The sequence below is a fragment of the Aestuariivirga sp. genome (assembly GCF_020252395.1).
GTDB lineage: Bacteria > Pseudomonadota > Alphaproteobacteria > Rhizobiales > Aestuariivirgaceae > Aestuariivirga.
Genome location: NZ_JADCDB010000022.1, coordinates 1 through 52,038 on the forward strand (window position 1 = coordinate 1; position 52,038 = coordinate 52,038).

General features: G+C 65.4%; 47 protein-coding genes, 2 pseudogenes and 1 riboswitch. Of the genes and pseudogenes, 23 read left to right on the forward strand and 26 right to left on the reverse strand.

The genetic code is table 11. The annotated features are described in order from the left end of the window. Positions 1 to 192 precede the first annotated feature (192 nt). From argC to yacG, 6 genes are all read left to right on the forward strand, one after another. Positions 193 to 1,149 carry an N-acetyl-gamma-glutamyl-phosphate reductase gene (argC, locus tag IOC82_RS11395; protein ID WP_290546316.1) on the forward strand — a complete coding sequence of 319 codons (957 nt, stop codon included), beginning with the start codon at positions 193 to 195 and terminating at the stop codon, positions 1,147 to 1,149. A gap of 10 nt (positions 1,150 to 1,159) precedes the next feature. Further along, positions 1,160 to 1,765: a 3-isopropylmalate dehydratase small subunit gene (gene leuD / locus IOC82_RS11400; RefSeq protein WP_290546317.1), complete on the forward strand. Its 606-nt coding sequence runs from the start codon at positions 1,160 to 1,162 to the stop codon at positions 1,763 to 1,765. Between the two features lie 68 nt (positions 1,766 to 1,833). Next, complete coding sequence (locus IOC82_RS11405; RefSeq protein WP_290546318.1) at positions 1,834 to 2,781, forward strand: AEC family transporter; 948 nt, start codon at positions 1,834 to 1,836, stop codon at positions 2,779 to 2,781. A gap of 75 nt (positions 2,782 to 2,856) precedes the next feature. Further along, positions 2,857 to 3,075: a translation initiation factor IF-1 gene (gene infA, locus IOC82_RS11410; protein ID WP_111197504.1), complete on the forward strand. Its 219-nt coding sequence runs from the start codon at positions 2,857 to 2,859 to the stop codon at positions 3,073 to 3,075. Positions 3,076 to 3,118: 43 nt separating this feature from the next. Beyond that, complete coding sequence (locus IOC82_RS11415; RefSeq protein WP_290546319.1) at positions 3,119 to 3,733, forward strand: Maf family nucleotide pyrophosphatase; 615 nt, start codon at positions 3,119 to 3,121, stop codon at positions 3,731 to 3,733. A 1-nt stretch (position 3,734) separates the two neighbouring features. Continuing rightward, positions 3,735 to 3,923 (forward strand): DNA gyrase inhibitor YacG, encoded by a 189-nt coding sequence (yacG, locus tag IOC82_RS11420; RefSeq protein WP_290546320.1) that lies wholly within the window; start codon positions 3,735 to 3,737, stop codon positions 3,921 to 3,923. On the opposite strand, the gene IOC82_RS11425 is transcribed toward yacG, so the two are convergent. Together IOC82_RS11425 and IOC82_RS11430 are read right to left on the reverse strand one after the other, a co-directional pair. Further along, positions 3,866 to 6,958 carry an efflux RND transporter permease subunit gene (locus IOC82_RS11425; RefSeq protein ID WP_290546321.1) on the reverse strand — a complete coding sequence of 1,031 codons (3,093 nt, stop codon included), beginning with the start codon at positions 6,956 to 6,958 and terminating at the stop codon, positions 3,866 to 3,868. The genes yacG and IOC82_RS11425 overlap by 58 nt on opposite strands. Positions 6,959 to 6,963: 5 nt before the next feature. After that, the gene (locus IOC82_RS11430) at positions 6,964 to 8,091 is read right to left on the reverse strand and encodes an efflux RND transporter periplasmic adaptor subunit (RefSeq protein ID WP_290546361.1); all 1,128 of its coding nucleotides are present in this window, start codon (positions 8,089 to 8,091) and stop codon (positions 6,964 to 6,966) included. Between the two features lie 184 nt (positions 8,092 to 8,275). On the opposite strand from IOC82_RS11430, the pseudogene IOC82_RS11435 reads away from it, so the two are divergent. The 3 genes and pseudogenes from IOC82_RS11435 to IOC82_RS11440 form a co-directional block, all read left to right on the forward strand. Beyond that, positions 8,276 to 9,082: pseudogene (locus IOC82_RS11435) on the forward strand (zinc-binding dehydrogenase); the annotation flags it as partial. Further along, a pseudogene (locus tag IOC82_RS17175) lies at positions 9,080 to 9,298 on the forward strand (S-formylglutathione hydrolase); the annotation flags it as partial. The pseudogenes IOC82_RS11435 and IOC82_RS17175, both read left to right, overlap by 3 nt. A gap of 321 nt (positions 9,299 to 9,619) precedes the next feature. Beyond that, on the forward strand, positions 9,620 to 10,633 hold the full coding sequence (locus tag IOC82_RS11440; protein ID WP_290546322.1) for a LacI family DNA-binding transcriptional regulator: 1,014 nt from the start codon (positions 9,620 to 9,622) through the stop codon (positions 10,631 to 10,633). 6 nt (positions 10,634 to 10,639) lie between these two features. Here the strand turns inward: IOC82_RS11440 and IOC82_RS11445 are convergent, their stop codons facing one another. After that, positions 10,640 to 12,118, reverse strand: coding sequence for a leucyl aminopeptidase (locus IOC82_RS11445; RefSeq protein ID WP_290546323.1), 1,479 nt, complete (start codon positions 12,116 to 12,118; stop codon positions 10,640 to 10,642). Positions 12,119 to 12,391: 273 nt separating this feature from the next. Here IOC82_RS11445 and lptD point away from each other — a divergent pair, with 273 nt between their 5' ends. Genes lptD through rsmA form a run of 4 tightly spaced genes read left to right on the forward strand, consistent with a single transcriptional unit; the run spans position 12,392 to position 17,482 of the window. After that, positions 12,392 to 14,650, forward strand: coding sequence for an LPS assembly protein LptD (gene lptD / locus IOC82_RS11450; RefSeq protein ID WP_290546324.1), 2,259 nt, complete (start codon positions 12,392 to 12,394; stop codon positions 14,648 to 14,650). Next, complete coding sequence (locus IOC82_RS11455; RefSeq protein ID WP_290546325.1) at positions 14,650 to 15,645, forward strand: SurA N-terminal domain-containing protein; 996 nt, start codon at positions 14,650 to 14,652, stop codon at positions 15,643 to 15,645. Before lptD ends, IOC82_RS11455 begins: the two co-directional genes overlap by 1 nt. 8 nt (positions 15,646 to 15,653) lie before the next feature. Next, positions 15,654 to 16,646: a 4-hydroxythreonine-4-phosphate dehydrogenase PdxA gene (gene pdxA, locus IOC82_RS11460; protein WP_290546326.1), complete on the forward strand. Its 993-nt coding sequence runs from the start codon at positions 15,654 to 15,656 to the stop codon at positions 16,644 to 16,646. Beyond that, entirely contained in the window at positions 16,643 to 17,482 is an 840-nt protein-coding gene (gene rsmA / locus IOC82_RS11465) for a 16S rRNA (adenine(1518)-N(6)/adenine(1519)-N(6))-dimethyltransferase RsmA (protein WP_290546327.1), read from the forward strand. The genes pdxA and rsmA overlap by 4 nt, the downstream gene beginning before the upstream one ends. A 46-nt stretch (positions 17,483 to 17,528) precedes the next feature. Here rsmA and gmk read toward each other — a convergent pair whose 3' ends face one another. The 5 genes from gmk to IOC82_RS11490 all read right to left on the reverse strand — a co-directional run bounded on the left by gmk (position 17,529) and on the right by IOC82_RS11490 (position 22,159). Beyond that, complete coding sequence (gene gmk / locus IOC82_RS11470; RefSeq protein WP_290546328.1) at positions 17,529 to 18,161, reverse strand: guanylate kinase; 633 nt, start codon at positions 18,159 to 18,161, stop codon at positions 17,529 to 17,531. 10 nt (positions 18,162 to 18,171) lie between these two features. Continuing rightward, positions 18,172 to 19,059, reverse strand: coding sequence for a YicC/YloC family endoribonuclease (locus IOC82_RS11475; RefSeq protein WP_290546329.1), 888 nt, complete (start codon positions 19,057 to 19,059; stop codon positions 18,172 to 18,174). Positions 19,060 to 19,124: 65 nt separating this feature from the next. Next, positions 19,125 to 20,513: an endolytic transglycosylase MltG gene (mltG, locus tag IOC82_RS11480; RefSeq protein ID WP_290546330.1), complete on the reverse strand. Its 1,389-nt coding sequence runs from the start codon at positions 20,511 to 20,513 to the stop codon at positions 19,125 to 19,127. A gap of 38 nt (positions 20,514 to 20,551) precedes the next feature. Next, entirely contained in the window at positions 20,552 to 21,817 is a 1,266-nt protein-coding gene (gene fabF / locus IOC82_RS11485; protein WP_290546331.1) for a beta-ketoacyl-ACP synthase II, read from the reverse strand. 105 nt (positions 21,818 to 21,922) lie between these two features. Then, positions 21,923 to 22,159 carry an acyl carrier protein gene (locus IOC82_RS11490; protein ID WP_290546332.1) on the reverse strand — a complete coding sequence of 79 codons (237 nt, stop codon included), beginning with the start codon at positions 22,157 to 22,159 and terminating at the stop codon, positions 21,923 to 21,925. A gap of 182 nt (positions 22,160 to 22,341) precedes the next feature. Between IOC82_RS11490 and IOC82_RS11495 the strand changes: the two genes are divergently transcribed. Next, positions 22,342 to 22,920, forward strand: coding sequence for a DUF4893 domain-containing protein (locus IOC82_RS11495; protein ID WP_290546333.1), 579 nt, complete (start codon positions 22,342 to 22,344; stop codon positions 22,918 to 22,920). A 158-nt stretch (positions 22,921 to 23,078) separates the two neighbouring features. On the opposite strand, the gene fabG is transcribed toward IOC82_RS11495, so the two are convergent. Together fabG and fabD are read right to left on the reverse strand one after the other, a co-directional pair. Further along, a complete protein-coding gene (fabG, locus tag IOC82_RS11500) occupies positions 23,079 to 23,819 on the reverse strand; it encodes a 3-oxoacyl-[acyl-carrier-protein] reductase (RefSeq protein ID WP_290546334.1) in 741 nt (246 codons plus the stop codon). Positions 23,820 to 23,824: 5 nt separating this feature from the next. Beyond that, on the reverse strand, positions 23,825 to 24,772 hold the full coding sequence (fabD, locus tag IOC82_RS11505; RefSeq protein WP_290546335.1) for an ACP S-malonyltransferase: 948 nt from the start codon (positions 24,770 to 24,772) through the stop codon (positions 23,825 to 23,827). 101 nt (positions 24,773 to 24,873) lie between these two features. Between fabD and IOC82_RS11510 the strand changes: the two genes are divergently transcribed. Then, positions 24,874 to 25,851, forward strand: coding sequence for a threonine dehydratase (locus tag IOC82_RS11510; RefSeq protein WP_290546336.1), 978 nt, complete (start codon positions 24,874 to 24,876; stop codon positions 25,849 to 25,851). A gap of 6 nt (positions 25,852 to 25,857) precedes the next feature. Here the strand turns inward: IOC82_RS11510 and IOC82_RS11515 are convergent, their stop codons facing one another. Genes IOC82_RS11515 through IOC82_RS11530 form a run of 4 tightly spaced genes read right to left on the reverse strand, consistent with a single transcriptional unit; the run spans position 25,858 to position 28,992 of the window. Then, positions 25,858 to 26,604 (reverse strand): SDR family oxidoreductase, encoded by a 747-nt coding sequence (locus tag IOC82_RS11515; protein ID WP_290546337.1) that lies wholly within the window; start codon positions 26,602 to 26,604, stop codon positions 25,858 to 25,860. Then, positions 26,601 to 27,494, reverse strand: a complete 894-nt coding sequence (locus IOC82_RS11520) for an NAD(P)-dependent oxidoreductase (protein WP_290546338.1) — start codon at positions 27,492 to 27,494, stop codon at positions 26,601 to 26,603. The genes IOC82_RS11515 and IOC82_RS11520 overlap by 4 nt, the downstream gene beginning before the upstream one ends. Then, the gene (locus tag IOC82_RS11525) at positions 27,491 to 27,964 is read right to left on the reverse strand and encodes a GNAT family N-acetyltransferase (protein WP_290546339.1); all 474 of its coding nucleotides are present in this window, start codon (positions 27,962 to 27,964) and stop codon (positions 27,491 to 27,493) included. Before IOC82_RS11525 ends, IOC82_RS11520 begins: the two co-directional genes overlap by 4 nt. Further along, entirely contained in the window at positions 27,961 to 28,992 is a 1,032-nt protein-coding gene (locus IOC82_RS11530; RefSeq protein ID WP_290546340.1) for a histone deacetylase family protein, read from the reverse strand. The genes IOC82_RS11525 and IOC82_RS11530 overlap by 4 nt, the downstream gene beginning before the upstream one ends. Positions 28,993 to 29,065: 73 nt before the next feature. Here IOC82_RS11530 and IOC82_RS11535 point away from each other — a divergent pair, with 73 nt between their 5' ends. After that, on the forward strand, positions 29,066 to 30,406 hold the full coding sequence (locus IOC82_RS11535; protein WP_290546341.1) for an aspartate aminotransferase family protein: 1,341 nt from the start codon (positions 29,066 to 29,068) through the stop codon (positions 30,404 to 30,406). 132 nt (positions 30,407 to 30,538) lie between these two features. On the opposite strand, the gene phnY is transcribed toward IOC82_RS11535, so the two are convergent. Genes phnY through IOC82_RS11550 form a run of 3 tightly spaced genes read right to left on the reverse strand, consistent with a single transcriptional unit; the run spans position 30,539 to position 34,416 of the window. Next, positions 30,539 to 31,999, reverse strand: coding sequence for a phosphonoacetaldehyde dehydrogenase (gene phnY, locus IOC82_RS11540; RefSeq protein ID WP_290546342.1), 1,461 nt, complete (start codon positions 31,997 to 31,999; stop codon positions 30,539 to 30,541). Positions 32,000 to 32,001: 2 nt separating this feature from the next. Next, a complete protein-coding gene (phnA, locus tag IOC82_RS11545; RefSeq protein WP_290546343.1) occupies positions 32,002 to 33,249 on the reverse strand; it encodes a phosphonoacetate hydrolase in 1,248 nt (415 codons plus the stop codon). A gap of 6 nt (positions 33,250 to 33,255) precedes the next feature. Then, entirely contained in the window at positions 33,256 to 34,416 is a 1,161-nt protein-coding gene (locus IOC82_RS11550; RefSeq protein ID WP_290546344.1) for a 2-aminoethylphosphonate--pyruvate transaminase, read from the reverse strand. 92 nt (positions 34,417 to 34,508) lie between these two features. On the opposite strand from IOC82_RS11550, the gene IOC82_RS11555 reads away from it, so the two are divergent. From IOC82_RS11555 to IOC82_RS11565, 3 genes are all read left to right on the forward strand, one after another. Then, entirely contained in the window at positions 34,509 to 35,366 is an 858-nt protein-coding gene (locus IOC82_RS11555; protein ID WP_290546345.1) for a LysR substrate-binding domain-containing protein, read from the forward strand. 77 nt (positions 35,367 to 35,443) lie between these two features. Next, a complete protein-coding gene (locus IOC82_RS11560) occupies positions 35,444 to 36,004 on the forward strand; it encodes a LemA family protein (RefSeq protein WP_290546346.1) in 561 nt (186 codons plus the stop codon). Position 36,005: 1 nt separating this feature from the next. Further along, on the forward strand, positions 36,006 to 37,916 hold the full coding sequence (locus tag IOC82_RS11565; protein WP_290546347.1) for a DUF2207 domain-containing protein: 1,911 nt from the start codon (positions 36,006 to 36,008) through the stop codon (positions 37,914 to 37,916). Positions 37,917 to 37,935: 19 nt separating this feature from the next. Here the strand turns inward: IOC82_RS11565 and IOC82_RS11570 are convergent, their stop codons facing one another. From IOC82_RS11570 to thiB, 4 genes are read right to left on the reverse strand one after another with little or no spacing between them, the layout of a single operon-like run. Further along, positions 37,936 to 39,738, reverse strand: a complete 1,803-nt coding sequence (locus IOC82_RS11570; protein ID WP_290546348.1) for an ATP-binding cassette domain-containing protein — start codon at positions 39,736 to 39,738, stop codon at positions 37,936 to 37,938. Positions 39,739 to 39,756: 18 nt separating this feature from the next. Next, the gene (gene thiQ, locus IOC82_RS11575; RefSeq protein ID WP_290546349.1) at positions 39,757 to 40,473 is read right to left on the reverse strand and encodes a thiamine ABC transporter ATP-binding protein; all 717 of its coding nucleotides are present in this window, start codon (positions 40,471 to 40,473) and stop codon (positions 39,757 to 39,759) included. Continuing rightward, positions 40,470 to 41,999: an ABC transporter permease subunit gene (locus tag IOC82_RS11580; protein WP_290546350.1), complete on the reverse strand. Its 1,530-nt coding sequence runs from the start codon at positions 41,997 to 41,999 to the stop codon at positions 40,470 to 40,472. The genes thiQ and IOC82_RS11580 overlap by 4 nt, the downstream gene beginning before the upstream one ends. A 10-nt stretch (positions 42,000 to 42,009) precedes the next feature. Further along, on the reverse strand, positions 42,010 to 43,005 hold the full coding sequence (thiB, locus tag IOC82_RS11585) for a thiamine ABC transporter substrate binding subunit (protein ID WP_290546351.1): 996 nt from the start codon (positions 43,003 to 43,005) through the stop codon (positions 42,010 to 42,012). Positions 43,006 to 43,053: 48 nt separating this feature from the next. Continuing rightward, positions 43,054 to 43,161, reverse strand: a riboswitch (TPP riboswitch). 57 nt (positions 43,162 to 43,218) lie between these two features. Between thiB and IOC82_RS11590 the strand changes: the two genes are divergently transcribed. Beyond that, positions 43,219 to 43,860: a thiamine diphosphokinase gene (locus IOC82_RS11590; RefSeq protein ID WP_290546352.1), complete on the forward strand. Its 642-nt coding sequence runs from the start codon at positions 43,219 to 43,221 to the stop codon at positions 43,858 to 43,860. Beyond that, the gene (locus IOC82_RS11595; protein ID WP_290546353.1) at positions 43,853 to 45,070 is read left to right on the forward strand and encodes a methyltransferase; all 1,218 of its coding nucleotides are present in this window, start codon (positions 43,853 to 43,855) and stop codon (positions 45,068 to 45,070) included. The genes IOC82_RS11590 and IOC82_RS11595 overlap by 8 nt, the downstream gene beginning before the upstream one ends. Positions 45,071 to 45,112: 42 nt before the next feature. Here the strand turns inward: IOC82_RS11595 and IOC82_RS11600 are convergent, their stop codons facing one another. From IOC82_RS11600 to IOC82_RS11615, 4 genes are read right to left on the reverse strand one after another with little or no spacing between them, the layout of a single operon-like run. After that, positions 45,113 to 46,072 carry a threonine/serine dehydratase gene (locus IOC82_RS11600; protein ID WP_290546354.1) on the reverse strand — a complete coding sequence of 320 codons (960 nt, stop codon included), beginning with the start codon at positions 46,070 to 46,072 and terminating at the stop codon, positions 45,113 to 45,115. Positions 46,073 to 46,106: 34 nt separating this feature from the next. Next, on the reverse strand, positions 46,107 to 46,808 hold the full coding sequence (locus IOC82_RS11605) for a DUF429 domain-containing protein (protein ID WP_290546355.1): 702 nt from the start codon (positions 46,806 to 46,808) through the stop codon (positions 46,107 to 46,109). Further along, positions 46,805 to 47,572: a pyridoxal kinase gene (locus IOC82_RS11610; RefSeq protein ID WP_290546356.1), complete on the reverse strand. Its 768-nt coding sequence runs from the start codon at positions 47,570 to 47,572 to the stop codon at positions 46,805 to 46,807. Before IOC82_RS11610 ends, IOC82_RS11605 begins: the two co-directional genes overlap by 4 nt. Beyond that, positions 47,572 to 48,744, reverse strand: coding sequence for an FAD-binding oxidoreductase (locus IOC82_RS11615; protein ID WP_290546357.1), 1,173 nt, complete (start codon positions 48,742 to 48,744; stop codon positions 47,572 to 47,574). The genes IOC82_RS11610 and IOC82_RS11615 overlap by 1 nt, the downstream gene beginning before the upstream one ends. A gap of 128 nt (positions 48,745 to 48,872) precedes the next feature. Between IOC82_RS11615 and IOC82_RS11620 the strand changes: the two genes are divergently transcribed. Together IOC82_RS11620 and IOC82_RS11625 are read left to right on the forward strand one after the other, a co-directional pair. Further along, a complete protein-coding gene (locus tag IOC82_RS11620) occupies positions 48,873 to 49,733 on the forward strand; it encodes a CoA ester lyase (RefSeq protein WP_290546358.1) in 861 nt (286 codons plus the stop codon). Next, complete coding sequence (locus tag IOC82_RS11625) at positions 49,730 to 50,782, forward strand: MaoC family dehydratase (RefSeq protein WP_290546359.1); 1,053 nt, start codon at positions 49,730 to 49,732, stop codon at positions 50,780 to 50,782. The genes IOC82_RS11620 and IOC82_RS11625 overlap by 4 nt, the downstream gene beginning before the upstream one ends. Before the next feature lie 67 nt (positions 50,783 to 50,849). Here IOC82_RS11625 and epmA read toward each other — a convergent pair whose 3' ends face one another. After that, on the reverse strand, positions 50,850 to 51,881 hold the full coding sequence (epmA, locus tag IOC82_RS11630; RefSeq protein WP_290546360.1) for an EF-P lysine aminoacylase EpmA: 1,032 nt from the start codon (positions 51,879 to 51,881) through the stop codon (positions 50,850 to 50,852). Between the last annotated feature and the right edge of the window lie 157 nt (positions 51,882 to 52,038).

Sequence of the window (52,038 nt, forward strand, 5' to 3'; positions counted from 1 at the left end):
CGGCCAAAAACGCTCATGAACTTCATCATTCGCACAACCCTTCGGGCTTCCGTCCGGCTCATGCTGACCCCCAAAAAAGGGCCAGCCTACCGGACAGATCGTGTGCTACTTAAACCGGTCATATCGTGTGCTACCGACACGAATGGCCACCCATGTTGCAGCCCCTGCCCATCCCCTCTATACGAGCGCGTCATGACCAGCATTTTCATCGATGGCGAGGCCGGCACAACCGGGCTGCAAATCCGCGAGCGGTTGCAGACCCGCTCCGACGTCACGCTCGTGTCCATCGAGCCGGACCGCCGCAAGGATGCGGAGGCCCGGCGCGAGCTGCTGAATTCCGCCGACATCGCCATCCTCTGCCTGCCGGACGACGCGGCGAAGGAGGCGGTTGCGATGATCGACCCGGCATCGCGGACCCGCGTCATCGACGCCTCGACCGCCTTCCGCGTGGCCGACGGCTGGGCCTATGGCATGCCGGAAATTTCCGCCCTGCACCGCCAGAAGATCGCGGGCGCCACGCGCGTCTCCAACCCCGGCTGCTATCCGCAGGGGCTGATCGCGCTGGTGCGGCCCCTCGTCAACGCCGGCATCATGTCGGCCGATTATCCCGTCACCTACAACGCCGTCTCGGGCTATTCCGGCGGCGGCAAGAAGATGATCGAGGATTATGAGGCGAAGGGCGCTGACGCGTTCCCCTATTACCCTTACAGCCTTGGCTTTTCGCACAAGCACCTGCCTGAGATGCAGGTCTATTGCGAGATCGCGCACGCCCCGATCTTCCAGCCGGCCGTGGGCAACTATGCGCAAGGGATGATGGGCTGCGTACCGGTCTTCTCCGAGCTGCTGCTCAAAAAGGTGACAGGCCAGGACATCCGCGACTGCCTGTCGCTTGCCTATGCCAACCAGCCTTTCATCACGGTCGCCCCCTTCGAGCCGATCGAGCGTGCGCCGCACATCAACCCGGAAGCGCTGAACAACACCAACCGCATGCGCCTCCATGTCTTCGCCAATGATGCGCGCGGGCACGTGCTGCTGATGGCCATCTACGACAATCTGGGCAAGGGCGCTTCTGGCGCCGCCGTGCAGAATCTCAACATCATGATCGGCGCGGAGGAAACCCTCGGCACCGATCTCCTTGAAGACGCCTGAGGACAAGTCCATGCAGAAGTTCGAAACGCTCACCGGTGTTGCCGCGCCCCTCAACATCGTCAACATCGACACCGACATGATCATCCCGAAGCAGTTCCTGAAGACGATCAAGCGCACGGGGCTCGGCAAATCGCTGTTCTTCGAAATGCGCTACACCCAGGACGGCAACGAACTCCCCGAGTTTGTGCTCAACCAGCCGGCCTATCGCAAGGCCGAGATCCTGGTGGCGGGCGATAATTTCGGCTGCGGCTCCTCGCGCGAGCATGCGCCCTGGGCGCTCTTGGACTTCGGCATCCGCTGCGTGATCTCAACGTCCTTCGCCGACATTTTCTACAACAACTGCTTCAAGAACGGCATCCTGCCGATCAAGGTCTCGCCGGAAGACCTGAAGAAGCTGATGGACGATGCCGGGCGCGGCGCCAACGCCACCATGACCATCGATCTCCCCAACCAGGAAATCCGCGGTCCCGATGGCGGCACCATCACCTTCGATATCGACCCCTTCCGCAAGCACTGCCTGCTGAACGGGCTCGACGATATCGGCTTGAGCCTCGAGAAGGCCTCCTCCATCGACGCCTTCGAGAAGAAGCAGGCGGCGAGCCAGCCCTGGCTGTGATGCGCGTCTTCCTTACGTCTTCTCCTGCTCCTTCAGCGGGAGAAGACACCGGCGGCTCGGGGCGCTAAGTGGACTCGATCCTCAACACCGTCCTGCCGGTCTTCGGCATGATCGTGCTGGGCTATGGCCTGACCAAGGCGCGGGTCTTCGATGCCGCCGCGGGTCGTGGCCTGTCGCTCTTCGTCTTCAACCTCGCCATTCCCGCACTGCTGTTCAAGACGGTGGCCACCATGGGCGCGCAGCAGGGGGCGCCGTGGCAATTGTGGATCGCCTTCTTCGGTGGCCTCGGCATCACCTGGGTCACGACAGCGCTGGTGTCACGCGTGGTGCCATCGCTCAACGTCTCGGGCGGTGCAGCGGCCTCCATGGCGGCGGGCTTCGGCAACCTCGCACTCCTCGGCACGCCGCTGGCGCTCTCCCACTTCGGCCAGCAGGTGGCGATACCGCTCGGCATGATCCTGTCGATCCATGCGCCCATCCTGTGGTTCACCGCCATGCTGCACCGGGCGCTGTTCCAGACCACCGGCGGCTTCTCGATCGGCAAGACAGCGTGGGAGCTGTTCCGGCACCTCGCCACGAACGCGATCGTGCTCGGGCTGCTTGCCGGCACGCTGTGGCGGCTTGCCGGCTGGGGCCTGCACCCGGTGTTCGGCACCATGCTCGGCATGCTGGCGGATGCCTCCGTTCCAACCGCTCTCTTCGCGCTGGGCGTCTCGCTGGCGGGCTATTCGCTCCGGGGCTCGTGGAGCGGCATGTTCACGCTGATTGGCCTCAAGATGGTGCTGATGCCTTTTCTGGTGTTCATTCTCGTGCATTACGCGGTGTCGATCCCGCCGCTCTGGGGCCATGTGGCGATCCTGTTTGCCGCCATGCCGACGGGGGCCAATGCCTTCCTGTTCTCGCAGCGGAACAATGAGGCGACCGCCGCGGTTTCGGGCGCCATTGCGCTGGGGACGGCACTGGCGGCCCTCTCCGCCTCGATCCTGCTCTATCTGATGGATGGCGGCGTGATCTAGGCCCGTCAGGCTTGATTTTACGGGTGAACAGGTCCATTTTCCGCGCAATTTTCAGAACCCCCTCCAAGGAGCCACATGGCCAAGGAAGAACTGCTCGAATTCGAAGGTACCGTGACCGAACTTCTGCCCAACGCAACCTTCCGCGTGAAGCTCGACAACAATCACGAGATCATCGCCCACACCGCCGGCAAGATGCGCAAGAACCGCATCCGCGTGCTGGCCGGCGACCGCGTGATGGTCGAAATGACGCCCTATGACCTGACGAAGGGCCGCATCAATTACCGCTTCAAGTAAAGCCAAGGGCGCGCGGGCCCCGACGACGGCAAGCGTCAAGCTGGTGCTGGCCAGCGCCTCGCCGCGCCGGCTGCAATTGCTCGAGCGCGCCGGGCTGACGCCCGACCTCCTCAACCCCACCGACATTGACGAAATCCCGCACCGGCGCGAAACGCCGCGTGCTCTCTCCATCCGGCTCGCGAAAGAGAAGGCCCAGCGCGCGCTGGAAATGCCGCTGGTGGAGGAACTGGGGCCCAATGCCTATGTGCTGGCGGCGGATACTGTTGTGGGCCTCGGCCGCCGCATCCTGCCCAAGGCCGAGACGGTGGACGAGGCGCTGGACTGCCTGTCGCTCCTCTCCGGCCGCTCGCACTGGGTTTATTCCACCGTGTGCCTGATCGCGCCGGGAAAGCGCATGTCCACCCGCTGTGTGGAAACCAAGCTGCGCTTCAAGCGCCTGTCGCGCGAGGACATGGGCAGCTACATCGCGTCGGACGAATGGCGCGGCAAGGCGGGGGGCTATGCCATCCAGGGCCGGGCCGAGGTCTTCGTGCGCCTCCTCACCGGATCCTACTCGGGCGTGATCGGCCTGCCGCTCTACGAGACGGTGCATCTGCTCGAAGGGGCGGGCTATCCCGTATTCCAAAGCTGGATGTCGGCGCCGCAGTCGGAGGTCTGAGATGACCGAGCCAGTCCGGCTCCGCCCCCGCCGCCCCTGCCCGATCTGCAAGAAGCCCTCGCAGCGGAAATATCATCCGTTCTGCTCGGCACGCTGCGCGCAGGTGGATTTGAACCGCTGGCTCGGCGGCAACTATGCAATCCCGGCGGAAGAGGACGAGCCGGGCGGGGACGGGAGCCGCGAGGGCTGAACGTTCTCCTTCTTCGGCCGCCAGCCCATCACTGCATAGACACACGGCACCACAAAGAGTGTCAGCAGCGTGCCGAGGCTCATGCCGCCGACGATCACCCAGCCGATCTGCTGGCGGCTTTCCGCACCGGCTCCTGTTGCGATCGCCAGCGGAACCGCGCCGAGGATCATCGCCGCCGTGGTCATCAGGATCGGCCTGAGCCGCAGCTGCGCTGCTTCGATGATGGCCGCGCGCCGCTCGAGCCCCCCGAGCTGCAGCTTGTTGGCGAAGTCGACGATCAGGATGCCGTGCTTGGTGATGAGGCCGATGAGCGTCACCAACCCGATCTGCGAATAGACGTTCAGCGTGCCGCCCGTCAGGTACAGCGCACCGAGGGCGCCCGTCATCGACAGCGGCACCGACACCATGATCATGAGGGGATCGCGGAAACTCTCGAACTGTGCGGACAGCACAAGATAGATGAAGGCCAGCGCGAGAGCGAAGACGAGGAACAGGTTGGAGCTCGCATCGCGGTATTCGCGCGCCTGGCCAGTGAGATCGGTGAGGGTTCCCGGCGGCAGTACCTCAGACGCCGCCTGCTGCACGTCTTTGATCGCCTCGCCCAGCGTATAGCCGGGCGCGAGATTGGCCTGAATGGTGATGCCGCGCAGCTGGTTGAAGCGGCGCAGGTCGCGCGGCGAAACGCCGGCCTTGGCGGTAACGATGTTGGAGAGCTGCACCATCTCGCCGTTCTTGCCCTTGACGAAGATGTTGGCCAGCGTCTCCGGCGAGGTGCGTCCTGCGGCGGGCAGCGCAACGGTGACGTCATATTGCTGCGAGCCGATCTGGAAGGTTGTCACGTTGCGCCCGCCCAGCAGTGTCTCAAGCGTGCGGCCGATCACCGAGATATCGAGGCCTAAGTCGGCGACACGGTTGCGGTCGATCTGGACGTCGACCTCGGGCTTGTTGAGCCGCATGTCGGTGTCGAGGTCGGTGAGGCCTGGATTGTCCTTCAGCTTCTCCACCAGCTTCTGCGCCAGCGCATTCAGCTCCTCATAGGAGGCCGAGGACTGGATCACGAACTGCAAGGGCTTGCCGAAGCCCCTCACGCCGAGCGAGGCCGGGTTGGTGGCGAAGGCCTGCACGCCAGCGATCTTGCGCAGCTTGGGCGACAATTGCTGAACCACCTGCTGCTGCTTCACGTCGCGCTCCGACCAGTCCTTCAGCCGCGCGAAGGACAGGAACTGCGTGACGTCGCCCGAACCCACGATCATCAGATAGGACTGCAGCTCCGGCGCCTGTGCCAGCAACGCCTCGGCTTGTGTGGCATAGCGGCTAGTATAGCCGAAGCTCGCCCCCTCCGGGGCGCTGGCGTTAATGATGATGGTGCCGCGGTCTTCCGTCGGCGAGAGCTCCGACTTCATCTGGGTGAACAGCCAGCCGCCGGCAGCCCCCACACCCAGCGCCAGCAGCAGCACCGGCCAGCGGATGCGGAGCGCCCCGGACAGCAAGCCGCCATAGCCGCGCTCAAGCCCGCCGAGGAGGCCCTCGATCATGCGGACGAAGACGTTGGTGCGCTCCGAACGCTTCAGCAGCTTCGAGCACATCATGGGCGTCAGCGTGAGGGCCACGAAACCCGAGACGATGACAGCACCTGCCAGCGTCACCGCGAATTCGAGGAACAAGCGCCCGGTGCGCCCCGGCGTGAAGGCGATGGGCGCATAGACGGCGGCCAGCGTCAGCGTCATGGCGATCACCGCGAAGCCGATCTCGCGCGAGCCCTTGATGGCGGCCTCGAAGGGCTTCATGCCCTGCTCGATGTGGCGGTAGATGTTTTCCAGCACCACGATGGCGTCGTCGACCACGAGGCCTATGGCCAGCACCATGGCGAGCAGCGTCAGCGTGTTCACGGTGAGCCCCGTCGCATACATGATGGCGAAGGTGGCGATAAGCGACACCGGAATGGTCACGATGGGAATCACCGCCGCGCGGAAGGAATGGAGGAAGAGGAGGATGATCACCAGCACGAGGACAATGGCCTCGAGGATGGTCTTGAACACGTTCTGTATGGAGCGGTCGATGAACACAGTCGAATCGAAGCCGACCGAGATCGACGTGCCCGTGGGCAGCTCCCCGTTGAGCCGCGGCAGCAGTGCCTTCACCTCGCGCGCCACGTCGAGAGGATTGGCCACCGCCGTCTTGACGATGCCGATGGAAATTGCGGTGACACCATTGAAACGGCTCTCGCGCCGTACATCTGCCGTGCCGAGTTCGACGCGCGCCACGTCGCCGAGCCGCACCTGCAGCCCGCCGCCTTCCTTCAGCACGATATTGGCGAATTCCTCCGCCGTGCCAAGCCCGGTCTTGGACAGCACGGTGAATTCGCGGTCGGTGCTCTCGATGCGGCCTGCCGGGATTTCGGCATTCTGGTTGCGGATGGCGCTCTCGACATCCTGCACGGTGAGGCCCTGGCCGGCGAGCCGCGCGGGGTCGATCCACACCCGCATGGCATAGGTGCGCGCCCCGTTGATCGAGGCATCGGCCACGCCGTCGAGGTTCTTGAAGCGGTTCACGATGTTGCGGTCGGCATAATCGGTCAAGGCCGCCGCATCCATCGAGTCTGACTGCATGACCAGATAGATGATCGGCTGCGCGTCCGCCTCGACCTTGGAGATGTTGGGCTCTGTGATCTCGTCCGGCAGCTGGCGCCTGACACGGCTCACGCGGTCACGCACGTCAGAGGTGGCGGCATCGATGTTGACGCTGGAGCGGAAGGTGACGGTGATGCGGCTCTGCTCGGCGCGCGAGGTCGATTCCAGCGTGTCGATGCCCTCGATGCCGGCGAGCGAGCCTTCGAGGATCTGCGTCACCTGCGATTCGATCACTTCGGCCGAAGCGCCAGGATAATCGGTTTGCACCGAGACCTGCGGCTGGTCGATGTTCGGGTACTCGCGCACCGTGAGGCGCGAGAAAGACATGAGGCCGGCCAGCAACAGCAGGAGGCTGAGCACGGTGGCGAAGACGGGCCGCCGGATGCAGAGTTCGGCGAAACCCATCGGCCCTACCCGGCCGCCGCGGCGGAGGAGACGACCTCGACCTTGGCGCCGTTGGAGAGCTGGGCATTACCGGCGGTCACAACCGTGTCGCCCTCCTTGATGCCTTCAACGATCTCGACCTTGCCCTCGAGGCGCTTGCCGAGCTTCACCTTCACTTCCGAGACCTTGCCGTCAGCGACCGTATAGACAATCGCGCCGCCGGCGCGCTGTACGATGGCGGATTCAGGAACCAGCACCGCATCGCGCTCCGGTCCCTTTACGGTGACGCGCACGAGCAGGCCCGGGCGCAGCCTGCGGGCGCTGTTATCGAATTGGGCGCGTACCTGCAGCGCACGGCCGTTCACGTCGATGGCCGGGTTTAGGGCGGAGATCTCGGCGGTAAAGCTCTGCCCCGGCACGGCATCGGCGGTGAAGGTGACTGTCTTGGCTGCCTGCACCGCTTGCTCTTTGAGCTCAGGAACGGAAAAACTCACCTGCAGCCGGTCTGTCTTGTCGAGCTGCACCAAGGCCGTTCCCGCCGTCACATAAGCACCCTCGGAAACGGTGCGGAAGCCGAGCGTGCCGGAAAAGGGCGCCGGGATCGTCAGCTTGTCAAGCCGCACCTGCGCGGCCACCACCGCGGCGCGGGCCACGTCGCGGGCCGACAGCGCCTCGTCAAAGGCGCTCTGGGCCACGTTGCCGCTCTCACGCAACTTTTTGTTGCGCGTGAAACTCGCCTCGGCAAGCTGCAGCCTTGCCTTGGCCTCGGCGAGATCGGACTGGGAGAGATCGGTATCGAACTGGAACAGTGGGGTGCCCTTCTCCACCGACGCCCCGTCCTTGAACAGAATTTTCGCTACCCGTCCGCTGGTTTCTGGCGCGATGGCGACGCTCTCTTCCGACAGCAGCGTGCCAAGGGTCGCAACGTCATCACTCAATCTTGTGGTGTACGTCTTCGCTGTTTCAACCGCCGCGGGACCACGGGTGGGCTTTCCGCCAGCTTCTTGCGCCATGCTCCCGCCAGCCGCCACAGTGGTTTTCACCGGGCCGTTAAGGCCGGCGAGCGACACAACGTCGATCCCGTGGTACCGCACGCCAAAGACCGCTGCGGTCATAATGGCGATGCCCACCAACAGATAAACTAAGGCTTTCATCAACACACATCCTGTCCCGGGGGCTAAGCCTAAGCCGAAACCCATCCCGCTTCCATATGGGGCTCTGCATGGCTGCGGATTGAGGACGGATGAAGGCATGCCGGTCTGTTGCGTCCCTCTGGCCTTGCGCGCCCGCCCCCGGCATGTGCTTCGGCCAATCGCCTTTCTTGGAAGGAACCCGCTGATGAACATCCGTGCCGCCGTCGCATTCCACGCAGCAAAGCCGCTTGAGATCGTGGAGCTGGACCTCGATGGGCCGAAGCCGGGCGAGGTGCTGGTCAAGATCAAGACAACCGGCGTCTGCCAGGCCGGCGAGGTCACCCTGTCGGGCGCCGGCCCGGAAGGCCTCCTCCCCGCCATGAGTGCCCCTCCGGCCCGACGCGCAAAACCAACCTGTGCACGGCGATCCGCGCAACGCAGCGCCAGGGCGTGATGCCCGGCGGCACCTCACGCTTTTCCTAGAAGGGCCAGAAGGTGCACCACTAAACGGGATGCTCCACCTTCTCTAAGTTCACCGTGCTCCCCGAGATCGCGCTGGCAAAGGTCAATGACCAGGCTCCCTTCGACAAGATCTGCTACATTGGCTGTGGCGTGACCATGGGCGCCGGTGCGGTGCCTCAACACCGCCAATGTCGAGGCTGGCGCCATCGTTTTCGGTCTCGTCGGCATCGGCCTCAACGTCATTCAGAGCCTTAGAATGGCCGGCGCCGGCATGATCATCGACGTCGACATCAACAAGGACTAGAAAGCCTGGGGCGAGCGCCTCGGCATGACGCATTCCGTCAATCCGTCGGACATCTCGGGCGACACCGTAGACCACTTCGTCAACATGACCAAGCGAGGCGCCGACCAGATCGGTGGTGCCGACTACTTCTTCGACTGCGCCGGCAACGTCTGGGTCATGCGCATCGCACTGGAAAGCTGCCATAGCGGCTGGGGCCAGTCGATCATCATAGGCGTCGCCGGTGCAGGCCACGAAATCAACACGCGAGCCTCGGACGCAATAGCACTGATCGAGGGCGGCGCCCGCCCGCTCGAATTGCTGGCCGATCTAGGCGCCGCGGACTTTTTGCTGCGGGAGGGTCTGCGGCCGTGGCTTCTGGAGGCGGCCTGCTCAGCGGCGTCCGCGCCGCTCACGCTCCGCATGCAGGAGGGCTACGACCACTCCTACTTCTTCGTTTCCAGCTTCATGGCTGAGCACATTAGCCTGACATGCGGAACAATTCCCGGTGTGAGGCGCACAACTTCTGCGCGCAGCGAAAGAATAGGTCCTATTATGCGACGTTCCGACGCAGGCGAAACATGGGAGGTGAAAAGCGTGATACAACTTTTAGTAGTGTATTTTAAAGCATTATTTTTCATATAGTTAAGCGTGGAGACCGTGACCGCTAAGCCAACCCGAACTTCCCTTGGGATGGTTCCAGATTTAAAGGTAATATCAGTCCAGTTAACGGACTGTGAATTTTGTCAATTTGAAACGCTTAAGTTGTCATTTACCTTGGCCGAGTAAACCATTTCGGGTTGAATCATGCGACCGACTTTATCCGATGTTGCCAAGCTCGCAGGAGTGTCCGTGGCCACGGCCTCCCGGGCACTGTCCAATCCTGACCTCGTTGCCGATGGCACCCGTCGCGCTGTCCGCGATGCCGCCGCCTCCTGTGGCTATAAGATCAACCTCGTGGCCCGGTCGCTGCGGGTTCAGCGCACCGACACATTGCTGGTGCTGGTCCCCTGCATCGACAACAGCTTCTACCCCGACCTGGTGCGCAGCATTGAGGATACGGCGCTGGCGATGGGCTATGCCATGATCGCCGGCTTCACCCGGAAGCCGGAAAAGCACCGTGAAGCCTATGCCGAACTGCTCAGCGCCGGCCGGGTGGACGGCATGGTGGTGATGGATGGCGGCGCCGGAGTGGATCGTTTGACCGGACCGCAGCCTGACCTTCCCGTGGTGCAGGTCTTCGACCGGATTTACGGCTCTCCCGTGCCGATGGTGCGGGTGGACGAACAGCAGGTGGCGGACGTCGCTGTGCACCAGCTCGCCTCCATGGGCCACCGCCGCATTGCCCACATCGCGGGCGCCGCCGACCAGCACTCGGCGCGCGAACGCCGGGACGGCTACCGCGCCGCCATGGCGAGGCTGGGCCTCCCCGTGGATGACCAGCTGATCGAGACCGGCCACAGCACGCGCGAGGGCGGAGCCGAGGCAATGAGGCAGCTCCTCGAAATGCCGCAAGGCCCCACAGCCGTGTTCTGCGCCACAGACACCATGGCATGCGCCGCCATGGACGTGTGCCGCGACCGCGGCATCCATGTGCCGGGCGACATCTCCTTCATCGGCGCCGATGGCACGGCGGACGGGCTGTTTGCCTTCCCCGCGCTCACCACGGTGGAGGTTCCGCGCGCCGAAGCCGGCACGCGGGCGGTGGAAATGCTCGTCGCGCTGATCCGCGGCCAGACGGTGGCGCCTGACACGGTGCTGCCTGTGGAGCTCAAACTGCGCGGCAGCTGCGCGCCGACACGCACCGCCGTCGCCGCCTGAGGCGCCTCAGCCCTCGTAGAACCTGTTCACCAGCCGGTCCAGCAGACGCACGCCCCAGCCCGGCCCCCAGCTCTGGTTGATGGAGCTGCGCGGGCCGTCCATGGCCGTTCCCGCCACGTCGAGGTGAGCCCAGGGCACGTTGTTCACAAAACGTTGCAGGAACTGCGCCGCGGTGATCGAACCGGCATGACGGCCGCCGGTGTTCTTCACATCGGCCACATCATGGTCGATGATCTTGTCGTATTCGGGCGCCAGCGGCATGCGCCACACCTTCTCGCCCGTGGCATAACCCACCTCGGACAGGCGCTGGGCCAGCTCGTCGCTGTTGGAAAACAGGCCCGCATGTTCCTTGCCCAGCGCCACCAGGATGGCGCCGGTCAGCGTGGCAAGGTCGATCATGAAGCGCGGCTTGAACCGGTCCTGCACGTACCACAGCACGTCGGCGAGCACGAGCCGGCCCTCGGCGTCGGTATTCAGCACCGCAATGGTCTGGCCGGACATGGAGGTGACCACGTCGCCCGGCCGCTGAGCCTTGCCGTCCGGCATGTTCTCGACAAGGCCGATGGCGCCGACCACGTTGACCCTGGCCTTGCGCTTGGCCAGCGCCATCATCAGGCCGGCCACGCAGGCGGCCCCGCCCATGTCGCCCTTCATGTCCTCCATGCCGGCGGCGGGCTTGATCGAAATGCCGCCGGTGTCGAATGTGACACCCTTGCCGATGAAGGCCAGCGGCGCCTCATTGGCCTTTCCGCCCTTCCACTCCATCACCACCATGCGCGCCTCGTGCGCCGAGCCCTGGGCGACGCCGAGCAGTGCGTTCATGCCCAGCTTCTTCATCTGCGCCGGGCTCATAACCGATATCTTGAGGCCGAGCTTGGCGAGCGGCTTCATGCGGCTGGCGAATGCCACCGGGTGAAGGTGATTCGGCGGCTCGTTGACCAGGTCACGCGCCAGGTGCACGCCGTCCGCGACCGCCTCAAGGGGTGCAAAGCGCTGCCTGGCCCCCTTCGCATCCGGGGTGAGTATCGTCACCTCCCGCAGTTCCTTCGCCTCCGGCTTCTTCGACTTGTAGTGGTTGAAGCTGTAGACGCGGAGCTTGATGCCCGAGGCGATCAGGGCCGCCGTCTCACCCGGCGGGAGGCCTCCTGCCGCCAGATCGGCCGCTATCGTCATCACATCGGTCTTGAGCGCCTGCGAAATGCCCGCAGCGGCCCCGCCCAGCAACTCCAGGTCGAGCGGACGCAGCGCCGCGGGCTGGCCGAGGCCAAACAGCACGGCCCGGCTGAAGCTTCCGCCGGGGGCGACGATGTCGAGCGTCGAATCCCGCCGTCCGGTGAATCCGGCGGCCGTCATGGCCCGGCGGATCTGGCCGCCGGTGCGGCGGTCGGCCTCCGCGGCCAGCCCCGAGAGCGCCTGTCCCTCTGTCACAAGCAGGATCAACACGCCGGACTTCGGCAAGCTGGCGGGGGAGAAGCTGATTTTCATGCGATTCCTTCCGGATGGGGCATCCTGTTCTTAGCGGGTTTTCAATAGCTTGGGAATTGCGGGTTTGGAAATTGCGCAACGCAGCCTGCCATCTTACGCAGTGTTAACCATGCGCTGTCACAGTTTCGTGCGCTGGTGGTTTCCCTGTCCGAAGCCCACTCGGGGGGGCTTCCCGTACTTCCTGAAAGCCGTTAATACTCGCTTTGTGACGTGAGTTGTCGGGGTCAGGTGCGAAAACACCGTTTCAACCAGCGCTGTGCACGGGTGCGGGGGATGCATGTCTGCCTCCTCGGACTGATGGCGGCTGGCGGCATCGCACTTTCCGCCGGTTCCAGCCTTGCCGGCATCGACAACCAGCCGGTCTTCGTGGCGCCGGAGGACAAGCCGATCCCCAAGGGCACCCGCGTCGACGTCATTGCCGACACCCTGACGTATGACGACAAGACCAAGATCGCCACCGCCACCGGAACGGTGCAGCTGACCTATGGCCCCTATGTAATGACCGCCACCAAGGTGGTCTACAACATGCAGACCAAGACCTTCTCGGCCAACGGTTCCATCGTCCTGAAGGAGCCGAACGGCAATGTGCTGGAAGCCGATTCCGCAACGCTGAAGGACACCTTCAAGGAGGGCTTCGCCGACCATGTGAGGGCGTTGCTCACCAACAACGTCACCATCACAGCGCAATATGCCCGCCGCTACGCCAACGGCATCACCATCTACGAGCACGCGAGCTACACGGCCTGCAAGACCTGCGTGACGCAGGACGGCACGCCGGTGTGGCAGATCGTGGCGCGCGAGGCCAAGCACGACAGCAAGGGACAAACAATCTACTACAAGGACGCACAACTGAAATTCGGCAATGTTCCGGTGTTCTTCTCGCCCTATTTCGAATACCCCGACCCCACGGTGAAGCGGCGCACCGGCTTGCTGCTGCCGTCGATTCGCTGGGGCGAGTACGGCTTCGGCGTGACCACGCCCTATTTCTGGGCGATCGACCGCAGCACCGACATGACCTTCTCGCCCATGTGGACCACCCGCAACGGCCCCCTGGCCGACCTGCAGTTCCGCAAGGCTCTGGCCGCCGGCGCCGTGAGCTTCGAAGGCTGGGGCATCTACGAATTCTCAAAGCTCGACAACAATGCGCACGATACGCCGTGGCGCGGCGCGGCGCGCGCGCAGTCCGACTTCCGCATCAACGATAAATGGACCTGGGGCTGGGACGGAACCGTGGTCAGCGACAAGCAGTTCATGTCGGACTACGGCATCGATCCGCGCAACATGCTGGCCAGTTACGTGCAGGCCACCGGCCTCGACGACCGCAACTACACCAAGGCCCAGATCATCGGCTGGCGGTCGCTGGTCGACGGCGAAGACCAGGGCAACATGCCCATTGCCACACCCTTCATCACCGGCGACTACGTCCTGCCGGAAGAAGTGCTGGGTGGAGAGTTTTCCTACGGCTTCAACTACTACACGCTGGAGCGCCGCAACGCGATCGACACCATCTCCTACAACCAGAGCAGCTATTCGCCCGGCGCCAACACGCTCAACCTCGACCTTGGCACCAACCAGACCCACATGATGGCCTATGCCGACTGGCAGCGGCAGATGATCTCGCGGCAGGGCGTGCTGGTGACGCCCTTCGCCTCCGTCCGCGGCGACGGTTTCCTGTCGAAGAACGTTCCCACGGCCGAGGATGACAGCACCTCGGACTTTTCCGTTCTGCCAACCGCCGGCATCGACACGCGCATGCCCTTCGTCACCTCGATGGGCGGCTACGAGAGCGTTCTCACTCCCGTGGTGCAGTTCATCGCCTCGCCCTCCGAACCCAACCAGCGCAACAATGGTAATGAGGATGCGATCACCTTCAACTTCGACACCTCGAACCTGTTCCTCAGCGACAAGTTCACCGGCTATGACCGTTGGGAAGGCGGCGTCCGGGCCAATGCGGGCGTCCAGTACACGCTGCTCTCCCCGTCGGGCGGCTTCCTGCGCGCCAGCCTCGGCGAAAGCTTCCACATCGCCGGCGATAACAGCTATCTCGTGGGCTCCGGACTCGACGGCACGTCGTCGGACATGGTCGGCGCCATCGCGCTGCAGTTCAATCCCAACATCTCACTGGGCTATCAGGCCCGCTGGGAGGAGGACTTTTCCCGCGTCAATGTGCAGGAAGCCTCGCTCGGCCTCAATTTCAGCAAGTTCTCGGGGTCTATCAGCTATGCTGATATTTCGAAGGCCGCCAATTACGGCCGGCCTGATAACGAAAAGCAGGTGTGGGGCAACGGCCGCTACTATCTCAGCGATGCCTGGAGCGTCTTCGGGAGCGCCCGTTACGACGTATTCAACGGCAAGCCGATGGGCGAGAGCCTGGGCGTTACCTTCGACTGCGACTGCATGAAGGCGGAACTCGTTTACTCCATGTCCCATACCGACCAGTTTGGCGTCAGCGACAACGGCACCGAATACCGCATAGACCTCAGCGTGGAACTGAGGACGATCGGCACACTGGCAGGCGGGTTCGTGCTCTGATGAACTTGCGCCGGCCCGCTTCCGCCGCGCTTCTGGCGGCTCTTCTCGCCTGTGGCCCCGCCATTCTGTCCGCCCATGCGGCCACAATCATTGCTATCGTCAACGACCGGCCGATCACCGAGATCGACCTCAAGCAGCGCATCGCCCTGCTCGAGATCATGGACGATGTGCCGCGCGGCGGCATGGACGACAAGAAGGCACTGCGCCAACTCATTGACCAGACCGTGAAGATTCAGGAAGCCAAGCGCTACAACCTGCTGCCCAGCGACACCGAACTCAACGACCGAATCAAGGTCCTGGCCAAGAACATGAAGCTCACCGCCGATCAGCTTTATGCCAAGCTGGAGGAAAAAGGCGTGAGCCGGATGGCCTTCATCGAATATGTGAAAGCCGGCATGGGCTTCAACCGCATCATGCAGGGCAAGTACGGCCAGCAGGTCAAGGCGAGCGACGCCGAGGTCGACGCCAAGATGGCGGAGCTGAAGAACAACATCAGCCAGGAAACCGCGAAGATCATGAATGATCCGCGCATGAAGCCAGTCAACGTCTTCACGCTGATGGAAATCGTCCTGCCGGTCGACGGCAATGACCCGATGCTGATGCAGTCGCGCGCTATCGAGGCGGCGCAGGTGATGCAGCGCCTGAAGAGCTGCGACGGCCTGAAGGCGGCCTCGGAGGGCGTCTTTGACGTCAAGAAGGGCAAGACCTTCGAGGCCGATGCAGCCAAGCTGCCGCCGCCGATGAAGGCAGCCCTGGAAAAGGGCGGCGTGGGCCGCGCCATCGGGCCGATGCGCGGCAAGGACGGCATCCAGCTCATCGCGCTGTGCGGCGTGCGAAAGATCACCCCGCCCAAACCCAACTTCGCCGTCCCGACGCGCGAGCAGGTGGAGCGCGTGGTGATCAACGAGAAATACGATAAGCTGGAAGAGCAATATCTCAGCACGGCGCGCGACAAGGTCTATGTCGAGTACCGCGACCAGAGCTACGCCCAGTAGGGTCCGCGATGACGGGTCCGCTTATCCTCACCTCCGGTGAACCGGCGGGCGTCGGGCCGGAGATCACCGCCGCCGCCTGGGCAGCACTGCGGCAAGAACCCGCCTGCGCCTTCGCCCTGCTGGGCGACGCCACCTATTGGCGGAGCCGCAATCCGGGGCTCGCCATCGCCGAAATTGCGACACCGGGGGAGGCCGGGGCGGCGTTCGCCGCCGCCCTGCCGGTGCTGCACAGGCCCCTGGCCGTACACCCCACGCCCGGACTCATCGCGCACGGCACGGCGCCGCAGGTGATCGCCGCCATCGATGAAGCGGTGGACATGGCCTTCAGCGGCGCAGCGGGCGGCATCGTCACGAACCCGATCCAGAAGGAAGCTCTCTATGGCGCGGGCTTCCGCCACCAGGGCCACACGGATTACCTTGCGCACCTCTCCGCCCGCCACGGACAGCCCGTGCAGGAGGTGATGATGCTTGTGGCGGACGGCCTGCGCGCCATTCCGGTGACGGTGCACATCCCGCTGAAGGACGTGCCCGCTCAGCTCACGCGGGAGGCGATTCTCGGCCAGGCCCGCGTGACGGCGCATGGCCTTGCACGCTATTTCGGCATCGCGAAGCCGCGGCTTGCCTTTACCGGCCTCAACCCCCATGCCGGCGAGAACGGCGCCATGGGCCGCGAGGAGATCGAGGTGATTCGCCCCGCCATCGACACGCTGCGCGCAGAGGGGTTCCATGTGCTGGGTCCGCTCTCCGCCGATACCGCCTTCCACGCCGAGGCGCGTGCCGCTTATGACGCGGTCCTCTGCATGTATCACGATCAGGCGTTGATCCCGGTGAAGACGCTGGACTTCCACGGCGGCATCAATGTGAGCCTCGGGCTTCCCTTCATCCGCACCTCGCCGGACCATGGCACGGCGCTGGGCATTGCCGGCACGCACACCGCAAACCCGAAGAGCCTCATCGCCGCAATCCGCCTCGCCGCCCAGATGCGCAAGGCCGCGGCGTGAGCGGGGACGGGCTGCCGCCCTTGCGCGAGGTGATCGCTCGCCATGGGCTGGCCGCCAAGAAGGCGCTCGGGCAAAATTTTCTCTTCGACCTCAACCTCACCCGCCGCATCGCGCGCGCCGCGGGCCCGCTCGAAGGTTTCACCGTGATCGAGGTCGGCCCAGGCCCCGGCGGCCTCACCCGCGCGCTGCTGATGGAGGGCGCCACAAAGGTCATTGCCATCGAGCGCGACGGCCGCGCGCTGGCGGCACTCGCCGATATCTCGGCTGCCTGGCCGGACCGGCTCACCGTCATCCCCGGCGATGCGCTGGAGACGGATTACGCGAGGCTCGCGGACGGCAAGCCCGCCAAGATCGTCGCCAACCTGCCCTACAACATTGCGACACCGCTGCTCGTCGGCTGGATCGCGGGCGAAGCCTGGCCGCCCTTCTACGAGCAGCTCACCCTGATGTTCCAGAAAGAAGTGGCCGAGCGCATCGTGGCCAGGCCCGGCGGCAAGGACTTCGGCCGCCTCTCGGTGCTCTGCCAGTATCGCGCCACGGCAAGGAAGCTGTTCGACGTCAACCGCTCCGCCTTCACCCCGCCCCCCAAGGTGACGTCGTCAATCGTGCAGCTCATTCCTAAGCCGAAGCCCGAACCCCAATGCCGCCTCGACGTGCTGGAACGCGTCACCGCCGCCGCCTTCGGCCAGCGCCGCAAGATGCTGCGGGCAAGCCTGAAAAGCCTTGTGCCCGAACCGGAAGCCATGTTGCGGGACCTCGGCATCGACCCGCAGCTCAGGGCCGAACAATTGCCGGTGGAGGACTTTGCAAGGCTGGCGGCCAGACTCAGGACATAACCGCAGGTGCTTCTTCCGTTTACAAAGCCGATGGGAGAAGGACTCCCTATAGCCCTTTTGTCAGCCGGCGGACGAAATCGTTGAGCCCCACGCGCCGCCTCCGCTTCAGGCGTTCGGCTTTGAGGATCGCCTCGATTTCGGCATGGGCCACATCGATGTCGTCGTTGACGATGACATAATCGTATTCCGGCCAGTGGCTGATCTCATCCGCCGCCTTGGCCATGCGCTTGGCCACGGTGGAACTTGAATCCTGGGCGCGGCCGATCAGCCTGTCGCGCAGCTCATCCGCCGAGGGCGGCAGGATGAAGACGCGCACCAGGTCCTCCTCCATCGCGGCACCCAGCTGCTGGGTGCCCTGCCAGTCGATGTCGAACAGCACGTCGCGGCCCGCCTGCAGCGCCTCGACGACGGGGCGCTTCGGCGTGCCGTAGAAATTGCCGAAGACCTCGGCATATTCGAGAAGCTCGCCCCGGTCGCGCAGGCGGCCGAACTCCTCGTGGCTGATGAAGTGATAGTCCTTGCCGTCCACCTCGCCCGGACGGGGCGCGCGCGTCGTGACGGAGACCGACATGGTGATGTTGGCATCGGCGGCCAGCAGGCGGCGTGACAGCGTGGTCTTGCCGGCCCCCGAAGGAGACGACATCACGAGCAGCAGGCCGCGGCGGGGAATGACGGTCATGATGGGTTCTTCACTCGATATTCTGGACCTGCTCGCGGAGCTGGTCGATGACGGTCTTGAGGTCGAGGCCGATTGCGGTGAGTGAACGGTCGAAGGCCTTCGAGCACAGGGTGTTGGCCTCGCGGTTGAACTCCTGCGCCAGGAAATCGAACTTGCGGCCCACGGCGTCATTCGACGCGAGCAATGCCTGCGCGGCCTCGACATGCGAGGCAAGCCGGTCGAGTTCTTCCTGGATGTCGGCGCGTGCCGCGGCGATCACCGCCTCCTGGTGCAGCCGGTCAGGGTCGAGCGTGGCGCCCGTCTCCATGAGGCGCTGCACCTGCCCGGCAAGCCGCGCGCGGATTGCTTCAGGCGTGCGCGATGGGTTGCGCCACGCCGCATCGGCCAGTCCGGCGATGCGCTGCACCTGGGCGGATACGATGGCATGGAGGCGGTCACCCTCCTCACGCCTTGCGGCGGCGAGGGCCTTGAGCGCGTCATCGAAGCTTGCGAGCATGGCGGCGTTGCGGGCCTCCGCCTCGCCCTCGGCTTCCGGCTCGGTGGTCACCTCCACCACGCCCTTGATGGTGAGCAGCGCGTCGGCGCGCAACGGCTCGCCGCCGATGCGGTCACGCAGCGACTCTCCCGCTTCCACCAGACGCTCGAGAATCTCCTGGTTGAGGCGCACCGTCTCACGGCCCATCTGACCGCTGACCGAAAGCGACACCTGCAGATTGCCGCGTCTGAAGGCCGAGGCCAGCGCCGCGCGCACCGGCGTTTCCAGCGCCTCGAAACCGGCCGGCATCTTGAGGCGCACGTCCAGCGCCTTGCCGTTCACGCTCTTGATTTCCCATTGCCAGAACAGCCCCTGTCGCTCGCCCGAGGCGCGGGCAAATCCGGTCATGCTGGAAATGGGCATCGATCCATCCCTGAAAGTGAATCAGTGGGGAAGCATTAGAACGTTTCCGGCGGAGGGGAAACGCCTCAGGGGCGGAGCCGGGGGATGACCGTCTTGCGCCCGTTCACCATCAGCACAGTGCCCGGCTTCGGCGCCACCCCCGGTGTGGCCGGCGCTGCCGACTTAGACGCCGTGGCCGACGGCAGTTTTGTCTGCGGCTTCGGGACTTGATCCGCAGGGACGGTTGGGGCGGCGGGCGGGGCCGCAGGCGCGGCGGTTTCGGATGCTGCGGGGGGCGTGCCGGGCATGCTGCCGGCCGCCGCCTCCGGCTCGGGCACCACGTCCGCCAGCGGCACCTGGGTGGCCGGGGTGGCCGGGGCGTCCGGCGCCGGAATGGTTGCGGGCGCTGTGCCATCCGCCGCGGGGGGCGCGGGGGCGTCTGGCTCGCCGGCATCCGCCGCGCTGGCGATCTTCCGCCAGGCCTTCACGTTACGATTGTGTTCCTCCAGCGTTGCCGCAAAGGCATGGCCGCCGCTGCCGTCCGCCACGAAATAGAGCTTGTCCGTCTCCTCGGGGTTCAGCACAGCCTCCAGCGCGGCGCGGCCGGGATTGGCGATGGGCCCGGGCGGCAGGCCCTTGATGCGGTAGGTGTTGTAGGGCGTATCGCCGTCGATGTCGGCCTTAGAGAGCGGACGGTCGAGCCGCCCCTTGCCGCCGGCGATGCCATAGATGATCGTCGGGTCGGACTGCAGCCTCATGCCTTTCTCGAGGCGGTTGATGAACACCGAGGCGATCACCGGCCGCTCATCCGCCCGGGACGTTTCCTTTTCCACGATCGAGGCCAGCGTCACCGCCTGTTCCGGCGTTTCGATCACCGGCACGGGCTTGCGCTTGGCCCAGAGTTCTTCAAGCAGCCTGGCCTGCGCGTCCTGCATGTCCTGCACAAGCTTCTGGCGCGTCATGCCGCGGCGGAACACATAGGTGTCCGGCAGGATCGAGCCCTCGGGCGGCGCCGGCACGGGATCGCCCGCCAGCACCTCGCTGGCATTGACGCGTTCCACCGCCATCTGGCTGGTGAAGCCTTCGGGAACCGAGATCTTGTAGGTAACGGCCTTGCCGCTGGCGATGAGCGCCATTGCCTCGGCCATAGTCGCTCCCTTGGCGAAGGCATATTCCCCGGCCTTGAGCCGCGATCGCTGTCCGGTGATCTGCGCCATCAGCGCGAACAGGAGGCCATCGGACACCACGCCGCTCCGCTGCAGCGCTTCGCCTATCTGCGCAACAGACTGTCCAGGCTCCACCACAACCACCTTGCCGGCATCGAGCGGCCCGGGGGCGGTGAATTCATTATAGGCATAAAAGCCTGCAACGGCGGAAAACGCCGCCCCGGCGAACAGCAGCAGGAAGGTCCAGCCCAGCACGCGTGAAATCGCCGAACGCCGCTGCCTGACAGGGCGCGGCTTAGGAAACTTCACGCTTGGCTGCAGTACCGGCAACCCGTATCCCCTGCTGCTCAGGCCGCAAAGCGGCGCATGATAAGTGAAGCGTTGGTACCACCAAAACCAAAGGAATTCGACAGAACTGTGTTAATCTCTTTCTTCTTCGCCACCTTGGGCACAAGGTCGATGCGCGTCTCCACGGAGGGATTGTCGAGGTTGATGGTGGGCGGCGCGACATTGTCGCGGATGGCGAGGATCGAGAAGATCGCCTCCACCGCGCCCGCCGCGCCCAGAAGGTGCCCGATCGACGACTTGGTGGACGACATGGTGAGTTCCGCCGTGCGGTTGCCCATGAGGCGTTCGACGGCGCGCAGCTCGATCTCGTCGCCCAACGGGGTCGAGGTGCCATGGGCGTTCACATAATCGATCTCATGCGCCTGCAGTCCAGCGCGCTTCAGCGCATTGGTCATGCAGCGGAATGCGCCGTCGCCGTCGGAGGAGGGCGCCGTCACGTGATAGGCATCGCCCGACATGCCGTAGCCCACGATCTCGGCATAGATTCTGGCGCCGCGCGCCTTCGCATGATCGAGCTCCTCGAGCACGACGACGCCCGCGCCCTCGCCCATCACAAAACCGTCGCGGTCCCTGTCATAGGGGCGCGAGGCCTTCTGCGGCGCATCGTTGAACTTGGTGGCCAGCGCCTTGCAGGCGATGAAGCCGCCGATACCGATGCGGCAGATCGCCGATTCCGCACCGCCCGCCACCATGATGTCGGCATCATCGAGCGCGATGAGGCGCGCCGCATCGCCGATGGCATGAGAGCCTGTCGAACAGGCGGTGACCACCGCATGGTTCGGGCCCTTAAGGCCGAATTCGATGGAGACGAGGCCGGACGCAAGGTTGATCAGCGAACCCGGAATGAAGAACGGGCTGATGCGGCGGGGCCCCTTCTCGTTCATCAGCGTCGTTGTGTCGGCGATGTTGGAAAGCCCGCCGATTCCGGATCCGATCAGCGCGCCGGCGCGATACTTCTCGTCCTCGGTCTTGAGTTCGACGCCTGAATCCCTCATCGCCTGCTTGGCTGCGGCCATGGCGTAGACGAGGAAGTCGTCGTAGCGGCGTATCTCCTTGGGGTCCATCCACTGTTCGGGATTGAAGGTGCCATTTGTGCCGTCGCCACGCGGCAACTCGCAGGCGATCTGGCAGGCCATGTCGGAGGCGTCGAAACGGGTGATCCTGCCACCGGCCGAGTGGCCCGCGAGGAGCAGGGTCCAGGTCTCCTCAACGCCGCAGGCGAGGGGGGAAACCATACCGAGTCCAGTGACGACGACACGCCGCATGCAATGCCCTTTCTATGCGAAAACGCGGCGGCAGGCCCGTCTCTTAGCCTGCCTCCGCGCAGAAACTTCAGGTGGCCGCGCCCGTGGCGCGGCACGGCGCAGCGATCAGGCGGCGCTCTTTTCGATGAACTTCACGGCATCGCCCACGGTCTGGATCGACTCGGCGGCGTCATCGGGAATCTCGATGCCGAACTCTTCCTCGAAGGCCATGACCAGCTCGACGTTATCGAGGCTGTCAGCGCCGAGGTCGTCGATGAAGCTCGCTTCCGCCTTCACCTTCTCGGCGTCAACGCCGAGATGCTCGACGACGATCTTCTTCACCCGCTCAGCAACATCACTCATTGTCATTTCGTCCTTGCTTGATTTATCGTGTCCGGCAAGCCAGCAGGACCCCCTGCAGCCCCCCGCGCCGCCGGTTTCCCTAGCACAATTCGCGGGCACGTCAAAAGGGGGCTTGGTGAAACCGCGCCTCGGCGGCCGAGCCGGGGGTTGCGTCCGGCACAGGGGTTGGGCAGCCTGCCACCATGCGCAAGATCATTTTCAGCCTTCTTGTTTTCGCAACCGCAACATCGCTGGCGGTGGCTGACGGCACTCTCGACAAGCGCTTGACGCCATTCGACAAAGACCGCCTTGCGAAGCGTGACGCCAGCATCGCCTCGGCGCTGGCGGAAGCCCGCTCTGGCGGATCGGACGAGGACGTGGCCATCCTCGACGCGGCGCTGGCCGGCAAACCCCTGCCGCTGGCCGAAGCCTATGACCCCACTGGCAACTGGAAGTGCCGCAGCATCAAAGCCGGCGGCGCCCTGCCGCTCACCGTCTATCCATGGTTTACCTGCCGCATCAGCGAGGACGGCACCGGCTGGCAGTTCGAAAAACTCACGGGCTCGCAGCGCACCAAGGGCATGTTCTATACTCTTTCGTCAAACCGGCTCGCGTATCTGGGCGCTGGCTACGTCACCGGCGAAAAGCCGCGCGTCTATGGCCAGGACGCAAAAGAGAACCAGGTCGCCGTGGTCGAGCGCCGCGGCAAGAACAAGCTCGTCTTTCTGTTCCCCTCACCTCAGTACGAATCGAAACTCGACGTGCTGGTGCTGGAGAGATGAAGGTTCTCGTCCTCACGCATGTTCCGATTAAGCGGAATCGCTTAATCGATAAGAACATGCGCCAGATCGAAAACTTGAGCATGATCTTATCGCAAGAGTCGGTTCAACTTTTGCGGATCATGCTTCTAGCGCGCGAAGCGGGGAAAAGACGTTACGTCTCAGATCATCGCCATGCCGCCATTGACATGCAGCGTCTGACCGGTCACGTAGCCCGCCTCGTTGGACGCGAGATAGAGCACCGCCGCCGCCACGTCATCGGGCGCGCCGAGTTTTCCGGCCGGAACGCGGCCGAGAATTGCTTCCTTCTGCTTGCCGTTCAGCACATCCGTCATCGGCGTGGCGATGAAGCCCGGCGCCACGGCATTCACCGTGACGTTGCGCGCGGCAAGCTCCTGCGCCAGCGACTTGGTGAGGCCGATGACGCCGGCTTTTGAGGCCACGTAATTCGCCTGTCCCGGATTGCCGGTGACGCCCACCACGGAGGTGATGTTGACGATGCGGCCCCAGCGCTTCCTCATCATGCCGCGCATCGCGGCGCGGGCCAGACGGAAGGAGGCGGTGAGATTCACGTCGATCACCGCCGACCAGTCCTCATCCTTCATCCGCATCGCAAGCCCGTCCCTGGTGATGCCGGCATTGTTGACGAGAATGTCGAGCGAGCCCATGGCGGATTCCGCCTCTGGCACCAGCTTCTCCACAGCCGCGGCATCGGAGAGATTGCACGGCAGCACGAAGACGCGCTCGGCCCCGAGCTCTGCCTTCAGCTCCTCCAGCACAGCGGCGCGCGTGCCGGAGATGGCGACGGTGGCCCCCGCCTTGTACAGCACCTTGGCGATCGCCGCGCCAATGCCGCCCGTGGCGCCGGTGACGAGGGCGGTCTTTCCGGTCAAATCGAACATGGTGCTCATCCTTTGATCTGGGCTGCCGCTGCGGCGATGTCTTCGGCTGAGTTGATGGCGAAGGCCGCGGCCTCCGGCGCGTTCTTCTTCGACAGGCCCGTCAGCACCTTGCCGGCGCCGATCTCGTAGAAGCGCGTGACGCCATGGGCCGCCATGTAAGCAACGCACTCGCGCCAGCGCACGATTCCGGTGACTTGGGCGACGAGGCTGTCGCGGATCGCGGCAGGGTCGGTCAGCGGCGCTGCGCCGACATTCGCCACCACCGGCACCACCGGCGCCTTCATCGCAACCTTTGACAGCGCTTCGGCCATCACATCGGCCGCAGGCTGCATCAGCGTGCAGTGGAAGGGGGCGGCGACGTTGAGCATCACCGCGCGCTTGGCGCCCTTGGCCTTGGCGATCCCGGCACAGCGCTCGACGGCGGCCTTTGTGCCGGAGACGACCACTTGCCCGTCGCTGTTGTCATTGGCCGCCTGGCACACCTCGCCCTGTGCGGCTTCGGCTGCGGCGGCGGCGGCAGTGGCGAAATCGAGCCCCAGCAGCGCCGCCATGGCGCCGGTGCCGGCGGGGGTAGCACTCTGCATCGCCTGGCCGCGCGTCCTAAGGAGGCGCGCCGCATCGTCCAGCGTGAAGGTGCCCGCGGCAGCCAGCGCCGAATACTCGCCGAGCGAGTGCCCCGCCACGAACTTCGCCGCATTGGCAACGGTGATGCCGTGCTCCGTCTCGAGCACGCGGACCACCGCCATGGAGACGGCCATCAGCGCGGGTTGGGCATTCTCGGTGAGGGTAAGGTCGGCCTCCGGGCCCTCCCAGATCAGCGTCGAGAGCTTCTGGCCCAGCGCCTGATCGACCTCCTCAAAGACGGCACGGGCGGCGGCGAAGTTCCCGGCCAGCGCCTTGCCCATGCCGGCCGCCTGGCTGCCCTGGCCGGGGAAGATGAAGGCCATTGTCATCCTGAAACCTCGTGTGATTCCTGCAATTCAGGGGCACGAAACATGCGGTGGGGCCTAAGTCAAGGTTGACCGCCGCGGGATGATCGGCCTTACTCGCCCCCATGTCCCAGCCGATCTACACCGCCGGCGAGCTCGAACAGGCCAGCCGCATTGTCTATGCGGCCATGCCGCCCACCCCGCAATACGCCTGGCCCCTGTTGAAGGAGGCCACCGGCTGCGAAGCCTGGGTGAAGCACGAGAACCACACACCCACCGGCGCCTTCAAGGTCAGGGGCGGCCTGGTCCATATGACGCTCCGGAAGGAACGCGGCGAGACCAATGGCGTCATCACCGCGACGCGCGGCAATCATGGCCAGTCCATCCCCTTCGCTGCGGCCCGCGTCGGCATCCGCTCCACCATCGTCTGCCCCATCGGTAACTCGCCTGAGAAAAACGCCGCCATGCGCGCGCTCGGCGCCGAGCTGATCGAGACCGGCCACGACTTCGACGCGGCGCGCGAGACGGCGATGGAGATCGCCAGGGAGCGCGGCCTCGGCTTCATCCCATCCTTCGGCAAGGAACTCGTCATGGGTGTCACCACCTATGCCCATGAGCTGTTCCGCGCGGCAGGCGAACTCGATGCCGTCTATGTGCCCATCGGCATGGGCTCCGGCATCGTCGGCGCCCTTGCGGCGCGCGACATGCTGGGGCTCAAGACCCGGGTGATCGGCGTGGTGGCGGAAGGCGCGAATGCCGTGGCTCTCTCCTTCGCGGCGGGCAAGCCCATCTCCACCAACACGGCTTCGACCTTCGCGGACGGCATGGCCGTGCGCGTCGTCAACCCCGAGGCCTTCGCCCACATCCACGAGGGCGTGGACCGCATCGTCACGGTGAGCGACGAAGAGATCGCCGGGGCCGTGCGCCTTTATTTCCGCTGCTGCCACACCATCGCCGAGGGCGCCGGCGCCGCGCCGCTCGCAGCCTTGATGCAGGAGCGCGACAGGATGAAGGGCCAGCGCGTGGGCGTCATCCTCTCCGGCGGCAACATCGACATGCCGAAATTCGCCGAGATTCTGGAGGGCAGGACGCCGGCGGCGTGAGGATGCTCACATCGTCACCGACAACCCGCCATCCACCGCCAGCACGTGGCCGTTCACGTAAGCCGCCGCATCCGATGCGAGGAATACCACGGCGCCTCCCAGCTCCTCGGGCTTCGCCCAGCGCCCGGCCGGCGTTCGTCCCTCGACCCAGGCATTGAACACCTTGTCCTCGAGCAGCGCGGTGTTCAATTCCGTCGCGAAATAGCCCGGCGCTATGGCGTTGACCGTGATGCCCGAGCGCCCGAGCTCGGCCGCCATCGATCGGGTGAGGCCATGCAGCCCCGCCTTCGCCGCCACATAGGCATGAATCGTCGGCCGCGCGAGAATCCCCGCGATGGACCCGATGTTGACGATGCGGCCATGCTTGTTCGGCAGCATCAGCCGCACGGCATCGCGCGCCAGCCGGAAGCAGGAGGACAGGTTGACGCTGACAACCCGGTCGAAATCCGCGTCCTCCCAGTCGGCGATGGGGCGGCGGTGCTGGATACCGGCGTTGTTGACGAGAATGTCGAGCTTGCCATGGCGCGCCGCAATGCCTTCGAGAGCGGCACGCGCCGCCATCGGGTCCGTCACGTCAAAGGCCAGCGCCTCCGCGCCGATCTTCGCCGCCGCTGCGTCGAGTTCACCCTGCGTGCGGGCATTGACGATGACGGTCGCGCCATTGCCGGCGAGGGCCTTGGCCATGGCGAAGCCCAGGCCCCGCGAGGCGCCGGTGACGAACGCCACGCGGCCTTCGAGCGAAAACGGACTCACGGCTTCACACCGTTCACCTTCATCAACACATCGATGAGGCGCGGGATGAAGCGCTCGCCATAGCCCATGTTGTCGGCCATCACGGTGATCTGGTGCGCTGTTTCGGCGAGAAAGGAGGTGACCGGCAGCTCCTCCGTCATGTTGGTGTAGTAGCGCAGGTCCTTCCTCGCATTGCGAATGGCGAACTTGGCGTGGCTGTCGTCATCGGCCAGCGGCACGTTGATGAGGCGGCCGAACATCACCGAATTGGCGCCGCCCGACATGACGATGTCCTTCAGCGCCTGCATGTCGACGCCCGCCTTGGCGGCAACCGTGATCGCCTCCGCCGCCACCGCCGCATGGCAGATTGACAGGAAATTATTGATGAGCTTCAGCTGGTGCGCGGAACCCACGGGGCCGGCATGGACGATGGTGTCGGCAAAACAGTCCAGCACCGGGCGGATCTGCGCCATTACCTCTTGCGGTCCGCCCGTCATCAGCCCCAGCTTGCCGGCCTCGGCCTCCTTGGGGGTGCGCGTCATCGGGGTATCGACGAAGTGGCCGCCTTTGGCCTCGACATCGGCGGCGAGGCGCTTTGTCGAATCCGGCTCCGCCGTCGAGCAGTCGGCGATGACGAAGCCCGGCCGCACGGCGTTGATGAGCCCATACTCGCCATGCACAATATGCTCCACCTGCGGCGTGCCGGTGACGCAGAGGATCACGAGGTCCGAGTCCTTCGCCACGGCGAGCGGGTTATTGCGCTCATGCGCGCCCCTGGCCACGAGATCGTCGATCGGGGCGCGGTTCCGGTGCGCCATCACGGTGAGCTCATAGCCCTTTTCGAGAATGTTCTTGCCGATGCCGTGGCCCATGAGGCCCACCCCGATGAGGCCGACGCGCTTGATGGTCATGACTGTCCTCCCACGAATTCCATGAACTTATCCTGCTCCAGAATGTGGAGCCTGTCTTCCGCCTTCTTGCTGAAGCCGAGCCGCGCATAAAAGCGCCCGGCGCCAACGTTGGTCTCGTCCACCTCGAGCTTGATGAAGCTTGCGCCGCGGCCTGCGAAGCGCCGGGCGGAGCAACGCAGCAGGTCCAGCCCCACATTGCGCCCCCGGGCCTCCGGCAGCACGAAGAGATCGACGACATAGAGCCCCGGCGCGCCGCGCCAGGTGGAGAAGGTCATGAGGCCGAGGCAGGCGCCGATCAGCCGGCCGCCGTCATCGGCGACGACCACGTCGATGAGACCGGCCGCACTGCGCAGTTTCCCGCCGGTCAGCGCCGGCACGAAATCCGTGCCGATGTGCTCCGCGAGGCCGCGCACCATGCCCGCCACGGCTTCCGCCTCATCCGCATGCATCGGCCGCACGGCAAGGCTCATGGAGAGAGGCCCTTCAACAGCTGTTCGAGGTTGAGGCCCAGGTTGGGCGAGGGATAGCCCCCCTCCTGCACCACCAGCATGGGCAGCCGCAGCGTCCTGATGTGACGGCCGATCTCGGCGAACTCCGCCGTCTGGATTGCGAAGCCCTCGAACGGATCGTCGACCGCGATGTCGAGACCCGCGGCAACCACAACGGCCTCCGCGCCGAAAGCGGCAATGCGCTTCAGCGCAACTTCGAGCGAGGCGAGATATGGCTTGATCGTCGTGCCACGCTCCATCGGCAGGTTGAGGTTGAAGCCTTCGCCCTCACCGCGCCCCACCTCCTCCGCATAGCCCCAGAAGAAGGGGTAAAAGCGCTTCGGGTGCGCGTGCAGCGATATGGTGAGCACGTCAGCACGGTCATAGAAGATCGCCTCCGTGCCGTTGCCGTGGTGCACATCAATATCGAGAATGGCCGTGCGCTTGCCGGCCTGCGTAAACAGTGCGGCGGCCAGCGCCGCGTTATTGACGTAGCAGAACCCTGCGGCCACGTCGGCCGCCGCATGGTGGCCGGGCGGACGGCACAGCGCATAGGCGATGCGCTCGCCTTCCAGCACCAGCTTCGCACCATGCGCGGCTGTCGCCGCACTGGCTCGCGCCGCTGCCCAGGTCTGCGCCGTGATGGGGGCGGAGCCGTCGCCCAGATGCCAGCCGCACTGGCCCACCACGCTGTCAGGATAATGCGCCGGCGGCAGGCTCGGGCGGCCCAGCGCGAAGACATTGGCGACGGGCGTTTCCGCCGCGCCGGCCAGGCGCTTCCAGCGCTCCCACACGGTGGACAGGAACTGGATGTAACGCCGCTCGTGCACCAGCGCGATGGTGTCACTTGAGATTTCAGGGGGCGCGACGACCGGGCCACCGAGGCGGTGCACGCCCTCCATCAGCATGCCGATGCGCTCGGGCCGCTCGGGGATTGGCTGCGGCTTGCCCGAGACGATGAACTCGCGCGGTGCATGGGAGCGTTGCATGTCGTCGAAGACGGTGATCACCGGTTTGCCGCACCTGTTGTTTTGCTGCTAGGACTTTGGGCGAGCGTTCACAGCAAAGCAAGGCTTAGCCACCATGCCCTCCGTCCTTCCCGAGCATATCCACTCCACCGGCGACCTGCCGAAAGTCGCCTGGGCCAAGGGCGCCTACGTCTATGATGTGAACGGCAAGCAGTATATCGACGGCTCCGGCGGTCCGGCTGTCTATTGCATCGGGCATTCGAACGAGGAGGTGAATGCCGCAATCGCCAGCCAGCTCGACCGCATCGCCCATGGCTATCGCTACAACTTCACCTCCGGCGCTCTCGAAGAACTGACCGGGATCGTCCGCAAACGCTGCGGCGGCACTCTGAACAACATGGTCTATGTGACCGGCGGCTCCGAGGCCGTGGAGTCCTGCCTCAAGCTGGCGTTGCAATATCACGCCGCGCGGGGCGAGATGAGCCGCCGCCGCTTCATTGCCCGCGAGCGCTCCTGGCACGGCAACACGCTGGGGGCACTCTCCGTCTCGGGCTTCCTCGAGCGTAAGCGCGCCTTCGAGGGCTCGCTGCTCGACGTCTCGCGCCTGTCGCCGGTCAATGCCTACCGGCCCATTGCCGGCTCGACGCCGGACACGGTGGGCGAGGCAGGTGCGAAGGAACTGGAAGACGAGATCCTGCGCGTGGGGCCAGAGAATGTCTGCGCCTTCATCTTCGAACCTGTGGTGGGCGCCGCGGGCGGCTGCGTGCCTGCCCCCAAGGGCTATGCCAAGCGGGTGCGCGAGATTTGCGACACATACGGCGTGATCATGATCTCCGACGAGGTCATGTGCGGCGCGGGCCGCACCGGCGCCTGGCGCGCGCTGGAGCAGGATGGCGTGGAGCCCGACATCATGTCGGTCGCCAAAGGCCTCGCCGCGGGTTACCTGCCGCTGGGAGCGGCCATCTACAATGACAAGGTGGCCGATGCGATCCACGAGCGGCATGGCGCGCCGATGACGGGCCACACCTTCACCGCCCACACCGCCTGCTGTGCCGCGGGCGTCGCCGTGCAGAAGATCGTGGAGCGCGAGAAACTCGTCGAACGCGTGAAGACCAAGGCCCCGCAGTTCCGCGCCATGCTGGCGGAGGCGACAAAGGACATCGAGGCGGTGGGCGACATTCGGGGGCGGGGCTATTTCCAGGCCCTGGAGCTGGTGGCGGACCGCGAGCGCAAGACGCCCTTTCCGGGCGGGCACAAGCTGTTCATGAAGATCAGACAGCAGGCCTTCGACAACGGCCTGATCTGCTACCCCGTGGGCGGGAATGTCGACGGGATCAACGGCGACGTGGTGATCCTGGCGCCGCCCTACAACGCGTCGGATGCGGAACTGCAGGAAATCGTTGAGAAAACCGTCAACTCCATCCGCCAGGTCCTGAACGCCGGGGGGCTGGCGTGAAAATATATCGATTTCGGTGTAAAATCCTACTTGCTTTTCTTCCTATGATGTGCTATGCAAGGGGTCTGCTGATTGATATTGTGAATATTTTTCCCGGCCCGGCGGGCGCGCCGCCCGGATTCGGCCCGCCCTTCACTGCGGCCAGGGCAGCGACCACGTCTTCACGTTGGTGAAGAACTTCATGGCCTCCATGACGCCTTCCTTCACGCCGTTGCCGGAGTCCTTGATGCCGCCGAAGGGCGACATTTCGATGCGGTAGCCCGGCACTTCCCAGATGTTCACCGTGCCGACGTTCAGACCCTCGATGAACTTGGTGATGCGCGAGAGATTGTTGGTGCACACGCCGGACGAGAGGCCGAAGGGCGTCGAGTTCGAAATCTTGATGACCTCGGCATCGTCGTTCGGCACGCGGACGATGGGGATGATGGGGCCGAAGGTCTCCTCGAAGACGAGTTCCGACTGGTGCGGCACGAAGTCGACGGTGATGGGCGGCAACAGCGCACCCTGGCGGCCGGGGTTGTAGAGGATCTTGGCCCCTTGCCCGGCCGCCTTGTGGACGCGGTTCTCGAAGGTCTTGGCGGCAAGCTCGTGCACGACGGTGCCGAGGTCGGTGTCGGGGTTCATCGGGTCGCCGAACTTGATGGCCTTGGCCCTTGCCAGCACCTTCTCGACGAATCTGTCGGCAACACGCTCCTGCACCAGAATGCGCTTGACCGCGGTGCAGCGCTGGCCGGAGTTGCGCGTGGCGCCGGCCGCGGCGAGTTCCGCCGCCTTGTCGAGGTCCGCGTCCGGGAGATCGTCAAGGATGATCAGCGGATCATTCCCGCCCAGTTCAAGCGCCGCGCGCTTGTAGCCTGCCTTGGCGGCAATGATCTTGCCGACGCGCACACCGCCGGTGAAGGTGATGATGTCGATGTTGGCATTCGTCACCATCTCGTCGCCGATGTCATCGGGCCAGCCGGTGACGACCTGGAACATCTCCGGCGGCAGGCCGGCCTCGTAGAGGATATCCGCAAGTGCAACACAGGTGAGGGGCGTCAGCTCCGTGGGCTTGGCGACCACGCAGTTGTTCGTGGCGATCGCCGGGGCCACCTTGTGCGACACCATGTTGAGCGGGTGGTTGAAGGGCGTGATGGCGGAGATGACGCCCACCGGCTCGCGCTTGGTGAAGATCTTGCGCGGCTTGCCCTGGGGCGTGAGGTCGCAGGAGAATATCTGGCCGTCATCAAGGATGCAGAGCTGGCCCGCCAGCGAATAAACGTCGTAGGCGCGGCCCACCTCGTAGAGCGAGTCCTTCTTGGAGAGGCCGAGCTCCAGTGTGATGAGGTCCGAGAGCTGGTCCTTGCGCGACTTGATGAGTTCCGCCGTGCGGAACAGGATCTGCTGGCGCTCGTAGCGGGTGAGCTTGGGGTTGTAGTTGCGGGCGATCTCGAAGGCCCTGGCCGCGTGCGCCGCAGTGCCGGCGGGCACTGTGCCGATGATTTCATTCGTATACGGATAATGAACCGGGACAACGCCCTCGGCATCGACATGTCTGCCGCCGATGCGCATGGTTTCCTTGATGATGGGGCGCTTGCTTGCAGCGACGTTCATGTTCAGGCCTCCACTATGTTGTTGCAGCCCAGCGCAAAGGCATCGAAATTGCGCAGCTGTGCGGGCGCGTCCTTGAATTTGCGGTTGGCGATCACCGGGATCTCCTGCTCGGTGAGCCCGCCATGCGAGCGCAGCGGCTCGTTCAGCCCCGAGAGGTCGTGCTTGCCGCGCGATGCGCCAATGACCTTGGAGCCCTTGGGGCCGCCGGAGACGACGATGATGTCACCCATCCGGTCCTCCGGCAGCTCGAAGCGGGCGCAGCCGTCCTTTTTGCCGAGCACGGCGTCAATGCCAGGTTGGTTGGAAATCAACGCCATTATCTCCTTCAGGTCCGGACCATAGGCATAGACGGTGGCGAAGCTGCCCAGCGCCCCGTGATGCACCACATAAGGGTCGGTGATCGGCAGGATGACTTTCGTCTTGCCCGCGCCAAACTTGGCGTCGAGTACGTCCTGGAGGTACAGCACGTCGGGCTCGCCATTGGCGAGATGCTTGTCCTTCATGCCGTGGTCGGCGACGATGACGATGATGGCGCCGCTGGCGTCAAGTTCACCCAGGTACTTGTCCATCATGGCATAGAAGCGGTTGGCGCCTTCCGAGCCCGGCGCATGTTTGTGCTGCACGTAGTCGGTGGTGGAGAGATACATGAGGTCAGGCTTCATCGATTTCAAAAGCTTGACGCCCGCCGCGAAGACGAACTCGGAAAGCTCCGCCGAGTAAACATCCGGCACACCCATGCCCACCAGGCCACAGACGTCTTCGATGCCGTTGTCCTTCAGGTTCACCTTGCTGGCCTTTTCGGAGGAAAAGGCGACAGCGGTGCCGTCGAAGACGAGGCCCTTGCCGAGGAGCAGGCGCAGCTTGTCCTTCGCCGTCACCATCGCGATCTTGGCGCCCGCCTTCTGGAAAGCTTCGAAGATCGTGGGTGCGCGCAGCCACTTGGGGTCGTTCATCATCGTTTCCTGGCCGGTGGCAGGGTCGATGAGGTAGTTGCCGCAGATGCCATGCACCGCGGGCGGGCGGCCGGTGACGATCGAGAGATTGTTCGGGTTGGTGAAGCTCGGGATCACCGAGTGGCCGCGCCGGTTCTCGCCCTTGGCGATGATGCGCTTCAGATTCGGCATCAGTCCCTGCTCCATGGCGATCTCCATGTAGGCGGGCTCGGAGCCGTCGCAGCAGATGACGACGAGGGGGGCGGACGGCCAGTTGTAGCTACGGCCGTTGACGGTGACGGTTTTCATGCCATGCATTCCAGATCAGCCTTCCAGCGGTGCGAGGTCGGTGACCATCATGTTGGTGAGAACCTCCTTAATGGCCTTCAACACGCCGTTCATCACCGCCTCGTCCACCTTGCCGATGGTGCCGATGCGGAAGGACGGGCGCTTCGTGAGCTTTCCGGGGTAGATGGCGAAGCCGCGGCGGCGGAGCTCCTCGTAGAAAGTTTCGAAATGGAAGTTCCTGTCGCGGGGCGTGAGGAAAGTCTGGATGATGGGGCCCGCCTGGTTGTCGGGCAGCAGAGTCGAGAAGCCCATGTCGCGCATGCCCTTGATGAGAATCTGCGCATTCCTCCGGTAGCGGGCGCCGCGCGCCGGGACACCGCCTTCCGCCGCGTGTTCCTTCATCGCCTGATGGAAGGCGACGAGCGCATGGGTGGGCGGCGTGAAGCGGAACTGGCCGTTAGTCTCCAGCCCCCTCCACTGTTCGTGGAGATCGAGCACCACCGAATGGCTCATGCCCCTGGAGGCCTGAAGCATGTCGCGCTTCGCCAGCGCATAGGAGAAGCCGGGCACGCCCTCAATGCACTTGTTGGAGGATGATACCATCACGTCTATGCCTGCGCCCATGTCGAGCGCGATGGCGCCGAAGGACGACATGGCGTCCACCATGCAGGTCTTGCCACGGGCCTTCACCGCCCGGGCGATCTCCTCGATCGGGTTCACGATACCCGAGGTCGTCTCGCAATGAACGATCCAGACGTGGCTGATCGCCGGATCGGCGTCGAGCGCGGCGGCCACCTCATCGGCGCTGGGTGCGGCGCTGTCGCCCTTGTCGATCTTCACCATCGGGCGGCCGAGGTGCGAGAGAATGGCGGCGGCGCGGTCGCCATAGGCGCCATTGACGACCACCAGCGTCTTGGTCACGGCTTTCGGGCAGAAGGCGCCGAGAGCCGCCTCGATGGCAAAGGTGCCCGAGCCCTGCATGATGACGCATTCATAGGAGTCGTTGCAGCCGGCGAGGCCGAGCAGGCCTTTGCGGATCTCCGACACCACGCGCCGGAACTCGACATCGCGCGAGCCCCAGTCGGCCAGCATCGCGGCCTTCACGCCGCGCGAGGTGGTGAGCGGGCCAGGGGTGAGGAGATAGGGCATGTCTTCCTGGCCGGGGGGGCCAGCGAAACGGTGGGGCTGCTTGTCCATGGGGTGACCTCTTGAAACTGCAGCAGAAAATGAGCGCTTGACCCCTATCAGTCAAATCGTATGTTCTTATGTGCCACATAAGTGTGACTGATATGCGACATGCCCAAATAAAGGCCTTCCACGCCGTTGCCGTGCACGGCGGATTCTCGCGCGCGGCCGAGGCCTTGGGGCTGACCCAGCCCGCCGTCTCCGACCATGTGCGGAAGCTTGAGGAGACCTATGGCGTGCAGCTGTTCACGCGGAGCCCCTCGGGCGTGGCGCTCACCGGCATGGGCCGCAAGCTCTTCGCCATCGCCGAGCGCCAGTTCGAGGCGGAGGCGCAGGCCCTGGAACTGCTGTCGCGCGGGCGCACGCTGGAAGAAGGTCAGTTGACCATCGGGGCGGACGCCGCCGTGCACATCCTGCCGGAACTCGCCCGTTTCCGGGTAAGGCACCCGAAACTGTCGGTGCGCCTCGTCACCGGCAATTCCGCGCAGCTGGTGAGGCGTTTGGAGGATTTCTCCATCGACATCGCCATCACTGCCGGGCGGCCGGCGGAGCCGGGCTTCCTCGCGCGGAAGCTCAGGAGCGACCGGCTGGTGGCCGTGGTGCAGCGCAGCTCCAGGCTTGCGAAGCTGAAGGAAATGACCTTCGCGCAGCTCGTCAAGCTGCCGTTGATCGTGCGCGAGGAAGGCTCGATGACGCGCAGCCTGCTGCTGGAGGAGGCGCGGAAGCGCGGGCTGGCGCTGTCGGTCTCGATCGAGATCGAAAGCCGCGAGGCCGCGCGCGAGGCCGCGGCCCAGGGGCTGGGGCTTGCCATCATGTCGCAAGGCGAGATCGCGCCCGACGGGCGGCTGGCGGTGCTCGCCATTCCGGACTGGACGACAGAGATGGAGGAGTGGATGATCTGCCTGAAATCGCGCAGCTCGCTGCACGTCATCCGCTCCTTCTTCACGGCTGAATCATCTTAAGCGCGCGCGCCTCCGTCTTGCCTCGGCGAGACGGAGGCCTCATAGTCCTCAGCGGCGCTGACAGGGAGCACAGGGGCATGTTCGGCTATGGACTTCTGGGACTGATCGTCGCCATCGGCGGCTATCTTGTCTGGGCTTATAATGCGCTGGTCAAGAACAAGAATCTCGTTGCCGAGGGCTGGAGCGGCATCGACGTGCAGCTCCGCCGCCGCGCCGACCTGATCCCCAACCTGATCGAGACGGTGAAGGGCTATGCCGCGCATGAGGACAAGCTGTTCCACGACATCGCGGATTTGAGGGCCAAGTCGATCTCCGGCGGTTCCGTGGCGGAACAATCCGCCGTGGGCCAGGCGATGAGCGCCGCGCTGGGCAGGCTCTTCGCCGTGGCCGAGGCCTATCCACAGCTCAAGGCGGACGCGAATTTCCGAGACCTGCAGGACAAGCTTTCCGGCATCGAGGACGAGATCCAGATGTCGCGGCGCTACTACAACGGCGCGGTGCGCAACCTCAACACCATGATCGAGAGCTTCCCCACCAATCTGATCGCCAGCCCGTTCGGCTTCAGCAAGGCGGAGTTCTTCGAGATCGGCGATGCCGCGGCGCGCGAGGCGCCGAAGGTGGACTTTACGAAGCGCTGAGATGCGCCGGCTTCTCGCCGTCGTCCTTCTGGCGCTCGCCTTCGCCTCCCCGGCGATTGCCGAGGAGCGCATCCAGAGCTTCATCAGTTTCGTGACGGTGAATGCCGATGGCTCCATCGATGTGCGGGAGACCATCACCGTCAAATCCGAAGGCAACGCGATCAACCACGGCATCTTCCGCGACTTTCCCACCACCTATACGGACACGAACGGCCAGCGGGTGATCGCCGGCCTCGACGTCCTCGGCGTGACGCGCAACGGGCGCGATGAGCCCTATGTTCTCGAATCGCTCAGTAACGGCATCCGCATCAAGATCGGCGACAAGGACGTCTGGCTCGATAACGCGCTGCACCGCTACGAGATTCGCTATCGCACCACCCGGCAGATCGGCTTCTTCGACAACTATGACGAGCTCTACTGGAACGTCACCGGCAATGGCTGGGAGTTTCCGATCGACCTGGCGCGGGTGACCATCACCCTGCCGCCGGGGGCCAGCATCATCCAGCACGATGAGTTCACCGGCGGCTATCGCTCCACCGACAACAACAGCCGCGTGCTGTCCATGAGCGGCAAAGTGTTCACGGCGGAAACCACCGTGGCGCTGGAACCGGAGCAGGGCTTCACCGTGGCCGTGGCCTGGCAGAAGGGTCTGGTGGCGCCCCCGTCGGATGCGCAGAAATGGGTGTGGTGGGCCTCCGACAATGCCGGCTTCTTCACGCTGGCGCTGGGCCTACTTGCCTCGGCGCTCTATTTCCTTTTCGCTTGGCACAGGGTGGGGCGTGACCCGCCCAAGGGCACGATCATCCCGCTCTTCGCGCCGCCGAAGGGGCTCGGCCCCGCGGCGCTGCGCTACGTCAGCCGCTTCGGCGCGGATGATAAGTGCTTCGCCGCGGCGCTGGTGGGGCTGGCGGTGAAGGGACGCCTCAATCTCGCCGATGATGACGGCAGTTTCACCATCACCAAGCTGGCGGGCACGGGCAAGGAGCCACTGACGGCCGCCGAGAACGCGCTCTATGTGGCACTCCCCCCGGGCAGCTTGCCGTTGACGCAGTCAAACCATGCCTCCATCAGCGCCGCGCGCAGCGCGCTGGACCGAGCGTTGACGAACGAGTTCGAGGGCACGGCCTTCCTCAGGAACCTCGGCTGGTTTGCCGTGGGCCTTGCGATCTCCGTCCTCTGCCTCGTCACCGGCGCCTTCCTGATGCCGGGTGCTGACGGCATGCAGGGCCTGTTCGCCTTTGGCTGGATGGGCGTGTGGTGGGGCGTGGTGCTGTCGATTGGCTGGGCCAGCTTCAAGGGCCTGTTCGCGGCGCGGGGCCTATGGGCCAAGATCACCTCGCTTGGCGCGCTGGTCTTCCTCATTCCTTTTACGGGCGCAGGCGTCATCGCGCCGGCCATGATCTTCTTGCAGGGCGGCGGATCGCCCGGCCTGCATGCGCTGGTGGCGGCCGCAGTGCTGCTGGGTCTCTTCAATGTCATCTTCTACCATCTGCTGCGCGCGCCAACGCAATCGGGCCGCCAGCTGATGGACCAGATCGAGGGCTTCCGCCTCTATCTCTCCACCGCTGAGGAAGAACGCCTCAAGGTGCTGCATCCGCCGGATAAGACGCCGGAGCTGTTCGAGCGCTACCTGCCTTACGCGCTGGCGCTGGACTGCGAGAACGAGTGGAACGCCAAATTCGCAGCCGTGCTGGCCGCAGCCGCGGCCGCGGGTGCCGCAGCGCCCGCGTGGTATTCCGGCAGCAACTGGGACTATGGCCGCACGGGTGGCTTCACAGACAGCCTGGGGCGCGGCCTGGCATCAAGCGCGGCATCCGCGGCGACGGCGCCTGGCAGGACATCCGGCTCTGGCGGCGGCGGTGGCGGGTTCTCCGGCGGCGGCGGGGGCGGCGGGGGCGGCGGCGGGTGGTGAGGGAGGCGAAGAAAGCGCCTTAACCCTCCAGCATCTCGCGCTTCATTTCGAGTTCCAGCCACTGCTCTTCCGAGTTCGCCAGCTCATCGCGCGCCGCCGTCAATCGGGACGCCGCCCGGTCGAAGGCCTTGGGATCGCGCGCGAACAGCGAGGCATCGGCGAGCTTCGCTTCCAGCGTGCCGATCTCGTTTTCCAGCATCTTCATCGTTGCCGGCAATGTTTCCAGCGCGTGCTTTTCCTTGAAGGAGAGCTTGCGCCGGGCCTGCGGGGCCTCTGCCTTCGGCGCGGAAGACGCCTTCGCCGGCTCCGCCTTCGCCTTGCGGACCTCGACGCCGGTGCCGCGCTGAGTCACCATGTCGGAATAGCCGCCGGCATATTCGGTCCATTTGCCATCGCCCTCGGCCATCAGCACCGAGGTGGCGACGCGGTCGAGGAAGTCGCGGTCGTGGCTCACCAGCAGGATGGTGCCGGGGTAATCCGCCAGCATCTCCTGCAGCATGTCGAGCGTCTCGAGGTCGAGGTCGTTGGTGGGCTCGTCGAGGATCAGGAGGTTCGAGGGCTTGGCCAGTTCGCGCGCCAGGATGAGGCGGCCGCGCTCGCCGCCAGACAGCACGCTGACGGGCGTGCGCGCCTTGTCCGGCGGGAACAGGAAATCCTTCATGTAGCTCACCACATGCTTGGTCCCGCCATTGACCGTAACGGAATTGCCGCGGCCATCGGTGATGACGTCGGCCAGCGTCGCGTTGGGGTCGAGGCTCTGGCGGCTCTGGTCGAGCGTGACGGTCTGCAGGTTTGTGCCGAGGCGGATGGCGCCGGAATCGGGCTCCAGCACGCCGGTCAATAGCTTGATGAGCGTGGTCTTGCCCGCGCCATTGGGGCCGGCGATACCCAGCCGGTCACCGCGCATGACGAGGAGATCGAGGTTCGAGACGATGGGTCTTTCGCCGAAGCTCTTGGACATGGCCTTGGCTTCCGCCACCAGCTTGCCCGGCATGCCGCCCGAGGTGGCGGCCATGCGCACGGCCCCCTGCTGGCCCTCATGTTCCTTGCGCTCCTTGCGCAGCGTTGCGAGCAGGTCGACGCGGCGCATGTTGCGCTTCCGTCGCGCCGTGACGCCATAGCGCATCCAGTGCTCCTCCGCCTCGATGCGCTTGGCGAGCAGGACCTGCTCCGCCTCCTCCTTCGCCAGCACCTCGTCGCGCCAGGTCTCGAAGCCGGCGAAGCCGCGCTCAAGGCGGCGCGATTCCCCTCGGTCGAGCCACACCGTGCGGTTGGTCAGCGACTGCAGGAAGCGCCGGTCATGGCTGATCAGCACGAAGGCGGAGCGCAGCGACTTGAGTTCGGCTTCCAACCATTCGATGGCCGGGAGGTCGAGATGGTTCGTCGGCTCGTCGAGCAGCAGCACGTCGGGTTGCGGCGCCAGCGTGCGGGCGATGGCCGCGCGGCGGATCTCGCCGCCGGACAGGCGCTTGGGGTCTTCCTCACCGGTGAGGCCAAGTTCGCGCAGCAGATAGGTGCAGCGGTGCGGGTCATCCGCCGGGCCGAGGCCTGATTCCACATAGTCCAACACGGTCTTGTAGGCGGAGAGGTCCGGCTCCTGCGGCAGATAGCGGATCGTGGCGCCGGGCTGCACCCAGCGCTCGCCCTTGCCGGCCTCGATCATGCCTGCCGCGATCTTCAAGAGCGTCGACTTGCCCGAGCCATTGCGCCCGACCAGCGCCACGCGTTCGCCCTCCGCCACGGCCAGTTCGGCATTCTCGAGAATGGGACGCCCGCCGAAGGTGACGCCGATGCCGCGAAGGTGAAGGAGGATCCTGCTCATGTGGCCCGAGGCTCTAGCCTAAAGCCCAGTACTTCTCCAGTCCCCGAGATAGGCTTCGAGCCCGGGCAGGTCACGCGCGGCGAAGAGTTCCGCAGTGGAGCGCAGCGCGAGGATGCGGCCGTTCTCGAGATAGGCGGTGTGGCTGGCAGCGGCCAGCGCATCCTCCGGCTGGTGGGTGACCATCACCACGGTGAGGCCCCGCGCCTGCTGCATGGATTTTACGAGATCCAGCATGTCGCGCCGCAGCGCCGGGCCGAGCGCCGCGAAGGGCTCGTCCAGCAGCAGCACCGGACGGTCACGCACCAGGGCGCGGGCAACGGCAACGCGCTGGCGTTCACCGCCCGAGACCTCGCCGGGCTTTCGCCGCATCAGCGCGCCGAGGCCCACGCCGGCGAGGGCGGCGTCGACGCGCTTTCGCTGCCCGGCATCGAGCTTCAGTGAAGGCGCGATGCCGATCGCCACGTTCTGCCACAGGTCGAGATGAGCGAAGACATTGTTGTCCTGGAAGATCATGCTCACCGGCCGCCGGTCCGGCGGCAGCGCCGTGACGTCCGCGCCCGCGATCAGCACCCGGCCCTGCTCCGGCGCCTCGAAGCCGGCGATAAGGTTGAGCAGCGTCGACTTGCCGCCGCCCGAGGGGCCGATCACCGCGGTGAAGGAGACGCTGGGGAAGTCCACATCGAAGCGCATCTGCAAGTCTTCGTAGCGGAAGGTTACGTCATCGAGGCGGATCATTGCCGGCCGCTCCAACGTCTGGCGAGGGTGGAGAAGGCGAGAACCAAGGCGCTCAGAACCAACGCCGTGCCGATGGCCTCGTCAAAACGGTAGCTGCCCATCTGGCGGTAGATGAGCGCGGGCAGTGTCACGAAGTCCTGCGTGCCGAACAGCGAGATGGCGGTGAGGTCGCCCAGAGACAGGATGAGCGCCATGACGAGGGAGAGGCCGATGGCGCGCTTCACCACGGGCAGCTCCACCAGCCGGAAACGGCTCCAGCCGGACAGGCCGAGGCTCATGCACAGCCGGTCATGCCCCTCCGCCGACTGGGCAAGTGCAGGCATCAGCACGCGGGCGACGAAGGGCAGCGACATCAGCGCATTCATGGCGATCACCAAGAAAGCTGCAAGCCCTGTCATACCGGCATAGGCGATGAGGCTGATGAACCAGCCGGTGGCGAGCGCGGCCGGCGGAACGATCCACGAGGCGAGCACCGCAATGGTGGCGACCTTCCGCCACGCGCCGCTCCGCACCGCCAGCACGGCAAGCGGCCACACCACCGCGAAGGCCAGTGCGGCACTCGCGGCGCCGAGGCCGATGCTCGTCGCCAGCGCCCGCAGCAGCAACGCCGATGGGTTGATGTGGAACAGCCCTGCGCCGGCGAGCGCCACCAGCGGCGGCAACAGCAGCAATATGGCCAACGCCACGATGCCGCCATCGAGCAGGCGTGACGTCATCGAGCGCCCATCATAGCGCTTCGGCTGCAGCCGCAGCATCGGCCAGCCGGCAGCAAGCCCGCCCCAGGCCTGGGCAATCAGCGCCAGAGTCGCGCAGAGCGCCAGCTGCACCAGCGCCAGCATGGACGCGCGCTGCGGATCGAAGTCGGAGCGGAGCGACTGGTAGATCGCCACCTCCAGCGTGGTGGCGCGCGGGCCGCCGCCCAGCGTCAGCACCACCGCGAAGCTTGAGGCGCAGAGCAGGAAGACGAGGAGTGCGGCGCCCGCGACGCCGCTCCTCACCGCGGGCCATTCGACGAGCCGCCAGATGGCGCGTGGGCCGAGACCCAGTTGCGCCGAGAGCTTCCAGCTTTCGGCCGGAATGCGCTCAAGGTCCGACAGGATCAGCCGCGCGGCGAGCGGCACGTTGAAGAACACATGCGCCAGCAGGATGCCCTGCAGGCCATAGATGTCGAAGAGCCCGCCGAGCCAGCCCCTGGCGCCATAGACCTCGATGACGCCGATGATGACGACAATGGCGGGGAGCGCCAGCGGCAGGTTGAGAAGCTGGAGCAGCAGCCCACGGCCCGGGAAGGACGATTGCCGCGCCAGCGCCCGCGCCAGCGGAAGGCCGAGGGCAAGCGAAAGGAGTGTCGAAAGCCCCGCCTGCAGCAGCGTGAAGCGCAGCACGCGGAAGACATAAGGATCGAGGCCCGAAAGCCCCTGCTCGAGCCCCATGCCCAGCACGGGCAGAAAGCCCGCGGTGAGCGCGACAACGAGAAAAGCGAGCGCCGCATAAGCTGGCGCCCGCGATGGTCGGTAGGCGATCACTCCGCCCCGGTCACTTCGCCGTGGCGTTCAGCCACTCGTCGATCCAGGCGCGGCGGTTCTGGTCCACCTCTTCCGGCGAATAAAGCAGCGTCTTCACCGGCTTCACCAGCTGGTCGAAGGCGGCGGGCAGCGGGGCCGAGGTGGCGCCCGCCGGGAACATCCAGTTGTTGGTCGGGATCTGGTCCTGGAAGCCAGGCTGCATCATGAAGGCGAGGAACTTGGCCGCCAGCTCCTTGTGCTGGCTGCCCTCGACGAGGCCGCCGACTTCCACCTGTATGTAATGGCCTTCCGAAAAGGAGGCCGCCTTGTAGCGATCGGTATTCTCGGCGATCACGTGATAGGCGGGGGACGTGGTGTAGGACAGCACCATGGGCGCCTCGCCCTTGGTGAACAGCGCATAGGCTTCGGACCAGCCGGGCGCCACAGTGAGGATTCGCGGCTCCAGCTTCTTCCAGGCATCCGCTGCCTTGTCGCCATAGACCTGCTTCATCCAGAGGAGGAAGCCGAGGCCCGGCGTCGAGGAGCGCGGGTCTTGCAGCACGATCTTCTGGGAAGGGTCGCCATTGACCAGCTCGTCCAGCGACTTCGGCGGGTTCTTCAGCGTCTGGCTGTCATAGACCACGGCGAAATAGCCGTAGTCGAAAGGCATGAAGTATTCGTCGGTCCACGGCATCGGTGTCTTCGTCTGGCTGACGTCGAGGCCGTGCTTTGCGAACAGGCCGGTCTTCGCGGCTTCGGTGGTGAGGTTGGTGTCGAGGCCCAGCACCACGTCGGCCTTGGTGTTCCCGCCCTCGAGCTTCAGGCGGTTGAGCATGGCGACCGCATCGCCCGGCGCCACCCATTCGATGGTGCAGTCGCAGGTCTTCTCGAAGGCTTCCTTCACCTTGGGACCGGGGCCCCACTCGGCGGCGAAGCTGTCATAGGTGTAGATGGTAAGCGTGTCCTTCGCCATCGCAGGAGCGGTCAGCGTGAGGAGCGCGAACAGGGCTGTGAGCGTTTTTTTCATAATACTACCTCCATTCGCCGTTGGATGGAGGTTTGGACATGGCCTTCCGGAATGTCCGCCCGCAATCCCTCCGCCGGCATGATCCGGATCAGGTTCAGCGGGTCCGGGGCGTAAAGCCCCGTCTCAGCCGCTTGCACGGCACCCCGTTGAGAGCAGGACAAGAACTAAGGCTTCCCGCATGCGCTGGCAAGAAGCTTTTGCTAGAAGTGGGCCATGACAAGTTTTGCAATCCTGCTCGGCGGCGACCTGACGGTGACGCCGCGGCTGAAATCCCAGATCAAGGGCGCCCGGGTGATCGCCGCCGACAGCGGCATGATGCATGCCGCCGCACTGCAAATCATGCCGGAGCTCTGGGTGGGTGACTTCGACAGTGCCGGCTCCGAGCTCACCATGCAGTACCGTGACGTGCTGCGCGAAACCTTCCCCGCTGAAAAGGATGCCACCGACGGCGCCATCGCGGTGGACGAGGCGATCCGCCGGGGTGCGGCCGGAATCATCCTGCTGGGGGGCCTCGGCGGGCAGACCGACCACACGGCGGGGCTGCTCGGCCAGAGTATCCGGATCGCGCGGCGGGGCATCTCCTGCCTGCTGACCAGCGGCGTCGAGGAGGCCTGGCCGCTGATCGCCGGCCGCCTGCATTTGGAGCTTCCGGCGGAGACGCGTCTCAGCATCATTCCGTTCACGGATCTCCAGGGGCTGGACCTCGCCGGTGTGAAGTGGCCGCTGAGCAAGCGCGATGTGCCCGTGGGCTCCACCCTCACCCTTTCCAACGTGGCGCTCGGCCCTGTCGAGATCGGACTTGAGGGCGGATATGGCATCGCCATCGCCTATCCGCCGCAGGCCGCCGATGTCTGAGACCAACCTGAGGATCGACGGTTTAGGCAAGCGCGGCGAAGGTGTCGCCACGCGCGAAGACCGCATCGTCTTCGTGCCCTATACGCTGCCCGGTGAGGTGGTCAGGGCGAGTGGCGAGGGCGGCCGGCTGTCGCTGGTGACGGTCGACACGCCATCGCCCGACCGCATTGCGCCCTTCTGCCAATATTACGGCCGCTGCGGCGGCTGCGCGCTGCAGCACTGGCGTGCGGAGCCCTATCGCGACTGGAAAGCCTCGCTCGTCAGCGATGCGCTGAAGGCGCGCGGCATCGATTTTCCCGTCACCGGCTGCATCGACGCCCATGGCGCCGGCCGCCGCCGCGTGGCGCTGCATGTGAGGAAGCGCGGCAGCGTGGTGACGGTGGGCTACATGGAGGCGCGCAGCCATACGCTGCTCGGCATCGGCCACTGCCCCATCCTGGAGACGGCCCTCGGCCCCGCCTTCGACATCGGCCGCGCGCTCGGCGCCAAGCTCGGCGACTGCGACGTGGCGGTCACGGCCACGCTCACCGGGCTCGACGTGAGCGTCAAGGCGGAGCGCGCGGTGCTGGAGCGCGAGCATGGCAATCTCGCGGGCCTCGTGACGGCGCTCAAACTGGCGCGGCTGTCGGTCAATGGCGAGATCATCGCCACGGCGGCGCCGCCACGTCTGCAGATGGGCAAGGCCACGCTCGCGCTGCCGCCCGGCGGTTTCCTGCAGGCGACGGCGCTGGGCGAGGAGACGCTGGCGCGGCTGGCGGTCGAAGCGCTCGGCAAGGCCAAGAGCGTGGCGGACCTGTTTTGCGGCATCGGCCCTTTCGCCTTCCGCATCGCCGAGCGCGCCCGCGTCGAGGCCTATGATAACGACCGCCCGGCGATTGCCGCGCTGAATGCCGCGGCGAAGGCGGCATCCGGCCTCAAGCCCATCACCGCCGTGGTGCGCGACCTGTTCCGCGAACCCCTCGTACCCAACGAGATGAAGGAACTCGACGCCGTGGTCTTCGATCCGCCGCGCGCCGGCGCCGAAATGCAGGCGAAGCAACTGGCCCGCAGCACGGTGAAAACGGTGGTGGCCGTGTCCTGCGATGCCGCGACATTTGCGCGTGATGCGGAAATACTCGTTGGCGGTGGCTATGCCCTCGGGAGGGTCACGGCGGTGGACCAGTTCAAATGGTCATCGCATGTGGAGATCGTGGCGCAGTTCACGCGCTGAGCTGTTGCAGCCGCGCAACAACCGGCTTTTCCAATAAGGTCATCAGCCGAACAGCTGGCCGAAGACATCCAGCGGCGTGTTGGCGCCGCAGACGACAACGCCAACACGCTCGTCCCTCTCCGGCTTGTAGGCGCCGGAGAGAAGGGCCGCGAAGGCGGCAGCGCCGCCCGGCTCGGTGACGAGCTGCGTCTCCCGCCACAGCTGGCGCTGCGCGTTGCGAATGTCGTCGTCCGGGACGAGCGCCACCTCGGCGATGTGGTTCTTCGCAATATCGAACATCAGTGTGCCCACCATGCTGGCGCCGAGCGAATCATTTGCAAGGCCCGAGGGCGTCACCTTCACCCGTTCGCCCGCGGCCATTGAGGCGTGCAGCGCGTTGCAGGTGGCCGGTTCGACGCCCACGACCTTCACGCGCGACTGGTACCACGCCGCAATGCCGCCGATGAGCCCACCGCCACCCACTGCAACGAGCAGCGTGTCGATGCCCGGGGCCTGCTCTTCCAGCTCGCGGGCGAGCGTGCCCTGGCCTTCAAGCGTCGTTTCCGCATCATAGGCGTGGACATTGGTGGCGCCGCTCGCGGCGATCCAGTCCTCGCACAGGGCGAAGGCCTCGTGGTAATTCGCCCCCTTCTGCACGATCTCCGCGCCAAGTGAGGCGATGCGCGCCACCTTGGCGGGCGACGCGATTTCGGGCACGAAGACCTTGGCGCGGTGGCCAAGCTGGCGCGAGGCATAGGCCACCGCCGCACCGTGGTTGCCGCCCGAGGCCGTGGCCACGCCGCCTGCGCCCACCTGCGCCTGAAGCAGCGTGTTGAAGGCGCCGCGCGGCTTGAAGCTGCCCGCATGCTGCAGCAGTTCGAGCTTCAGTGTGACGGGAAGCGCCACGCCCGGGACCGCCACATCGATGACGGGCGTGCGGCGCACGTGGCCGGCGATGCGGGCAGCCGCCCGGCTGATGTCTTCGCGCGTGATCGTTCGGCGGGAAGCGGTGTGGGCGGTCATCGGCGGCTCTTTCCCTCGATTGCGCGTCTCTTTCTCATGCCGAGATCGCCATGCGCAAGCCCCTTGCATCGCATGGCGGATCGGCAGGAAAGGTGACGGCGCGGCCTTCCAGGATGCGGCGCGCACTCCACGCGCAGGCGCAGGCGTCGATGAGATCATCAGTCCCCACGTCGGCGCGGCGATAAGAAGGGGATGGAAGATCGACAAGGGGGAAGCCTGCCGTGGCGAGCAGCACCTTGCGCAGCTCAAGGCCGGGCGCGTGTGGCTGGCCCTTCACCTTCTTGGGCAGCGGCGAGGGAATCTCTCCATTCATGGCCCAGAAGGCGAGCTCCGGATGGACTTCGGCGATGCGGGACTGCAGTTCCGGCGTGATCAGCGCATCGATCTCGCGCATCTTCGGGAAGATGTGGAAGATCTGCTTCGAGACCTTCTTCGGCGGATCGGAGGCGGCGAGGTTCGCCGCGCAGGACTCGCGATAATCCGTGCACATCACCGCAGCGCGCGAGGGCACGGAGAAGACGCTCGACTGCCGCTCACCAAGCCGCGAGCGCACCTCGCGCTCGGCCGCACGGCCCGAGCCCAGCGGGAAGCCGATCGGCATATCCACGGCGATCACCGCCGCATCCATCGTCATCACTTGCGCGAAGTTGCGGCAGAGGTGATGCGAAACGGTCCCGGCCCAGCGCACGGCGATCCAGCCGCCGGGGCAGCCATCGACACCGAGGACGGGCGTCATGATCCGTGCAGCGCGTCGGCGACATCGAGCACGGAAGACCCCGCACTGCGCCGGATAGCGCGCGCCAGCGTGTCCATCGCGGAGGCAAAGGCGTGATGCGGCGATTGCGTGAGGCGCTGGGCGAAATAGAGCCCGCTGAGAAAATCCCCCGTGCCATTGGGCACCGTGTCGAGCTTGGGGCCGACCACGCGATGGCTCTGCCCCGGCGTCACCAACAGCGTGGCAAGGCCTTCCGCACAGGGCACGGAGGTCACCACCACTTCCGGCACCAGCAGCGCATGCGCGGCGGCGATGGCGCTTGCCTCATCCGTCACCTCGCGGCCGGTGAGCCAGGCGAGCTCGAAGGCATTCGGCATCACGCAGGCCGCGCGCGGCAGCAGGTGGTCGCGGATCGCCTCCGCCACCTCCTGCGGGATATAGAGCCGGCCATGATCGCCCATTACGGGATCGACCAGCAGGAAGGGCACGGGCACGCGGTCGAGCAGCTTCGCCACCTCCTCCACCTGTCCCACCGTTGCGAAATAGCCGGTGAGCATGCCGTCGAGATCGGACAGCGCACCCAAGGCTTCCAGTGCCGCGAAGATGCGCGCCATGTCCTCCGCCGGCGTGCGGAAGCCGGCCGGCGCACAATGGCCCGGATGGTTCGACAGCGTGATCGTCGGCAGCGCCAGCACCTCATGGCCCTTCGCCTGGAGCGCCGGAACGGCAGCGCTATTGCCGACGGGGCCCCAGACGACCTGGCTCGAGATGCTGAGCACCTTCATCAGATCACGTTCTTCTCGAACAGCGGCCTGTTGTTGCGGATGCGCGCGAAGCCGAAGCGCGTGAGATCGATGGTCTTGTAGCGGCCATCGATGACGAGTTCGGAAATCGCATTGCCCGCCGCCGGGCCCTGCTGCAATCCATGGCCGGAGAAGCCATTGGCGAAGAGGAAATTCGTGACCTCCGGGTTCGGGCCGATCACCGCGTTCTGGTCCAGCGCATTGTAATCATAATGCCCCACCCAGGCGCTGATCACCTTGATCGCCTCGAACAGCGGCACGCGCCCGGCGAGAGCCGGCCAGATAGTCTCCTCGAACCAGCTGTAATCCACCTCCCAGTCAAGGATGTCCGGCTCCTGATGTTCTTCCGGCGAAAGACCGGCGAGGAAGTTGCGGCCCTCGGGCCGGAAATAGACGCCGCCGGGAATGACCGTGAGTGGTGCTAAGTGCAGCGCCTCGGTGGCCGCCGGACAATCGAGCACATAGACATAGCGCTTGCGTGGACCCACGGGCAGCTCGATCCCCGCCATGGCCGCAAGCCGGCCCGCACCCGTGCCAGCGGCATTGACCAGCGTGCCGCAGGCGATGGCTTCGCCCGAGGCGAGCGTCAAGCCGGTGATGCGGTGGCCATCGCGCGTCACACCCGTCACCTCGCCCTGGACCAGTTCTGCACCCTGCGCGATCGCAGCCTTCCGGAACAGGGCCGCGAACATATAGGGGTCCACCCAGCCCTCGCCCGAGAGGCCGAAGCAGCCTGCGGCGATCCCCTCCGTCACCAGCCAGGGAAAGCGCGCGGCAAGCTCCTCGCCGCGCAGCAGCACGTTGTCCGCGCCATGCGCGATCTGGACGGCGTGGTTCTCCTCGAGGGTCAGCAGGCCTTCGGGCGTGGCGCAGATCAGGTAGCCCTGCTCCTTGAAGCCGATATCGGCATCGGGTCCGAACTCCTGTTTCAGGTTCTTGACCAGTGTCACGCCGAACTTCGAAAGATGGATATTCTCCGGCGTCGAGAACTGCTGGCGCAAGCCCCCGGCCGAGCGTGCGGTGCAGCCATGCGCCCAGCTGGTGTCCTTCTCGACGATGGCGATCGAGCCCGTGAAGCCATTTTTCCGCAGGTAGTAGGCGCTGGCGCTGCCCACCACGCCGCCGCCGACGATCACGACATCATAAGTTTTCATGGGGGCGGACATTGCCCAAAGCGGCTCATCCCCACAAGGGCAGAAGCCATGCGGCCCCCCAAAAGTGGGCTTCCCCTGGCGCATTGCGGCGGCTAGCTTGCAGCGCAGCAAGAGACGGAAAACACAAGATGTTCAGAGCCAGACGCAGCGTCCTCTACATGCCCGGCGCCAATGAGCGCGCCCTTGAGAAGGCCCGCTCGCTCGCCGCCGACTCACTCATCCTCGACCTCGAGGATTCGGTCGCCCCCGACGCCAAGCCGCAAGCCCGCGCCAAGGTGGCGGCGGCGGTGAAAGCGGGAGGCTTCGGACGGCGCGAGCTCGTCATCCGCATCAATGGCCTCGACACGCCCTGGGGTGTCGACGACCTCAAGATGGCAGCCGAAGTGAACCCCGATGCCATTCTTGTCCCGAAGGTGGCGCGGCCCGGCGAAATCGTGAATGTCTCGAAGATCCATGCCGGCATGGGCGGCGCGGAAAAGACCCGCATGTGGGCGATGATGGAAACGCCCATGGCCATCTTCAACGTGCGCGAGATCGCCTCAGTGCACCAGGTGGCGCGCCTCTCCTGCTTTGTTCTCGGCACCAATGACCTGCTGAAGGAATCGCGCGCGCTGGCCACCGGCGGGCGCTTCGCCATTCTGCCCTGGCTGTCGATGACGCTGCTGGCGGCGCGCGCCTATGGCCTCGACGTGATCGACGGCGTTTATAACGACTTCCGCGACGAGCGGGGCTTCCGTGCGGAATGCGAGCAGGGCCGGACCCTCGGCATGGACGGCAAGACGCTGATCCACCCCGGCCAGATCGCCGCCTGCAACGAAATGTTCTCGCCAGCACCCGGGGAAGTGGCCTGGGCGCGCAAGATCATTGCGGCATTCCAGCTGCCGGAGAACTCAGCCAAGGGCGTGATCACGGTGGACGGCAAGATGGTGGAACGCTTGCACCTTGCCATGGCGGAACGCGTGGCGGCCATTGCGGAGGCAATTTCGTGAGCATCAAGACCAACCCCGGCAATTACTTCGAGGACTTCCGCCCCGGCCAGAAGATACGCCACGCCACGCCGCGCACGGTGACGGCGGGCGACGTGGCGCTCTACACCGCGCTCTACGGCTCGCGCTTCGCGGTGCAGTCATCCGATACTTTCGCCAGGGCGGCGGGCTACCGCCAAGCGCCGGTCGACGATCTCCTCACCTTCCACGTCGTCTTCGGCAAGACCGTGCCGGATGTCTCGCTCAACGCCGTGGCCAATCTCGGCTATGCCGATTGCCGCTTCCTCAAGCCCGTCTATCCCGGCGACACGCTGTCGGCGGTCTCCGAAGTGATCGGCGTCAAGGAAAATTCGACGGCCAAGACCGGCACTGTCTATGTGCGCTCGGTGGGAACGAACCAGCAGGGCGAAGAGGTGCTCTCCTATGTGCGCTGGGTGATGGTGCGGAAGCGCGACGAGTCAGCACCCGCACCGGAGGCCGTTGTCCCGACGCTTCCGAAGCGCGTCGACCTCGCCGAACTTGGCCGGGCCTGCCCGATCGTCGACCGCGCCAGGTGGGATGATGGCCTCGCCGGCTCCTCCCATCGCTTCGGCGACTACAGGGCGGGCGAGAAGATCGACCATGTCGATGGCATGACGGTGGAGGAGGCCGAGCACATGCTGGCCACCCGCCTCTACCAGAACACCGCCAAGGTGCATTTCAACCAGCACTCCGAGGCGCAAGGCCGCTTCGGCCGCAGGCTGATCTATGGCGGCCACGTCATCTCGCTGGCGCGCGCGCTCAGTTTCAACGGCCTCGCCAATGCCTTCCACATCGCCGCCATCAATGGCGGCCGCCACGTTGCGCCGCTGTTTGCCGGCGGCACGGTCTTCGCGTGGTCGGAGATCATCGAGACGGCGGAGGTGCCGGGCCGCGGCGACGCCGGCGCGCTGCGCATCGTGACGCGGGTCACGCGCGATGTTCCGTGTGCGGAGTTCCCGGTGGAAGACGGCGCGCCGGACAAGCCGGGTGTGATCCTGGAACTCGATTACTGGGCGCTGATGGTACGGTAATGAGATGCTCGTCATCCCTGCGAAAGCCGGTTGACGGATGTAAGGGTGTATGAGGGCGGGGTGCGAGCTAAGCAACCGGCGTCCACAGCACCTGGTCGATCCGCGTGGCCCCTGCCGCCAGCATCACCAGACGATCCAATCCCAGCGCCACGCCCGACGCCGGCGGCATCATCGCCAAGGCTTCCAGCAGCTCCTCGTCGATCGGGTAGCGCTCGCCATGGACCTGTTCCTTGACGTCCATCTCGGCCACGAAGCGGCGGCGCTGTTCCTCCGGGTCGGTCAGCTCGCCGAAGCCATTGGCAAGCTCCACACCGCAGGCATAGAGCTCGAAGCGTTCCGCCACGCGCCTGTCATGCGCCGTGGTGCGGGCGAGGGCCGCCTCCACCGAAGGATATTCATAGAGAACCGTGACGCGGCCATTGCCCAGTTGCGGCTCCACCTTCTCCGACAGGATGCGGCTGAAGATGTCTGACCAGCTCTCGCCCTTGCCGAAGGCGACAGGAGAGATCGCTGCCAGGGCATCCCGGTCGGCCGTGCCGTCGGCGCGCAGTGTCGCCAGCAGGTCCACCCCGGCATGGGCCTTGAAGGCTTCATTCACCGTCAGCCACTCGGCCGCGGCGAAGGGGTCGGCCGCGCGGCCCCTCCAGTTGAACTGCCGGGTGCCGGCGGTGCGCGCGGCAAGCTGCACGAGGTCCAGCGTGTCGGCGATGATGGTTTCGTAATCCTCCCGCGCCCGGTACCATTCCAGCATGGTGAACTCCGGGGAGTGCGTCGGCGTGCGCTCCCGGTTCCGCCAGACGTGCCCCAGGTTGAAGATGCGGGTTTCGCCCGCCGCCAGCAGCTTCTTGCACGCAAATTCCGGCGAGGTGTGGAGATAGCGCGTCTCGGTTGTGCCATCGGGCTGGATCAGCCCGGTGGCAAAGGCATGGAGATGGGCCTCGTTCCCGGGCGAAACGGCCAGTGCGGCACAATCCACCTCCACGAAATCGCGCTCGGCGAACCACTGGCGGATCGCCGCCACGATGCGGTTCCGGGCCAGCAGGAAGGGCCGGCGGTCAGCGTGGCGAGAAGTATCGAACCAGCGGGACGGGGTGGCCAAGGGCCTGACCTCCTGGGGGGTGTCGATAGCTAATTAACTTGTCCGGTTTTGGTAGCACATCAAATGTCCGCTTCTTGTCTTTTGTTCTCCTGTGGGACTGTGGGCAAGGCGGAGCCTTGTCCACATTTCCACAGGTGTTGCGGCTGAGCGGATTTAA

Coding starts and splice junctions, on each gene's coding strand:
- IOC82_RS11555 (WP_290546345.1), top strand. CDS start 34,509: ATGCGACATGCCCAAATAAAGGCCTTCCACGCCGTTGCCGTGCACGGC.
- IOC82_RS11510 (WP_290546336.1), top strand. CDS start 24,874: ATGTCCCAGCCGATCTACACCGCCGGCGAGCTCGAACAGGCCAGCCGC.
- fabG (WP_290546334.1), bottom strand. CDS start 23,819: ATGTTCGATTTGACCGGAAAGACCGCCCTCGTCACCGGCGCCACGGGC.
- IOC82_RS11570 (WP_290546348.1), bottom strand. CDS start 39,738: ATGAGCAGGATCCTCCTTCACCTTCGCGGCATCGGCGTCACCTTCGGC.
- IOC82_RS11475 (WP_290546329.1), bottom strand. CDS start 19,059: ATGCCCATTTCCAGCATGACCGGATTTGCCCGCGCCTCGGGCGAGCGA.
- fabD (WP_290546335.1), bottom strand. CDS start 24,772: ATGACAATGGCCTTCATCTTCCCCGGCCAGGGCAGCCAGGCGGCCGGC.
- IOC82_RS11610 (WP_290546356.1), bottom strand. CDS start 47,572: ATGAAGGTGCTCAGCATCTCGAGCCAGGTCGTCTGGGGCCCCGTCGGC.
- phnA (WP_290546343.1), bottom strand. CDS start 33,249: ATGCATGGCATGAAAACCGTCACCGTCAACGGCCGTAGCTACAACTGG.
- IOC82_RS11600 (WP_290546354.1), bottom strand. CDS start 46,072: ATGACCGCCCACACCGCTTCCCGCCGAACGATCACGCGCGAAGACATC.
- IOC82_RS11535 (WP_290546341.1), top strand. CDS start 29,066: ATGCCCTCCGTCCTTCCCGAGCATATCCACTCCACCGGCGACCTGCCG.
- phnY (WP_290546342.1), bottom strand. CDS start 31,999: ATGAACGTCGCTGCAAGCAAGCGCCCCATCATCAAGGAAACCATGCGC.
- thiQ (WP_290546349.1), bottom strand. CDS start 40,473: ATGATCCGCCTCGATGACGTAACCTTCCGCTACGAAGACTTGCAGATG.
- IOC82_RS11425 (WP_290546321.1), bottom strand. CDS start 6,958: ATGGGTTTCGCCGAACTCTGCATCCGGCGGCCCGTCTTCGCCACCGTG.
- IOC82_RS11445 (WP_290546323.1), bottom strand. CDS start 12,118: ATGAAAATCAGCTTCTCCCCCGCCAGCTTGCCGAAGTCCGGCGTGTTG.
- IOC82_RS11590 (WP_290546352.1), top strand. CDS start 43,219: ATGACAAGTTTTGCAATCCTGCTCGGCGGCGACCTGACGGTGACGCCG.
- lptD (WP_290546324.1), top strand. CDS start 12,392: ATGCATGTCTGCCTCCTCGGACTGATGGCGGCTGGCGGCATCGCACTT.
- IOC82_RS11490 (WP_290546332.1), bottom strand. CDS start 22,159: ATGAGTGATGTTGCTGAGCGGGTGAAGAAGATCGTCGTCGAGCATCTC.
- thiB (WP_290546351.1), bottom strand. CDS start 43,005: ATGAAAAAAACGCTCACAGCCCTGTTCGCGCTCCTCACGCTGACCGCT.
- IOC82_RS11615 (WP_290546357.1), bottom strand. CDS start 48,744: ATGAAAACTTATGATGTCGTGATCGTCGGCGGCGGCGTGGTGGGCAGC.
- IOC82_RS11595 (WP_290546353.1), top strand. CDS start 43,853: ATGTCTGAGACCAACCTGAGGATCGACGGTTTAGGCAAGCGCGGCGAA.
- IOC82_RS11455 (WP_290546325.1), top strand. CDS start 14,650: ATGAACTTGCGCCGGCCCGCTTCCGCCGCGCTTCTGGCGGCTCTTCTC.
- IOC82_RS11550 (WP_290546344.1), bottom strand. CDS start 34,416: ATGGACAAGCAGCCCCACCGTTTCGCTGGCCCCCCCGGCCAGGAAGAC.
- yacG (WP_290546320.1), top strand. CDS start 3,735: ATGACCGAGCCAGTCCGGCTCCGCCCCCGCCGCCCCTGCCCGATCTGC.
- gmk (WP_290546328.1), bottom strand. CDS start 18,161: ATGACCGTCATTCCCCGCCGCGGCCTGCTGCTCGTGATGTCGTCTCCT.
- fabF (WP_290546331.1), bottom strand. CDS start 21,817: ATGCGGCGTGTCGTCGTCACTGGACTCGGTATGGTTTCCCCCCTCGCC.
- IOC82_RS11525 (WP_290546339.1), bottom strand. CDS start 27,964: ATGAGCCTTGCCGTGCGGCCGATGCATGCGGATGAGGCGGAAGCCGTG.
- leuD (WP_290546317.1), top strand. CDS start 1,160: ATGCAGAAGTTCGAAACGCTCACCGGTGTTGCCGCGCCCCTCAACATC.
- IOC82_RS11620 (WP_290546358.1), top strand. CDS start 48,873: ATGTTCAGAGCCAGACGCAGCGTCCTCTACATGCCCGGCGCCAATGAG.
- IOC82_RS11565 (WP_290546347.1), top strand. CDS start 36,006: ATGCGCCGGCTTCTCGCCGTCGTCCTTCTGGCGCTCGCCTTCGCCTCC.
- IOC82_RS11560 (WP_290546346.1), top strand. CDS start 35,444: ATGTTCGGCTATGGACTTCTGGGACTGATCGTCGCCATCGGCGGCTAT.
- IOC82_RS11440 (WP_290546322.1), top strand. CDS start 9,620: ATGCGACCGACTTTATCCGATGTTGCCAAGCTCGCAGGAGTGTCCGTG.
- IOC82_RS11495 (WP_290546333.1), top strand. CDS start 22,342: ATGCGCAAGATCATTTTCAGCCTTCTTGTTTTCGCAACCGCAACATCG.
- argC (WP_290546316.1), top strand. CDS start 193: ATGACCAGCATTTTCATCGATGGCGAGGCCGGCACAACCGGGCTGCAA.
- infA (WP_111197504.1), top strand. CDS start 2,857: ATGGCCAAGGAAGAACTGCTCGAATTCGAAGGTACCGTGACCGAACTT.
- IOC82_RS11430 (WP_290546361.1), bottom strand. CDS start 8,091: ATGAAAGCCTTAGTTTATCTGTTGGTGGGCATCGCCATTATGACCGCA.
- IOC82_RS11605 (WP_290546355.1), bottom strand. CDS start 46,808: ATGACGCCCGTCCTCGGTGTCGATGGCTGCCCCGGCGGCTGGATCGCC.
- IOC82_RS11520 (WP_290546338.1), bottom strand. CDS start 27,494: ATGACCATCAAGCGCGTCGGCCTCATCGGGGTGGGCCTCATGGGCCAC.
- pdxA (WP_290546326.1), top strand. CDS start 15,654: ATGACGGGTCCGCTTATCCTCACCTCCGGTGAACCGGCGGGCGTCGGG.